This window comes from Bacteroidota bacterium (genome assembly GCA_030017895.1).
Classification (GTDB): Bacteria; Bacteroidota; Ignavibacteria; order UBA10030; family BY39; genus JASEGV01.
Genome location: JASEGV010000021.1, coordinates 1 through 41,709 on the forward strand (window position 1 = coordinate 1; position 41,709 = coordinate 41,709).

Here is a 41,709-nt window from a genome sequence, read left to right on the forward strand (position 1 = left end):
ATTTTCTTAAATATACAAAAAAAAGTATTCAATAAGTCAATTTTTGGAACCGCCCATTAGTTCGGACTTCATTTATAGGATAAATAAAATGATTATTTTGACTCCCTCCCTATCATCACAACAATCGAAAGATGCTCCTAACTGGGATGCGTGGAATTTTCTGTTAGGTGATTGGGTTGGAAAAGGAGAAGGCCCCCGGTAATGGAGTTGGCGGTTTCTCATTTTATCTCGACTTTCAGAAAACTATTCTTATCAGAAAGAACTTTGCTGAATATCATGCCACGCAAGATAAACCAGCATTCCGCCACGATGACCTGATGATTATTTACAAGGACCAAGACGATTCGATCCGGGCTATTTATTGGGACAACGAAGGACATGTAATCAATTATGATGTTGAATTCTCAACTGATACAAACTCGGTAATCTTTCTGAGCGATATTTTAGCGTCTTCCCCACGCTTTCGACTTACATATACGAAGCAACAGAAAGATGCCGTAAGCATCACATTTGAGATAGCACCGCCGGGAAAACCGGATGCTTTTTCTAAATATATCGAAGCTACAGCTCACCGGAAATGATATTTGATAAATATCTCATTATAAACTATATTGAACCGTATTCCACGAACGATACAACTAAAACTTAAATGGACGAAAATGGAAATTCAAGAAAAAAAACTAAAACAAATTTTAAAATCGGCTATAAAAGAAGCTATCCAAGAAGAAAAAGCGTTTATCCATGGTGTTGTCGCAGAAGCAATGGAAGATTATGGAATCGCAAAGGCTATAGATGAAGGAAGTAAATCAAAGAAAATCTCACAGAAAGAAATATATAAAATTTTAAAAGCTGAATGATCATTGAATACAGAGATAGCTTCAAAACGGATTTGCTAAAGATTAAAGACACGAGGCTTTACACAAAAATTACCTTTTTGATTGAGGATATAAAAAAAGCCAGAAGCAAAGAAGATATTCCAAATATCAAAAAGTTAAAAGGCTAAAAGAACTATTGTAACAAACAAGAATGTAATTATGATAAGAATACTTCATAGATATTTGAAAACTGCATTAGCTGTAAAATGTTTGTTTAAATAACTGAAGTTACGCAGAATTGACTTTTTGTCATGTTGAGCGAAGCGAAACATCTAAAAATAGCCTGAATTTGAGGTTTCAGATTCTTCACTTCGTTCAGAATGACTCTTTTGCGTAACTTCAGTAAATAAATTAAACCAATAAAAATTGTAGGTAGAATATTACGACAAAATCATTAATTGTTTTGCTTCTCTCACAGAATCTTGCTGTGGGAAAGTATTCAGCTAAGTGGAACGCAACCGATATTCCTAGCGGAGTTTATTTTTATCGGTTAAAAGCCGGTTCATTTACAGAAACAAAAAAACTTGTTCTAATTAAATAGTATCATGTGATAAATATTAATTGAGAGGACTTATTTTGAAAGCCAGTAAAATAATCGTTTTGTTATTTTTTTTATTTACACTGCCTATTTTACCACAGCAAGACCGCATACGAGCCGAACTTCCTATGCTAACTGACGTAGATGATTTCGGACCTCATCTTACCAGATTTAAAAAAAAACCAGACAAGGCGTTAAAGCTTCCTTTGATTGATACAGCAGGAGCAAGATTTTTTTCAGCTTTCTATACTTTTAAGTCTGACAATCCCGAGATCTCAGTTATGGTTATCCCCAAAGACAGCGGAGAGGAGTTGTATATTGATATGAATCGTGACTACGATTTAACCAACGATAATTCTCCTTTTATTTTTCCATATAATCAAGTTAATTTTACTTTTGATATTATTTCAAGAGACGATCCAAGTCAAAAGACAAAAATATTATTACAACGCAGACCCGATAATTTTGATAGTTTATCATACAGGTATGTTGATAGTTCCGGTAACCTTAACCCACATTTTCTTAAATTTTACAGCAATTTTATTCAAGATAATGATTTCACAGGCAAGCACGGCACATTTTATTTTGATAATCCTCTCGGATTAAGACGCGGTGAAATCGCTCTCAGTAATAATAAATACCAAATCGGGATTTTTGATTACGACAATAATGGATTATTTAATGATGATGACGACCTTTTATTAATCGATCGAAACAACAGTGGAAAATTAGAGATTGATGCAACAACGAATGTATTTAAATTGAACGACATTTTCACGGTAGGTCAAGAATCTTACAAGATTACGATGATTAATAAATACGGTCATTGGTTGGAAATCCGGAATACTGAAGAAGAACCTACTTTCTACTATTTAAAACACCTCGATTCACTGAACAGAATGTACAGTGAGAGCAATATGCCCCTCGACAGTATTAGTATGTATAAAAACTCCGGAACCACTTTGATAGACGAAGATGTCTGGAACATTAGTGCAACCACAATAGACGGCAATGCAATAAGTTTTAATAAATATAAAGGCAAGTATGTACTATTAAACTTTTGGGGTGAATGGTGTAAGCCGTGTATTGGCGAAATCCCTGAACTTGTAAAAGCAAATTCAGACTATGGTACAAACAAGTTACAAATAATAAGTTTTTTGTATACGTCTAAATTGGAAGATGCAAGGACTGTAATCAAAGAAAAGGGCATTACATGGCCGCAGATCTCTTTGTCGGAACCAATTCAAAATAAGTTCAAGATAAAATCGTATCCTACTAATATTCTAATATTTCCCGACGGCAAAACATGCGTACAATATGGAATTGTAAACAGGTTTTTCTTTAATAGGTATATTGAGTAATATAATTTATCACATGTAAATTAAGGAATATTAAACATGAATAATTCAAAGCTGTTCACCTTTTTAATTAATGTGTTATTAATCTATCTTCTTTTTTCCCTTCCCCTCCTTGCACAGGATAGAAAAGAAGAAAGCACAACCACCGATAAGCTAATCAATAAAAAATTTGAGTCGCTAGAACACCGTCTCGATGAATTGGAAAAAGCTGTCGATGATATACTTTGGTACAACAAAGTAGGCGACGTTGCCAACATCGACAAAGTGTTTATCGTAGGTCCACCGCCTGCTTATGTTCCTAATCCAACGGCAATGGGCGCGAACAACCCTGTTAAATTTTGGACTTACATTTTCATCCCGCAGAAAATCGACCGGAGTAAAAAATATCCGCTTCTCGTTTTACCTCACGGCGGTGTGCACGCAAACTTCACAACTTACTACACTCACATAATCCGTGAATTAATGGCGCAGGGTTATATTGTGGTTGCGCCTGAATACCGCGGAAGCACCGGCTACGGTAAAAGTTTCTACGAAAAAATCGATTACGGCGGATTAGAAATCGAAGACAACAATGCAAGCAAAAATTACATGATCGAGAATTACGATTTCGTAGATAAAAATCGCATAGGTGTAATTGGTTGGAGCCATGGCGGATTAATTGCACTAATGGACATTTTCCAACATCCCGACGACTATCAGGTAGCATTCGCCGGTGTGCCGGTAAGCGACCTTGTTGCACGTATGGGTTATTACGACGATGAATACCGGAAAGAATTTTCGGCAAAATATCATATCGGTAAAACTGCTCAGGATAATGTTGAAGAATACCGAAAACGTTCGCCCGTCAATCATGCTGATAAACTCAAAACACCGCTTCTTATACACACCAACACAAACGACGACGACGTTAATGTGTTGGAAGTCGAACACTTGATTCGTGCTTTGAAAGCTGCGGGTAAAAAATTCGATTACGAAATTTTCAAGGATGCACCCGGCGGACACAGTTTCGACCGTATTGATACAAAGTTAGCAAAGGAAACGCGATTGAAGATTTACAAATTCCTCGCCGAGTATTTGAAGCCGCCTTTTCCTTTTAAGTCGGTTGCTGATTTGGAGAGAGCGGGATATAGATAGGAAAATTCATATCAGTTAAGTTTGATTTTGCATAAGGATTTGTTAAATTCGAGACAACGAGAAGAAGATAGAAATGAAGGTATTTGAGAAGAATGGTCACAAAATAGTTTGGGGCGAGGCTATAGAGGCACTTGCCACAATTAAAGACAATTCTGTTGATCTGATTTTTGCCGATCCACCTTACAATATTGGAAAGAAATTTGTCGATTTTCCTGATCGGTGGGAATCAGATAGTTCGTATTTAAACTGGTGTTACAAATGGCTTCAATTGTGCATAAAGAAGTTAAAACCCAACGGATCGCTGTATGTAATGACAGCCACTCAGAATATGCCCTACTTCGATCTTTTCCTCAGAGACAGGCTCATTATTTTATCTCGAATCGTCTGGTACTACGACAGTTCAAGTGTTCAAGCCCGCAAGTATTTTGGTTCTTTATATGAGCCGATACTACACTGCGTTAAGGACGAGAAAGACTATACCTTCAATGCTAACGATATTCTGGTCGAAGCAAAGACTGGAGCTGTGCGGAAGCTAATTGATTATAGGAAATCAGTCCCGACCGTGTATAACTCAAAGAAAGTCCCGGGAAACGTTTGGCATATTCCACGAGTAAGATACCGAATGGATGAATACGAAATTCATCCGACTCAAAAACCCACAGCATTATTAGAGAGGATCATCAAGGCAAGCAGCAACGAGGGCGAACTAGTGGTTGATCCGTTCTCTGGCACCTTCACAACTTCACACGTTGCAAAACAACTCAAAAGGAAATCAATCGGAATTGAAATCAATGAAGACTATGTAAAGATTGGATTACGTCGATTGCAGATTGCTTCAGAGTTCAACGGTGAACCTCTACGCAGAGAGCGGAAAACATATCAGCCGCCAATAGACGAAAAACAAACTACACTCTCCCTATTTGAAAAGAAAGCCAAATGGAACACGAGTTCACGAAAACGATCAAAAGTATCCTAGAGAAAAACTTTCCTAAGTCATCGGAGGCGGTCTTTTCAAGGAGCGTGCTTATTCAGTATTTCAATATTAAGACCAAGTCGGCCAACAAAGGTTCCAAATCGAGAGGGAGTTTTGCCAATCTTTACGCAATCTATTTTTTGGTCGAAGATTACATTGCAAAAGGATTCCACAGATCAGGCAATTACAATAATTATGAGGGTGCGATATTCTCAACTCTATTTAATAGACAGAGAGAACTTCCATTCGGTCAAAAATTGCAAAATCACGCACTCAATCACCGAATGAACGAGGAGTTTAAAAAGTTCTTCCCAAACTGCGAATATATCCCCGTCCTTCGAGATCCTAATACAAATCGATACTGGATCAATCAGCATCTTCTCAAACTCGGTATTAGGTCCATGAAAAATGATCTTTCGGTGTCTATAATAGAAATAATCACCGCTTACATTGAGGCAAAGAGAAGTGCGTTTGACCGCTTTATCAAATTCTGTGAAGGGGCAGAGAAATTCAAAGAACAAGAACTTGTAGAATTTATCACAGGTTTGTTGGGGTCAACAGTAGATGCACGCATTTTTGAAATAGTAAGCTACAGCATCCTCAAGTATTACTATCACAATCAAAAACTCTACTGGGGTTTTGATCCCGTGTACCTCCAAGAAGATAATCTTAAACTCTACAAGACGGGACGCACGAACGCAAACGACGGCGGTGTTGATTTCGTGATGAAACCATTGGGGCGTTTTTTTCAGGTTACGGAGACTGTGGACGTAAAGAAATATTTTTTAGACATCGACAAGATTGAGAAATACCCGATAACGTTCGTTGTGAAGTCATCTGATTCAAATGATACTATAAAACATAAAATACAGGAACAAGCGGAGAGACAGTATTCAATCAAAGCTATTGTCTCTCGATATATGTCCTGCATCGAAGAAATCATCAACATCCCTGAATTACTTATCAAGTTTCAATCGACAATCGATCAGGGTTTTTTGAACGACATACTCAACGAGATTATTAAACAAAGCAAAGTTGAATTCAACTACGACGAAGACGATTACGATTTCAGCGAATATGATAATGGAAAGGAATCGGAAGATAGTTGAGATTAGCAAATGACTAAAAATCGTTGGATGAATTAGAGAAAGCGGGATATAAATAATGGCTCACGTTATAAACCCAAAAGCAGAAGAAATTTTAGATAAAGAATTTAAGTGTTTGAATGCAGGCTTCGTCCGCCTCGTTGATTACATGGGGGGCGATGAATCAATCGTGCAAGCAGCTCGCGTCTCATACGGGAAAGGAACTAAAACAGTGAGCGAAGACCGCATACTGCTTCGTTATTTGATGCGGCATTTACACACAACACCGTTCGAGATGGTTGAGTTGAAATTTCATGTAAAGCTTCCTATATTCGTCGCACGGCAATGGATACGCCATCGTACAGCAAACGTGAATGAGCTTTCGGGTCGCTACTCAATTATGAAGGACGAGTTCTATGCACCGTCGGAGGATGCGATTAAAGGACAGAGCGTAAAAAATAAACAAGGAAGGTCGGAGGAAGAGGTTCCGGCAGAGCTTCGGCGTAAAGTCCTTGATACAATCTTGTTAGATCAACAATCCAGTTACAAACGTTACGAAGAATTTTTAGACGACAACATCGCACGCGAGCTTGCCCGCATCAACCTTCCCCTCTCACTCTATACGGAATGGTATTGGAAAATTGACCTGCACAATTTATTGCATTTTCTACATTTGCGTATGGATAGACATGCGCAGTTCGAAATCCGTGTTTATGCAGAAATAATTGGAGGGATAGTAAAATGTGTTGCACCGATGGCATCGGAAGCTTTTGAAGACTACGTTCTATCTGCGGAACGGTTCTCTAAAGCTGAACTTACAGTTATTGCCAGTCTTCTCGACATTGATAAAATTACAAAGGAATCAATCGCAAGTAAAGGTTTAACTGGACTTGAAGCAGATGAATTTTTAGAAAAGTTGAGGAGAATATGACAGATTTTATATTTTTAATTTTGCCCCTAATCGTTGGCGGCATATTGGCTTACTTTAACACTAAATCAGTTGCCGAAAGCTGTGCGTCGTTACAAAAGTGGCTTGGTGCTCAAATTAATTTTTTAAAAAATAAAAATGGGATTGGATATCGTTATATCTTGCAACCGATAGTGTTGGGGGTCATCTACATACTTTCAAAAATTGCAACCGTCAATAACCAACAATTGCGTTCAGGTTTAGCTGTTTCATTTCTAATATATTTATTCCTTACAGTTACATTAATATTAGGAGTGGCGATATATTTCTTCATTTATACAATCATTTTGTGTACGCTGTTGTATTTTACACTCTGGCTGCTGAATAAAGCTGGAGTACTTAATAAATTCTTTAATCGAGATTTTAAAAATATACAACCATTACCTTCTGCAACCGTTCTTGATTTGAACAAGGCAGAAGATATTAAACAGATGGAAGATGATTACCTAATAGAAATTGATAAACCAGATGAGTCTGATTTAGATGTATTTGGCTTACCAAAAAAATGAAGTATTATGCTTAAAATTATTCTCCTCACATTAATAACAATTACTTCTTTATTATGGGGATGTAAAAACGCTTCTGTTTCTACGAACGGAGATATACAAATCCAACAACGATATGTGCGAAGCATTGATTACGCAGACAATAAAATTCGATATAAGTCCGTTTAAGAATTATTACAGAAAATATTTCGGCGATACCGGTCCTGTCATTATAAGAATCTACGAACCGGGAACTAATAATTATTATCAGCCACTCCTTCGGTACGATTTTTAACCAAACGATTATTTTTTTTGTAGAAGTGGTTTTAATCAAATAATTACCTATCTTTAACTAAACAAAGAAAATAAAGTTGATGAATACATTATATATTGGTGATTTAAGCATCCCTCTTCCACTTATACAGGGTGGAATGGGAGTGGGAGTATCCCTTTCCGGATTGGCAGCAGCTGTAGCTAACGAAGGCGGCGTCGGCGTTATCTCAAGCGCAGGGTTAGGGCTTTTATACAAAAAATTTTCAAACGATTTTTTAGAAGCAAGCATATTAGGACTGAAAGAAGAGCTACGAAAAGCCCGTGAGAAAACATCCGGTGTTATAGGTGTAAATATTATGGTGGCAATGTCGAACTTTACCGACATGGTAAGAACTGCAATTTCTGAAAAGGCAGATATTATTTTTGCCGGAGCCGGACTTCCACTCGATTTACCAAGCTTCCTAAAGAAAGACAGCGTTACAAAATTAGCTCCTATTGTCTCGTCGGGACGGGCAGCAAAAATTATTTGTGAGAAATGGAAAAAAAATTATAACTATCTTCCCGATGCAATTGTTGTGGAAGGTCCCAAAGCTGGCGGGCATTTAGGCTTTAAACCAGAACAAATAGAAGATGAGAATTTTGCGCTCGAAAAATTGATACCGGATGTCGTCAATGAAGTTAAACCGTTTGAAGAAATGTACAACAAGCAGATACCTGTAATAGCAGCCGGCGGAATTTATACCGGCGAAGATATATACAACATCATGCAGTTAGGCGCTTCAGGAGTTCAGATGGGAACACGTTTTGTAACGACTGAAGAGTGCGATGCTTCACCAGAGTTCAAGCAATCTTATATCGATGCAAAAGCCGAGGATATTGAAATTATAAAAAGCCCTGTGGGAATGCCCGGGCGAGCAATCACGAGTAATTTTCTTGAAAAAGTTAAACAAGGAAAACGTATGCCTTTACAATGTCCGTTTCAATGTATTAAAACCTGTGAAATTTCAAGCAGTCCGTACTGCATTATCACTGCTTTGATAAATGCATTAAAAGGAAATTTTGAAAAAGGATATGCCTTCTGCGGCTCGAATGCTTTCAAGGCAACAAGCATTACCACAGTAAAGGAACTTGTACAAAATCTAATTGATGAGTTTAAAGCAACCGTAAACAATAAACTCGAAATTTCCCGATGGAACTCTCGTCCAATCGGGACGGAGCAAAACTCCTATATCTAACCAATTATCTCTCGAACACACCAACGGTTTTAGCGGTCGCAATAACTTTTCCATCAATCGCTTTACGGAATGTTATAAGTGATGTATGCTTATCGAGTTCCAATTTTTCTACATCCAAGGCATAAATTGTAACTTCATACTTATGTAAGCCGCTTCCTTTAGGTGGTTGTGGTCCGCCATAACCAACTGAACCAAATGTGTTATTAAGTTCTTTAGAACCTGTAGGAAGTTTATTAGTGTTTGATGCGCCTTCAACTATCTCATTGACAGTTAACGGGATATGTATCACACACCAGTGCACCCAGTTGTTTGCAACCGGATGTAAATCGATAATTGATATGGCGTATGATTTCGTTTCTTTAGGTACATTCTCCCACTTGAGAGGAATAGAAATATTTTTGCCGCCGGTTATGCCGGTGTTCGCATACTTTGTCGGAATTACTTTTCCATCTTCGAAAGCAGTCGATGTTATAGTAAACTTTGGATTGTTCATTTAAAAAAACAATACTAATTCTTAAAACCTGCTATTGCTTCTTCGTGTGTTTCGTAAGTATCGAAAACTTTTATAAGTTGAGTAATTACAAAAATCGATTTTATTTTTTCCCCGACGTGCGAAAGTTTTAAATCGCCACCGGCATTTCGAAGTGTTGTTAAAACCGAAATTAAACTCCCCAAACCGGTGGAATTAATATAAGCAACATCAGCTAAGTCGATAACTATTTTCTTAACATTATCCGTAATTAAACTGCGGACTTTCTCACGAATATTTGTAGTCTCGGGTTCTCCGATTAGGTCTCCCCTCAATGTAATTATTGCTACATCGTTTACAATATTTTCTTTTATTTTCATATTTTTTCCTGTTATTGATTTTTCTTAAAAAAAATGCTGTATAATTTTACAGAATTAATATATCAAAATCAAGTTAATTGTTTACTCAAGTCAACTTGCTTTAGTCGTACGACTTAAGTAAATTTTCACAAAATAAAATGGAGAAAATTATGGTACAAGAAAAAATTCAACAGGCAATTGAGATTTTAAAAGAAAAGAAAATTGATATGTGGATGACTTTTGTTCGTGAAAGCACCACAATACCCGACCCTATTATCGATGTAAGCGTTGGAACACATTGCACCTGGCAAACTGCATACATCATAACAGCGAAAGGCGAAACAATCGCGATTGCCGGTAGTTTGGATATCGCAAACCTAAAAACCCACGGTAATTATAAAGAGATTATCGGATACGTTCAATCGATAAAAAATACTTTATTGGAAGTCTTGGACAGAATAAATCCTAAAACTATTGCCTTGAATTATTCAACTAATACAGTGATTTCAGATGGACTCACACACGGAATGTGGCTTCAATTAATGACTTACCTTGAAAATACTCCGTTTAAAGAAAGAATCATCTCAGCCGAACCAATAATTTCTGCACTAAGAGGAAGAAAATCTTCTTCCGAATTGAAATTGATGAAAGATGCTATCAAGGAAACATTGAAAATATTCGATAAGGTTACAAAATTCATAAAACCCGGAAAGACCGAGCAAGATGTTGCTAACTTCATTTTACAGGAAGTGAAGAAGTTAGGCGTTGAACCTGCATGGGATAAAGAACATTGTCCCGCAGTTTTTACAGGACCTGAATCGGCGGGTGCGCACGCGGGACCCACAAAAAGAAAAATTGAAGGCGGACATATTATAAATATCGATTTCGGTATAAAGTGGAAAGGATACTGTTCAGATTTACAACGCACCTGGTACATAAAAAGAAAAGGCGAAAAAACTCCCCCAAAGGAAGTTGTTCGTGGATTTAACACGATCATAGAAGCGATACTACTCGCTTCGAAAAAACTAAAACCGGGTGTACAGGGCTGCGACGTTGACGATGCTGCACGCAATCATATAACATCAAACGGTTATGCCGAATATCCTCACGGGCTTGGCCATCAAATCGGACGGGTCGCACACGACGGAGGAGGAGGACTTTTCCCGCGTTGGGAACGCTATGGAACACTTCCCTTTCAGCAAGTCGAAGAGGGACAGGTCTATACACTTGAACCTCGTCTAACCGTCGAGGGACACGGTGTGGCAACGGTTGAGGAAATGGTAGTTGTAACAAAAGATGGCTGTGTGTTTTTATCAAAGCCGCAGAAGAAGATTTATTTGGTTTAATTATTAACTATACTGCACCAATATTTCTTAATTTTTCAAATGTTCTTAAAGAAAGATGATATGCGGTTTCTGCTCTTTTCAGATCAATAGATGCATTATTATCATAATCAGCAACTTTCCTTTCTTTCCATAAGCGTCTCAGGTTATTTCCAATTTCTTGTTCAATCTTATTTGAAGAGTTGATATATTTTTCCCTAACAAATTTATGTGTATCTATCATTTGTATTATTATACCTTGTTTATCGAGAAAATTTCGTGATATACCAAATGCCCCATAATATAAACGACTTAGCGAGGTACGCAGATATGCTTCTCTTAAATTTGAATGACAATAATTATTAAATAATTTCTCTGCTAATTCTATATACAAAGTCCAATCAAAGCTCATACAGGTCTAACCATCACAGATAATATTTTTTTAACCCTTACATCAATATCGAACCATATTTCTTCATCAAATTTATCTAACAGATCTAAAGAATCTTCTGGAGATAAATTCGTTTTAATAATAACTGAGAGTCCCTCATAATTTTCTTCCGGATCTTCATCGAATTCTAAACAAATCTCTACTACTTTATTACAAAAAATATTCATGACCTTTTCGTTGATATTAAGAAGTGGTTTGATGATATAATAATGATCATAAATTACTCTTTTTACTTGTTCTGAGTTTTGAAAATTATATGATTTTTGGAGTAGATTGAAATTATTAATAAAAGTAAGAGAATAACTACTCTTAACAGATTCGAAAATATCTGTTTGATTTAATACTTCTGTATAAGTTCTTGTTGAGCTCACAAATCCATAAGGAAGAAATTCTCTACTTGTATATTCATTGGGAAAGTATGGTACTTCGATCATATTGAAAATATTTTTTATTGTTTATTATTAAATAACTGACGACAGGAATCGGTAATTGATTCTTCAAATATTTCTATTACTTTATCATGAGCTTCTTCGATCCAGTTTAAAACATTATCCATACTCACTTCTTCAGGTTTTGCTAACACGTAGTCCCAATCAAGGATTATTACTGTTTTATCAGCAAGCTTTTCTTGTGATTTATGAATTGATAGAATCAATACATCTCTTCCATTGAAAAACGACATTTCTAAACGCATAAAAAACTGAGTAATATTACGATCTTCAACTTTGGGGATATGTGGATATATTTTAAAATATTCACTCAAATCAAATGATATCTTTGGAACCTCCACTCTGTCAATATATCGTAAACCAATTCTTTCAATCCCATCAGGCTGTACAATTTCTCTGAAGATATCGAAAGCTTTCTTTGCAGTGGGAATAAACTTCTCCCAATTTGAATAAGGCGGTATATGATGTGCTGAAACCATATTAGGAGCAACTCTAATAAGTTTCTCTCCACTATTGGTTTTATATTGCATGCCTAGCAATTTAGTTCTAACTTTTTGTTGAATATCTTCTTTACTAAATTCAAGCTTCGCTTCATACTCGTGTAGTTCTTCTTTATTAGGGTATTCATCTTTTATTTTCTCATAAAATCTACCCGGGACAGATATATCATTTGGGTTTTTAACTTTAAATCGAATTTCACAAACAATTTCAATAACAGGCGGGTTGATATATTTTCGTGAACTCATATTCTTTTTTCCTCAAAATTGAAGGCTTTCATTTATCATTTACCTTTTGAACCATTCAAATATAAGCTCAATTCATTTAATAATCAAGAACCATTGCTAAATCAATCAATCTTTTACTTTATAGTATAAAATGAATCTATCATCTTTCCGGTCAAATCATAGACTTCCATTTTCAACAAATTGCCAGCAACAGAAATGAAGCAATAACTGAATTCTTTTTTCCCAAACACATAGCCACTGTCCGGGTTGTCAATTTCATACAACGGAGCGCCGCCGCCACCTGCCACTACATAATTTATGCTGTCGACCAAATATCGCTGGTAGTTGTGGTCGTGTCCGTTAAAAATGATGTCGGGACTGAACGGTTTGAATACATCTATAAATTGATTTCTGAATTCTTCTCTGCTCTGTTTACGTTTATCAACAGAAGAATACGGCGGGTGATGATAAAATATGAAAGTAAATTTTTTATCTGTGCTATTCGCTAAAACATCCGATAAATATTCTTTCTGATCTTCCCTTCCGTTAAAAGGATGGTTGCTATCCAGCACTATGAAATTTGAATTTCCCCAAGTGAACGAATAATAATTCTCTTTATCCGGAAGAGCAAAGTAGTTATAATACCGCTCGTCGTTATCCTCGTGATTTCCTAATACAGGATAATAAGGAATGAATTTCATTAGTTGATTATTGATCTCGAAAAACTTATCCCAGTCAGATTGTATATTCCCCTTCATAACAAAATCACCGGTATGGACGACAAAATTAGGTTGGTGCAAAATAATTCTATTAACTAAATTGTTATGTACTTCATGTCCATCGCGTGTATCTCCTAAAACTACAAAACTGAATGCGGTAGTATCAACCGGCGCTGTCCAAAATTTATATACTTCAGATTCATAACCTCCGTCCGTTACCTGATAAAAATATTCTGTCTGAGGATTAAGCCCGTTTAAAGTGATTTGATGGTAAGTTGTTTTTCTGTTGTCAGATTTTCTTACTCCTAAACTCGAATCGAGACCGTATTTAACTTCTCCGAGTCCAATTTCTTCGCTTATCCAACAAATTGTAATACCGGTTTGTGTAGTGTTTTGTAAATATGGTCCTTTTTCAATTTGTCCGATCGAAATGTTTGAAAATATTGCCGACCCAAATATGAATATGAATAATATCTTTATACAAGAATTGTTATTTAACATGAGATTTTCTTTCATCAATTTTCTTTACAACTTTTCCATATATAAAAAGAGCAATAGCCGATACTGAACCGATTGCGGAGAAGTAATACCAAATATAATTTGCATTATCATACGCATGAATTAGTTGCTCCGGCGAAAGTGTTTTCGGATCCGGGCAATACGCAGTAAGCAAATAACCAGATATGCCGAATCCGAGAATAGAAGATAGGAATGAGTGTAAATGACTAAAACCTAAATAAGCGCCTTCTTCGCCTTTTGGCGCTTGCAGCGAGAAGAATTCGAGATAATGCGGTGAGATAAAACATTCAGCTAATCCCTGTACCATTATTCCGGCAATCATCATTACGGTGATAGGATGCAGTGTAAATAAACCAAAGATTGAAACGGATTGTCCAGTCAGAGATTCCAAAAGCGGACTTGAAGCCATAAGCAACGCCGAGAACGGCATTAAGAGCATACCGATACTCATGGAAGTAATTGCTTGTACACGTTTCATTAATTGAGTAATTAAAACTACCGATGTCATTACCACGAATGGATTCACGTTCGCAATCCACTCTGGTGAGGCATGCTCGCCAACGGTTCTTAAAACATATTTCGGCATCGTCGCATACATCTGGTGTTGTATCATCCAAAAACCAGTTACAATAAGTATTAATATCAACATTCTTATAGAAAAAATAAACAACGATAAGAGCAATGAACGTCATAGCTGCGGCAAAAAAGTTAATCGATTCCAGCCCGAAATAGATGCGGAGCGGGTAGAACAGTTGCTTTATACGGCAACGCACCTAAAGCAAAATAGCCGACTGATAAAAGTGCGAAGGCAAGTATTATTGCTTTACGAAAACCAATCTTATCGGCAAAAGCGCCTGTAAATGGCGGTAGAAAATACAGACCTGCAGAGAATACACCGCCAATCCAAGCGGCGGCTATATCATCGAAACCGACTACGTTTGTAAGATATAATGTAATTGCAATGAAGACTGCATAATATGCCGCTCGCTCAAAAAGCTCAACGGCGTTGGCAGTCCAAAATGCGCGTGGGAATTTCCATGTGGGTTTTGTCATTTAATGTTAATCCGTTTTTATTTAATTGTGGATGGAACAATCTCAATTGGTTTTTACCTAATCAAATATATTTTTCCATATCTTTTTTAATTTTTCGGAGAACTTTCAAGTTCTTCACTAATTGTAAATCTATTCCCAGTGAGGTGGTAATCGGTCTTAGGATGCTCAAAATATCTTTATCCATAACTTCTATTAATTTGGGGATTACTCCTAATTGTTCAATCGCTTTTATCAGTTCGTATTGGCACTCATTCACAATATCAACCTGTTCTATAAGCTTGGCCTGTAAAATAAATGCTGAGTATTTATCGACACACATTAAAAATCTGGGATAGTATGGGCGTGTATTTTTTTTCTCTTGAAGCGGATTGAAGGAATATGAACAATCGAATTCCCAGCCGACATCGGCAAAATGATATTTGCTTTTGATTCCATCCAATTGGTGATGCGGAATTCTTGATAGGTAAGATACATTTTTCTTTACCATTTTTGGCTGTACCCTCATATCTTGCCATTCAATACCATTTTGAACTGTTCGCAATCCTCTTACAAGATATTCATTTTTATTATCTGAAAATAGAATTTGTCTATTTTCTTTAAACCGTCCAGCGACTTCTTTTGCTTGCTGTAAACATAAAGTTAGAAACTGAATTTGTTCGGGAGATATAAACCACGGATAAAAGCCCGGCGTGTATTCGCGACACATCGGATAAGCGTACGAACCTTTAATGTTGAGTCCGAGAGATTTTATTGTATCTAAATCTATTTTCTCCAAAATATTTTTATTCTCAAACGAGATAATTAAACATTTTTGATAGAAAATCGAATCCGTTTTTTTTGATTTATCCGATAGAATCCTGTAATAGCTATCCAATCCTTCAGTTCCTAAATATACAATTAGTCCAAACATTTCGCGGTTCGCACCGATAACACAACAATAGCCGATTTCCTCGGTCGCAGGATTCTGGACGCCAAAAATATCTGTATCATCCATCCAGTCCCAGCAACCGAAGTCTCTGAAATCAAGAGCGGCATTGTATAAAGATTTTAAATCTTGTGTTGAAGGTTTATTTTGTGTTGTCATAATAATTTGCCTGTCTATTTACCAAACTGTTGAAACAGTTTATATTTTACTATTGTTACTTTTAACCGTTTCAACGGTTTATCTACAAAAATCTTATTCTTGCTTCCCTCTCATCGAATCCCAGATGAAGTAAGCTGCAATACCGAGGAACATAAATACTGCTAACAACTCACCGCCAAAAGTTTCACTCCAGTGCCAGCCAAAGTTTTCGTAATTGAAGTTGAAATATTTCAACGTTGCACTAACAACGCCCATAATAGCGCCGCCGGCGATAAAGCCCGATGCAATCAAAGTTCCGCGTTCACGGCGAGCATTGTTTAACGGCTCATCTTTCGTTCGTGTAGAAACGATGTGCGCAATTACTCCGCCCAGCAGGATCGGCGTGTTTAATTCTAACGGAATGTACATGCCGAGCGCGAAGGCAAGCGGCGGTACGTTTATCATTTGTAAAGTAAGAGCAACTAAAGCACCCGCAATATACAATGCCCAAGGCGCCGGCATCTCGGACATCAACGGTTTAATTACGGCTGCCATAGCATTTGCCTGCGGTGCAACAAGCGCTCCTTCGCCAACGAAACCGTAAGTTTCGTTCAGTAGCATAATTACTAATCCAACAGTTGCGGCTGCGACGATTGTTCCTAAAAATTTATATGACTGTTGCTTTATTGGTGTAGTGCCGAGCCAGTAACCAATTTTCAAATCGGTAATGAAGCCGCCAGCCATCGAGAGGGCAGTGCAAACCACACCGCCAATGATTAGCGCTGAAACCATTCCTGCGCTCCCTTTCAAGCCAATAGATACGAGTATGAATGAAGACAAAATTAAAGTCATTAAAGTCATTCCCGACACCGGATTAGTGCCAACGATTGCAATAGCGCGGGCTGATACGGTTGTAAATAAAAATGCGACAATTAAAACTATTAACAAAGCAGTAACCGCGAACCACACAGTATCTACAACAGCAACGGCGAAGAAAATAAATATGAATACTGCCAGCACTGCTATTAATCCTACAACTAATCCCATCGAGAGTTCTTTATCTGTACGAACGATGGTTCGCTCGGCGATATGTTTTTTTCTGAAAATTTCTTCGAATGCGAGTTTGAAAGCACCGCCGATAATTTTTCGGGATTTATAAATACCTATCATACCCGCCATTGCGATACCTCCGATACCGATGTGACGCACATAAGCTCTGAATATTTCGTCAGCGCTCATCTGACCGATAAGTTTCGTCGCTGTTGAACCTAACGTTACAGTTAATTCGCTGCCTACATAAGAGAAAACGGGAATAAGCAAAAACCACGAAAAGAATGAACCCGCTGCAATGATTGCCGCATATTTTAAACCGACAATATAACCAAGCCCTAAAACCGCTGCACCGACATTGAGTTTGCCTTCAAGTTTATAAACATCCGAGAGTTTATCAAAGAAAGGTAAAATTTTTGTACTGAAAACTTCTTTCCAGGCACCGAATGTTTGAATCGCGAAATCGTACAATCCACCGATTACTGCGGCAGAAACAAGTACTTTAGCTTGGTTACCGCCTTTCTCACCGGCTACTAAAATCTCAGTTGTAGCTGTGGCTTCCGGAAACGGAAACTGTCCGTGCATTTCCTGAACAAAATATTTTCTGAATGGAATTAAAAATAGAATACCAAGAAATCCGCCAAAAAGGGAGGCAAAAAAGATTTGCCAGAAAGTTGGTATTATATCAATTGTCCCTTCGCCGTGAAGAATGTAAAGTGCGGGGATTGTGAAAATAGCCCCCGCTACAACTACACCCGACGCAGCGCCGATAGATTGAATTATAACATTCTCTGATAAAGCATTCTTACGTTTCGTGATTGCTGCCAAACCGACTGCGATGATTGCGATTGGAATAGCTGCTTCAAAAACTTGTCCTATCTTTAATCCTAAATAAGCTGCGGCGGCTGAAAATACTGCAGCCATAATCAAACCCCATGTCAACGACCATGGTGTAACTTCCGGAATTATAGTCTCTGCCGGAACGACCGGAATATATTTCTCGCCCGGTTTTAACTCTTTGTAAGCATTTGGTGGTAAACTACGCGTTGTTGGTTCCATTTAGATCTCCTGTGATTAATTTATCGAATCAATAACATTTTCTTGATTGAGGTATAATTATTTGCATTCAACGAGTTGGATGAACTCACCACAAGTTTATAAAAATAAACACCCGTAGGCAATCCGCCTGCGGCGGATTCAGCATTAAACTCGATAGATTTATTACCGGCAATCTGGAATTCATTTAATAATTTTGCTACTTCTCTTCCTATTAGATCATATATCTTCAAGGTTACATGGCAATTTTCGGGTAATTGGTATTTAATGATTGTTGTAGGATTAAATGGATTAGGATAGTTCTGAAAGAGTTGATACTGTATCGGCATTTGCTCAGATTCACTTACCGATAATGGATTCTTTGTATACTTGATAACAACTGGGACAGCCCAATTATCATATTTTAAAAGATTACCTACTACGTAAAAAATATCTGTACCGTGCAAAGAAATAGCAATAGCCCCTTCGTTTGCATACCAAGGGCTATCGTGATGTACGACTGTTTTCAGATTACCATCCTTGTCATATTGTATCGTGAGAATAATATCATAAGAATTAATACCCTTTGTTTTTCCTGTAATATACACATTTCCAAATCCATCCACAGTAATATCCGATGGATAATCGTCTGAGTTTGTTTCTCCATTGTATCTTACTACCCAAATCTGTTCTCCATTTGGATTTAATTTCAGTGTAAAAATATCTTGATTGTTATCGTAACTATAGCCGGTTACATAAATATTAGAGGAGTCGTCAAGTGTAAGTGCTACCGGAACATCATTCCCATATCTACGGTAATCGTAACTATTTTCCCAAAGGACATTTCCCAATGCATCATATTTAAAAACTAAGCATATATCATTAATGCTCGTTCCAATTACATACACATTGCCCAAATCATCCGCTTTAATACCTTTAGCAAAATCATCTTTATCCAAAACACTGCTATAGGTCTTAGTCCATTTGTGTGTTCCATTCGAATCGTATGCTATTGTTATAAAATCGTATGATGTTCCAGATCTTTTTGTATTCCCAACGACATAAACATAACCACGCTTATCAACATCTAAACTGACAGCATAATCATCCGAATTGTTTCCTGGTGCACTATACCGAGCTACCCATACCTGATTACCATTAGCATCGTATTTGATAGTAGCAATATCAGACCAACCGACTTCATCAGAACTAGATCCAGTTACATATACATGCCCATTATCATCAACTTTAATTGCAGATGTAATATCAGATAGTATATTAGGTCCAAAATATTTTCTTATCCATTTTATATCACCTGAACTATCGTACTTTATCGTCGTATAACATAAATACCAAGAACCCCAAAAAGTTTCATGACCAGTTACATAAACATTTCCCTGTTTATCCACAGTAATAGCTACTGGTTCATCCATTAAATTTGCTGCTCCATTATAACGTTTTTCCCAGCAAATATTACCGGTTGGGCTATATTTTATGGTTAGAAAATCGTATTTCGTGTTTAAACCTTCACTTTTCGACAAAACGTAAAGATACCCTTTATTATCGATAGTTGCATCAACAGCAGCGGTTTTAGAAATTGTACCACCATTATATCCCGAAGTCCATTTTTTCATTCCGTCCGCGTCGATCTTCATCGTTATATAATCTTCGGCTGTTGTATTCTTCCAGTTATAACCTGTTACATATAAATTCCCCTTCGAATCAATATTCATTGCCGAAGTATAACCGTACACATACGGAGGCTCAAGAAAATTCAATGTATATATCTGGTTACCGAGTGTGTCATATTTAATTAGGGCTTTATTACTTAGGGCGTAAATGTATCCTAAGCTATCCAACTCGATTCCTCGTGCGTCATCACCCGCTTCATAATTATACCTCGCAACCCAGCGAATATTTCCACCGCGATCGAGTTTTATTGTCGCAACATCATGTCCATTTACATTTCCACTACTTCTTCCTGTAACATATACGTTTTCTTCATTATCAACAATTATATCTTTACCATAATCTTCAGTTGAATAACCAATAACATCGTTATCATATCTTCTCATCCATATTTGATTACCTGAACTATCGTATTTTACGATAAGATAATCATACCACCATGGATTTCCAGAAATAGTACCAATTGTGTAAACATTCCCTTTATCATCAACCACAATACCGTCTGACCAATTACAAGGATTACCACCGCTATTGTACTGAACCGCCCAAAGTTGGGTTCCATTCTTATCATATTTCACGGTATAATGATCCCACCATAAACCGCGATACCCAGAGCTACTTCCTGTTACATATACATTTCCAGAATTATCAATATCAATCGCTTTCGCAGCATTATATGAATTCCATGTGCCAGGTCCACTAAAAGTATTATACCAGAGTTTAAATCCATCTGTATCGTACTTAATTGTTTTATAATCGGCGTCGGCATTTCCGTCAGAACTCGAACCTGTTATATATACATTACCAATCTTATCCACCTTCATTGCGGTCGGGCTCATAGCCTCTTTGGCAATCCAAAGCTGTTCGCCCCCTGAATTATATTTTACAGTAACCGTATGAATATAAGAGCTCCGTCCCGTTACATATATATTACCCGAACCATCGATATCGAGAGCTACCGCGAAATCATCCGAATGGTTTTGACCGTCGAATATTACAGCCCATAGTCCGTTTCCTGTGGAATCATATTTAATTGTAACGATATCATAACCGTTTGGTAAATTCTCACTCGACCCCGTTACATATACATTTCCTAAACGATCGGTCTTTACGGCTATAGCCTTATCAATTTTTGGGATTTGCCCCGAAAGATAATATTTAGCCCATTCCATTTTTAGGGAGTCATTATTAACACTTGAGATAATCCGGGAATCATTTTCTGTCGAACGAGTACCTGATGATTTGTGTAGTTCATTGGGTAATTGAATATTGTAATAATTCCACCAAAACGGATTGTATTCACTTTTATTACGTTCAATGTAATCTGGTAAGTATTGTGAAAGAAGAAATTCTTTCGGGCTGATTAATAATAGGAAAATGATAATAAATTTCTGAAATTTCATTATATTTTTCATAAAAAAATGGGATCCATTTGAAAGTTATTTAATTACTACAGTATGTATCTACTCAAATCTCTATTCTTCACGATTCTTGCAAGTTTGTCCTGAACCATTTATATTTCCTAACGATTTATAAAAATTAAATTTATCGAATTAATACCATTTTCTTGACTGAGGTGTAACTACTTGCATTCAATGGATTCGATGAACTCACCACCAATTTATAAAAATAAACGCCACTTGTCAAATTTATTGCATCAAATTCTACAGATTTATATCCTGCTTCTTGGAATCCATCAACCAACTTCGCAACCTCTTTGCCTAATACATCATATATTTTTAAGGTTACGTAGCCGTTTTCAGGTAAATCGTATTTTATTACTGTTGTAGGGTTGAACGGGTTTGGGTAATTTTGATATAATGTAAAGTTTTCAGGTATATTTTCTTCAGTAAATGTTTTATAAAATTCACACGGTCTCGGCAGTGCTGCTTGCGCTTCTACAAAAAGAATATCGTTTTGTGAACTTCCAATATATAGATTACCATTGCTGGATAATAAAATTTTATCTTCTCCGCTGCCGGGTCTTGTTAACCAATATTTTGTGTTATTCTGCCACTTAATATTCCAATTTATATTTATAGGATATTGTGCATCCTTAATAACTATCGGCATTCTTTTTATTTTTTGATTCGGTAAGACAGTTTCGATAAATTTATTAGATTGAAACCGCACGTTAAACAATCCTTTCGGAGTAACAGGCGGCATTTCAAAATCGCTGATTCCTAAATTTACTGCGCGACCAGCATTTCGCGTGTACATTGTTTGAGTATTGCCATTTGCATCTGTGATTGTAAAATTATCGAGTGTTGAAAGTGAGGCAACAGGATCGCAAGGGTTCGGCGGCTGCGGTGCCGATTGAGTGGTAAATACCCAAGTATTAGACCAGTTACTCGTAGCTATATCGGAGGAGGCATTCACTCGCCAGCAATATTTTGTACTGTACGATAAGCTTACTTGTTTAAGTGTATCGGTTATTGAAGGATCATCAAAAATGAGATTTGTAAAACAGTTGTTAGTAGAAATTTGTAAACGATACGATACGGCATCGGTCGATTTTCTCCAGCGGAAGATTGGGTTTATCGATATTCCCGTTGCACTGCTATCCGGTTTAACAAGTTTTGGAATTGGGGATGCACCTGGCGGATTAGCGGATGGTTGATCTGCACAGAATGCTGGTTGATTTAACGATGTAGTAGAATTTATGTTCAATTTCAATATTCCACTTTGATTAGCTTTCACCCAGTAACCAAGCCCAGGTATTATGGTATCAGCAACATGATATGCACCATTCCTGTAACCATAAAGATATGAACTAATTATTCCAGGGGGATCAGAAGTCGCTTTTGATTTCAATAAATTTAACGAGATAGAACCTATCATATTCCAACCTGCAACCAAATTAATTTCATGATTTAAAATTGGAGGACCTTCATATTCGTAGGTATGACCTTGGTTAAACTTTACCCAATAACCTTTTCCATTTTCAAGTGTACTTTTCGGGACATATCCGCCGCTCTCATAAGTGTAAGCAGGAGTTATCGCATCCGGATACACGATGCTTTTGTCGTAATTACTAACTATGTTCGGCACACTTAACATATTCCAACCAATCGGAATTTTTGATTTTATTTTAAAATTACCGTTTACGGTTAATTGAGAGTTGGTACCAAAACTCCAAATAGAGTTTGCACTTATAAAAAGATTTCCACCTGATGCGATGTTAATCACAGAGTTGTTACCAAGTGAAATCTCAGCTCCGTTGCCGATTATTAATGCGGACTTTCGTTGAGCGGTCAGTGTAATGTTATCTGCAATTGTTAATTTTAAATCTTTTAGTTTAGAAGGTTCAGGGTAAAGATACGGATCAATTATTATTTCATTATTTGGTAACTCAGGATCCCCTGGACCTATTATATTTGTATTTATATCTACAATAGCTGGAGAAAGAAGTGTATCGGATGTAACACCATCCAAAGGTAATATATTTGGGAAGAAAAAATCTCCGTTACGCTGATTCTTCGGTATAAACTGTAGCTCATTCCAAACGCGATATACTTTGTTGTTTTCTATTTCAAATAGAGAAGTAATTTTCCCAGATCTAATATAAACCCGAGAGTTGATACTCTTTGAATTATCATAAGTTATTATTATATCACAACCAGGATCATCTGGGAAATTTGAATCCATAAAATCAATGTAAAAAATATATTCTTTTTCAATAGTCAATCCTTTATTTTTAATTTTAATTTCATATATCCCGTAACCTATCCAGTCAAAGAAGCCTGGTGCCCTCGGTCCACCTGCACCAATGTAATCAATATATATTGTTTTGGGTATATCACCCTCACTCCAAATTATATCATGATCTACTCCAATAATACTTTGTGGTTCAGAAGAATTAGGGCAGCCAACCATATCATCCTTTCTCTGGTATTCGTGACTGTATATTTTCTTCTGCGCTGGACAATATAATCCTTTCATTACATCTCCAGAATATATAGTCCCAACTTTTTTAATCGAAAAATAGATATTGCCAGATGAACCAAAATTTTCAACTTTAAAAATCATATCAGAAGGGATAAATGTTGAACTCTGTGAATATCCCAAATTATTGAAAAATATAATAAAAAATGAAATTAGAAAAATCATAAATTTTGTTTTCATAGTAATATTCCTCTTATATTATGTTTGTGATAATTCATTAAAAAAATCATTATTATTGCAAATTCACATTTTCACTATTTAATAGCCACAACAAACGGATAAAAACCACTATAGTAAACTGTACCGTTATCAGAAATAACAATTGAATATACAATATTACTAAAATAATTGAAGGAAAAATCGATAATACCAAATTCATTAATACGTATCATTTCAAAACGATTCAACGAACTTCCATCAGTTCCGAAATACATTCTTCCTTTATTATCAATTACAGGATATGATTCAACTGAAAATTCTAATTTTAATTCCCATAATAATTTTCCTTCCGTATTGTACAGGTAGATATTATTTCCCATATATGATATAATATTTCCATTAGGTGTGATTGCAGGCGTTGCTCTTGGTAATTCTCCAAAACCCTTTCCTATCCATTTTAATTTGCCTTGACTGGTAAGGCAATAAAGATTGGGTTGTTGAATTTTATAAAAATAAATATTTCCATTTCCATCAATTACTAAGTTTAAAAAGTTTACCCCAGCACTGTCAGTATATCTCCACTTTTCTTTTCCATCAGGATATAGTGCGATTAATGCTTTATCATACCAACTGTTATAATATATTATTCCATCTTTATCTACGGTTGGAGAGCACAAATTATTTGCTCCATCTTTAGTCCAAATAATTTCACCTCCCAAACTATTTAATGCAATTAATTTTCCCCAGTATGGATTTTCATATGTGCAAAAGTAAATTATATTATTTTTTGATATTGCTGGTGATGAATACGTCGATGAAATATTTGTCTTCCATAAATTTTCTCCCAGCGGTGTATAAGCTGCCGTTAAATCTCCTTGGAGTGTATTTGAGCTAATAATTATTGTTCCATCATCTTTTATTGATATAAAAACACCAACTCTTGCGTTATATCCTTCAACAACCCATAACAAATCTCCATTCTCGGAGAACGCATATAAAAGGGTATCGGAAAACCTACAGCCGATATAAACATTACCCTCAGGGCCTACACTCATCATACCAACTCTATGAGGAAAATCGCGCCTCCACAAGATTTTAGCACTTGTATCTTCTAAACCTTTTGGATATGGGTAAACCACATTATGTCCTCTTCCGCTTGCATCGTATCTCACCATTGGCCATTGTGGAACTTTTAGAATTGCTTCATAAACCTGAAAATTTAGGACAGTATCACCTAGGACAAAAACATTTTCAATTTTCATCGGTTCAATCTTTGGTTTTGTGCTGTCCGTGTTTTCTATAGAAACAGTATACACATTGCTTGAGTCTTGGTAAAGGTCTTCAACATAATAATTATTGGTTTTTCTAAAAACCTCAGCAGTTGTTCCGCTTGTTATTATATTATCAATGAACAACATCTTCCTTACTTGTCGCTTATCTCTAATACTCACCGAGTAAAAATAAATGCCATTTGCCACTTTTCTTCCTAAACCGTCTTTGCCATCCCACTGTACTTGTCCAATATTCTGTCCTGTGAACTCTTGTTGAAATGTTTTTACTCTCTGTCCTAATATATTATAAATACTAATTAGAACCGGAGATTGTTGTTTAATTTGATATGTAATAGTAGTTTGTTCTGAAAATGGGTTCGGATAGTTTTGGTAGAGTTTAAAATCTGTAATTTCTTTGTCATCGTTCTCAACTCCCGTAATCGTTATAATGTAATTCCCCGAAGAATCGGACAGCGAAATAAATTGGCGGTTGGTATCGACAGCATTTACAAAACATATCTTGGCTCGGTTAACTGGTATGCTGTTAGTAGTGGTTATCTTTCCGCTTATAATGGTCCCAGAATAGGAAAACCCCAGTTTTACCAATAAAAAGGTAGTTAAAATAATGATACAAAATTTTCTCATAGATACTTTTCTACGGCGGAAGTAATATATTCTCAGTTTCATCTGCCTTCGCGTTATCTTTGTAGGCATAATAAATAAAAGATATTTATAAAGCAAATTTTAAACGTAAAAAATTACCTTCAAAAGTAGGAAAAACGATGTGATTTATGTCAAAGTAAATTAACTTATAGCAAATATTTTATGAATGGTTTGCACTAACAAACCTATAGGTAGGGAAAACATCAATAAAAAAACCTCCGGGCTCCACAAAAAAACCCGGAGGTAACCAAACTGAGTTTACAGGATTAAACAACTCCTTGATTTAACATAGCATTAGCGACTTTCAAAAAGCCACCGATGTTGGCACCGTTGACATAATTACCGGGCGTTCCGTATTCTTTGGCAGTTTCTACACAAGTGTGATGAATGTTCTTCATTATCGAATGTAATTTTTGATCAACCTCTTCTCGCGACCATGGTAAACGCATGCTGTTTTGTGTCATCTCAAGTCCCGATGTGGCAACACCCCCGGCATTGGATGCTTTGCCGGGTGCATATAAAATTCCGCCATCCTGAAACACTTTTACACCTGCAATTGTTGTAGGCATATTTGCCCCTTCAGCTACATATTTACAACCGTTCTTTACTAATTCTTTTGCATCGTTTTCGTCAAGCTCGTTTTGAGTTGCGCAAGGAAGCGCAATATCGACCTTCACACCCCACGGTCGTTTGCCGGGATGGAATTGTACTTTGAATTTATCGGCATACATTTTAACTTCATCCTTACCGCTTGCACGCATATCTAACATAAAATTAATTTTTTCGCCTTTGATACCATCTTTATCGTGAACGAATCCATCCGGTCCTGAAATTGATAAAACTTTAGCCCCCAACTCGGTTGCTTTGAGAGCCGCCCCCCAGGCAACGTTACCGAAACCGGAAATTGAAACTGTTTTTCCATCGAAAGTATCATTCTTGGTTTTTAACATTTCTTCAGCAAAGTAAACTACACCAAAGCCCGTAGCTTCGGGTCTGATCAGTGAGCCGCCCCAGCTCAATCCTTTACCGGTTAGCACGCCGGTAAACTCGTTTGCCAATCGCTTGTATTGACCGAACATGAAACCGATTTCACGTGCACCGACCCCGATGTCGCCGGCGGGAACGTCAACATCGGCGCCGATATGGCGGAATAGTTCAGTCATAAAACTTTGGCAGAACCGCATAACTTCATTATCGCTTTTACCTCTTGTATCGAAATCGGCTCCACCTTTGCCGCCGCCCATCGGCAGTGTAGTTAAACTATTTTTATATACTTGTTCGAATGCTAAAAATTTCAAAACGCCTAAATTTACGGAAGGATGAAATCGCAAACCACCCTTGTAAGGTCCGATGGCGCTATTCATTTGAATTCGAAAACCGCGGTTAATCTGAACTTCACCTTTGTCGTCCATCCACGGCACCCGGAAAATTATTACCCGCTCAGGTTCTACCATTCGCTCCAAAATTTTTGCTTTTCGATATGCGGGGTTACGCTCTAAAACTAAATCTAACGATTCAAATACCTCTTGAACTGCTTGATGAAATTCCTTTTCACCTGGATTTTTAATTTGTACCTGTTCAATTAAATTGCTAATGTACTCAGTCATTTTATTCCTCGTTTAATTATTTGAAAGAATGTTGTTTATGATAGGTCTCTTAAAATCAATCCCAAAATAACAATTTTTATTGTATTTAACAAATAAAATATTTTCTGAAAAAGTTCGTATATTCAACATTATGAAACAAGAATTTAAAGGTAAAACTTTTATTATTACAGGAGCTTCGAGCGGAATCGGAAAAGCCGTTGCCAAACTTGCGGTTGAGCGGGGTGCCAACGCGACCATTACAGCCAGGCGATTGAACGAACTGCAAATAACAGCAAAAGAAATTAACCGTCAGAACATCGAGATTGTTTCTGCTGATATTACAAACGAAGCAGATAGAGAATTAGTTATCGAAAAAACAGTAACCCGATTCGGCGGTATCGATGTGTTGGTTAATGCAGCAGGAATTATCGGAACGGGAAATATTGAAAACACAACTCTCGCACAATGGGACTATATGATGGATGTAAATTTGCGTTCGTTGTTTCGACTGATACAACTGACGCTGCCGCATCTGATTGAACGAAAAGGGAACATCGTAAATGTTTCGAGTATCACCGGTGTGCGTGCCTTCCCGAACGTACTCGCTTATTGTGTCAGCAAAGCAGGGGTCGATCAACTTACACATTGTGTTGGACTTGAACTTGCACCGAAAGGAGTCCGCATAAATTCTGTTAATCCCGGTGTTGTGGTAACAAACTTACATCGTGCCGGAGGAATGGAAGAAGAAAAGTATAACGCATTTTTAGAACACAGCAAAACAACTCATCCACTCGGCAGAGTCGGGCAACCAGAAGAAGTAGCTGAATTGATTTTATTTCTCGCATCCGAACGGGCTGGCTGGATAACGGGCAGCAGTTACAGCATCGACGGTGGACGATCGCAAACATGCGCAAGATGAAAGGAACATTTATGAAGAACAAAAAAAATCAAAAATTATCAATATCTACACGGGCAGTTCACGGTAAACGTTTATATGCTTATACAGGACCTGTTGCATTACCAATTTACCAGACCAGCACATACCGTTTTGAAAACTCGAAACTCGCAATCCGTTATGCCGAAGGGGACGAATCGGTTTATGTTTACACACGGTATCACAATCCTACTGTGAACGAGGTTGAGAACAAAATTGCATTTATGCAGGAAGGCGAAGCAGCAGCTTTGTTTTCTTCGGGGATGGCGGCGATAAGCACCGCGATACTTTCGCTCTGCAAATCGGGCGACGAGATTGTAAGCATTCCCTCGTTATACGGCGGAACTTACCGCTTTTTCAGAGATACATTGCCCAATTACGATATAAATGTAAAATATGTGGATGTGAATTCGTTGGACGACTTGAAATATCTCATCACTCCCAAAACAAAAATTGTATATCTCGAAACTCCGACAAATCCAACGCTCGACATTGTCGATATAGCAAAATTAGTAAAACTTGCACGCGGTGCGGAGAAGGAGTTTAAATCCAACATAACAATCATTATTGATAACACATTTGCTACAATAATCAACCAACAGCCGTTCGATTTTGGAGTCGATTTAATCATCGAAAGCATTACAAAATATTTAGGCGGTCACTCCGATTTAGTTGGCGGTGTAGCAATCGGTAGTAAGCAACTCATTAAGAAAATAAAAACTTTAGCAAAACATTTAGGGGGTTGCGCCGATCCGTTTGCAGCTTTTTTACTTGATAGAAGTTTAAAAACTTTCGAACTTCGTGTAAAAAGGCAAACTGAAAATGCCTTCGTATTAGCAAAAGCATTATCGAAACACAAAAAGGTGAACCGTGTTATTTATCCCGGACTTGCTTCGCATCCAAAACATCAGCTTGCAAAAAAGCAGATGACCGGTTTCGGAGCTATGGTTACAATCGAAGTAAAAAGGGGGGCGAAGGGGGCTGTTAAAGTCTGCGATAATTTAAAAGTGGCTATTAATGCGATGTCGTTAGGAGGGACAGAAACCCTCGTCAGCATTCCGGTTTATTCTTCGCATGTTAATATGTCGGGTGAAGAACTTGCACGGCATGGAGTTACACCGGGTATGATCCGCATTTCGGTTGGTGTCGAAGGAATCGACGACCTCGTGAACGATTTTAATCAGGCATTGGATAAAAATTAATTTCGTTGAATGGCTCGGGAAATAAAATCAAATAGAACTATCAGCGAGGCAGAAAAGATTGTATCGCAAAAAGAGGATCTGCGGCTGATTAATAAAGCTTTACGCGGCGACCAAACAGCTTACCAAAGGTTGGTTAATAAATATAAACCAACTATTACATTTGTATTGTATCGAGTTGTACAGGACAAAGATGATGTTGAAGATGTTGTTCAAGAAGTTTTTATAAATACTTTCAGGGCTTTGAAGAGCTTTAAAAAGGAGTACTCTTTTTTCTCTTGGATATATAAGATTGCATTAAACAAAGGCATCGACTATTTACGAAAGAAGAAGCTTAAAACTTTTTCAATTGATAAACCTATAGCAGCCAAAGACGGCGAAGTGCATTACGAAGTTCCCGATTCAACTTACGAGCCGGATAAACATATAATAGCAAGCGAGAAATCTGCATTAATCCAGGCGGCAATAGATAAACTACCACCTAAATATAAGCGTGTTATAATTATGCGGCATATGGAGGAGAAAGATTATTCCGAAATTGCCGAAGAGTTAAAACTTCCGATTGGCACTGTAAAAGTTCATATCTTCCGCGCAAGGGAGCTATTGAACAAATATCTGCGTCATAAAATCCGCCACTATTGAAACTTAATTTTTTGCAAAGCGTAAAGAGTTTAGAGTTTTATGAAATATTCTAAAAAATATAGTATTTTCCTTTTTTTCCTTTTCTTTACCACAGCCGCAGCGGCGTATAACCTTTTGTTGGACGATAAAAGATACCAAAAGGAAACCCCGTACGGCAATGAAAGAGAGCTAAAAGTAAACATCGAATCTGCTTTTGGTAAACTTGTTATCGGCAAATGCGATGATGAGAATGTTTTCAGTTACGATGTTTTACGCAATCCCAAATTGGGCGACCCAACCGACCAGATCAAATACACGATCATTGACAGGATAGGATATTTAGAAATCCCAAGTCCCGGCAGCGAGCAGTCGAAGAAAAAATCGTTTCACATAAGCAGTATAGAATCTGAAAAGTGGATATTAGACCTTACCGGCAGAATTCCAATTTCATTGGATATTCAATTAGGTGCGGGTAAAGGAAATTTTGATTTCACAGGTTTAAAGTTAAAGGATTTGGATATTTCGACCGGGGCAAGTTCTGTTACAATCATGTTTAATAAATTGAATCAGCAGACGATAGAAAACCTCAACATCGAAACCGGAGTTAGCAGGTTTAAAGCTTATAATTTATCCAACGCAAACTTCAACAAACTGAAATTCAGCGGTGGGATTGGCTCGTACGAGCTTGATTTCAGCGGCGAATTAAATAAAGAAGTAGATGTTGACATTGAGATTGGTTTGGGATCGATTACTATTTTAATTCCAAAATATGTGGGCGCCAAAGTTTACTACGAAAAGAATTGGATATCGAACATCGACCTAGACAGAGATTTTGATGAAGCACAAAATAATGAATACGTAACCTCGAACTATTCCGGAGCAAGTGGTAAGATGAATATCCAGATAGAAGCAGGGTTCGGAAGTGTGAAGGTAAAACGACTAAAGTAAATGGAGACCACCTGAACGGCAGCCTCCATCTCAACGAATTTTATATCGCGATACCTAAACCTAAAAGCGCAACAGGTTGGTTGGAGTAATTGTACTCTGCATTAATATGGAAAATAAAAAATTTCAATCCTAAACCTGCTGTGATTCGAAATGTATTCTCACCGTTCATCGTAATTTTAACTTCTGTCGCTGCAACGCCCGGAGGTGTCCATTGATATTTGAGTTCCATCGAAGAAGTTTCATAAGCAAACCCACCATAAAAAGTTGCAAATAATAGTGTCTTGCTGATTTGCGTTCCAAAACTTAAAGCCGAGGCTTCAATCAAAGGTTTTAATTTTAAATTTTGGTACATAATATGAGCTGACCAATCGAACGGTAAAGGTACAAACCATTGTCCAATATTATGTTGCAAGCCGAATCCAAGAAACGAAAACTCGCCGAAGTCGCCTATCTTGGTAGTTGGGTAATAACGAATTAATGCACGGGTTCCCAAAATATTACCTATCGCAATATGCGGAACTGGAATTAAAAAAATACCCGAATTCATACCATTAGCTAATCTAAGTGTGTCACCAGGTATTATGCTGCCGGGTACTATTGTCCCATCAGTGCCAAAAATTGTGGCAGTTTCTACGGGGGTTGGGTACTTATTTATTGGGCGGTAATAATTTAAATCGCTTAAATCAGCTTGAAATTTTTTAGCTTCGTCCGGTATTAATGCAAACATAAATTTTGCACCCACATAAACATCAATTCCGGTTGAAACATCGGCGGTGTGAAAAATACCCGAATTTAAATTGGCGCCGAAGGCATTCACGAACGGCTGCATATAACCTTTTGCGTAACCTTTTCCAAATTTCTGCAAACGTTCTTCAACCGTTTGAGCAGTAACTGCCGAAACGAATAAAAACGAAAATACTGTTAAGCCAGTAAATACTTGTAATAATTTTTTCGCAACGTTTTGTGTTGTCAACATTTAATTCTCCTATTATTGTTATTTACAAATTCGATAAATAATACTTCATACTCTTAGGGACATTTGTAATTATCCCATCTACATTTAAATTCACCATACTGTCGAAATGATTGCGGTTTTCAATTGTGTAAACAAAAATCATTTTCTTTTCCTTGTGTGCATCGATTACCATTCGTTCGCGCAAATAATTTCGACTGACTACAATGACATCTGCGAGATATTGTTTAGCGAGTGAAATAGGGTTATTGACTAAATGAATAACTGGGCTGTAAATAATTCCTGTCATCAATGTGCTATCTAATTGTTTTACTTTTTTCACCAAAGAATGTTCGAACGATGTAATGAGGAGAGATTTATTCAATTTATATTTGTGTGCTAACTCGACACAACTGTTTATTATCTTATTTTTATTTTTAATTTTCTGTTTAATTTCGATGTTTATCCCAACCTTTTTGTTTACAAGTTTAAAAACCTCCTCCAATGTTGGAATTACTTCAACAGAATATTTGGGATTGAACCACGACCCTGCATCAAAATTTTTTAATCCCTCTAAATCAAAATCCTCAACCTTCCCTCTGCCACTCGTAGTACGCTCGAGGCGTGAGTCGTGAATCACAACAACCTCGTTGTCGTGCGAAAGACGAACATCAAGTTCGATAGCATGCGTCCCTTCGTCGATAGCTTTCTTAAAAGCAGCAATCGTGTTTTCAGGAGCCGTTACCGATGCGCCACGATGGGCAATAACAATCGGTTTATCTGTTCTTGTTTTCCAGGAAAACAATTTAGTTCTTCAATATTGAATTAATTTTATTATAAACGTTTTCTATTTTTCCAAAACCATCGACGACATGAAGAAAGCCTTCGTCTTCATAATATTTCTTTACAGGAGCTGTGGCTTCTTTATAAACTTTCAGCCGCTTTAAAACCGTTTCCGACTTGTCGTCGTCGCGCTGAATCAGATTCCCGCCACACTCGGTACAAATATAATCATAAATTTTATCATTATGAATATTATAGATTCTATGGCATTTAGAACAGCTATATCTGTACTTCAGCCGGTTCATTATTTCAGCATCATCGACATCAAGATAAATAACAGCATCTATAGCGATACTCAATTCCGAAAACAGTTTTTTTAAAGCGTCGGCTTGCACAACCGTTCGCGGGAATCCATCCAAAACGAAACCATTTTTGCAACCGTTAGAGGTTATCACGTTTCTGATAATTCCAATCATAATGTCATCTGAAACAAGCTTACCTGCTCCAATAACATCTTTGGCTTTTTTTCCCAATTCGGTTCCTTGGGCTATTGCACTTCTGAGTATGTCGCCGGTAGATATGTGCAGTATATCAAAATTTTCAGCAAGCAACTTCGCTTGTGTCCCCTTACCAACACCCGGTGGACCAAATAAGATTATCTTCATATATAAATATAATGTTTTGTTGCATTTGTAGCAATTTATTTCGATTTATTTTTAACAGCCAATTGTCCGCAAGCTGCGGCAATATCCTCGCCAGCACTGGAACGGATAAAGACGGTAACGTGATTTTTTCTAAGGGATTGGGCAAATTTTTCGGTATCTTTGCGGGATACCGGACGCAGTTCGCCAGCAAAACCACGAGGGCTGATAAAACTGATACTGTGGAACGGTATAATGTTTATTTTACAAGGGATCGTTTTCGACACCTTGATTATAGCTTTCAAATCTTTTTCGGTGTCGTTCACTCCGGCAAAGAGGATGTATTCAAACGTAACCCGCTCTTTTGTTTTGCTGTAGTAATACTCTATTACGCCGAGAAGTTCCTGAAGGTTAAATTTTTTATTCATCGGCATAAGCTGTGTGCGGGTTTTGTTGTTCAAGCTGTGGAGCGAAACCGCGAGTTTTATTTTTTTGCGCTCGTCAGCCATGCGTTTAATGCCTTCCACCCAGCCGGCAGTGGAGAGTGTAATTCTGCGGGCGGGAATGTTCATTCCGTTAACGAGTATATCAACGGCATTCATTACGTTATCGTAATTCATCAGCGGCTCGCCCATTCCCATAAAGACTAGATTCGTTATCTTTTTACCCGTAAACTTTTTGGTTTGTAAAACCTGATCCACAATTTCACTCGCCGTAAGATTTCTTTGAAAACCCATAGCACCGGTTGCACAAAATGCACAATCTAACGGACAGCCAACCTGCGTTGAGACGCAAAGAGTTAAGCGTTTTTGCTCATCTTCATCCGATGCTGCGCCGTTTTGGTAAGATGTAGCGGGAGGTATTAATACGCTCTCTATTCTTTTCCCGTCGTTCAATTCAAACAGAAACTTTGTTGTATTATCGTGTACGGATTTGTAGAAAGTTTCGAGTTTAATGTTTTCAATTTCTGCAAGTTCGTTCAATTTTACCCTCAACGATTTGGAAAATGTTGACATATCGTTGAACGATTCGGCTTCTTTGTTGTAAAGCCAATCGAACAATTGCTGTCCTCTGAACTTCTTCTCGCCGATGGAAAGAACAAATTCTTCTAATTCCTTTTGAGTTAATCCTTTAAGGTTGGTTTTCTTCATAACTGTTGATGCAAGTTAAGAAAATGCGGAGAGTGTTGCAAACATAAATAATACACACGATGTTGACAAATGCATTTTTTACTATTTGCATAAAAGGTAAGAAAATTATAGATTAACTTTGAACAATAAAGGTGAAGATATGAATAATACATCACTTGCTGATATAATACAGCTTAGTATACCGGAACGTCTTCAGATTGTGGAAGATATCTGGGATAGCATAGCGGCAATACCCGAAGCCATTCCCTTAACCGAAGATCAGAAGATAGAACTTGATAGAAGGATAGTGGAATATAAGCTAAATCCCGAGAAGGGTATTCCTTGGGAAAAGGTGAAAGAAAAAATTCAATCGACGAAATGAGTTACACTGTATCGTTCCGACCAGAAGCTGAATAAGATTTGCTCGACGCATTCCGTTGGTATGAAGAACAACGTAAAGGGCTTGGGTTGGAATTTTTCCAAGCTGTTGATTCCCGCGTTTCTTCAATCCAAGGGAATCCTGAAGCGTATCCGATTATTTATAAAAACGTACATCGGGCATTACTCCGTAGATTTCCATACTGCATATTTCCACTTTCGACGGAATCCAATTCATTGGCAAGAGCGTAAGTAGTGAAGGTTGCAAAAACTAATAGTGCCAGATCTATTGAGACAGGGCGCGATTCCCTCCACAAATTAATTATGTTCGACTCATTTTTCTCAGAGACTCGATGTTGAAAGTGAGGAGCACCTAAAACCTTTAGATTGCGTTTTTACTGATTTGGTATTATTTATTCATTGTCAGCATGTCCTTGAATGTATCCATATTCAGACAAGGGGGAATAGAAGGTGCTTATGGAAAGTATTTATAAATCTCTTTCCTGTGCAACACCCGGTAAAAAGTAATTTTACCATTTTCGAATTTAAATCCAATACGATAATCGCCTAATCGGATTCTGTAAAAATTCTTGAAACCCGATAATTTTCTATGATGGTGTAGCTGTTCTAAGTTTCCCATCTCCGGAATTTCGGTAAAAACGAGTTGCTTAATCTTTGATTGAATTTCTGACGGAAGCCGGTCAATATCTTTGAGGAATGTCTTCTTAAACGAAACTTGCATAATAAGATTTCTTACGCATTAAACCCGACTATCTTCTTTGCCTCTTCAATATCAACCTCATCATCATCCTCAACTTCTTCCATTGCTTTCCCGAGTCCGTAATCGAGCAATATATTTTCAATTTTGCTGAAACTCTCTAAATCAATCACAACTGCTTTAGGTCGTCCTTCATCATCGACAATATATGATTTTGTTAGGGTCATTGTTTTTCCTTCAAATTGGTCATTTATTTTTTACTTGATAAAGATAACTATAAAAGGGAACGAAATCAAAATTGTGCGATTTGCCTTCCGTGCAAGCAAATTAAAAGCGCCCGATCTCATCAACCGGGCGCGATACCCTCCACAAATTGGTTATGTACAACTCACTTTCAACTCAGAATCCAAGCGGAAAGTGAGTCGCACATTCTTCGTTTCTTATCTAAAAATTGTTAAACCAAGAAATTGATAATTTTCACTAAACTCAAATAAGACAGGAAATTTTTTTAAATCTTTTTTTCTTATTTCCCATGGGAAGTCGCCGAATTTTTCTTTGCCTCGTTTGTTCTTTGTTTTATTTATTTTTACATGTATAAGATGAGTGTCTACCGAGCACTCGACTCCGCTTTCTTGTAAAAAGACGATTCTTTCAGCAGCCATATTAATTTCATGTTTGTTGCTAAAGTAACTTGATTTATAAGAATTGTGAACATCTACATTCAAAATTGATCCATGAAACTTGATAGTGTCGTTAACGATTGTTGCTTCCTTCTTTGTTTTAAAAGTCTTCTTGGAATTTGGATTTAATTTAGTGCCTATTATTTTCAGACCCTTTGCCGGAAGTATATAATACGACTCACCTACTCCTTTGATTTTTCCGCAAATTTTACAACATACTTTTGCCTCTTTGGTCTTCTTATATCCATCCCAGTGTTTACAGTGTAAACCTAAAAATTCCCACGTTAAACCAAGTTGGTGATAGATATTAAAAAATATCTGAAGCTCCTTCTTACTAATTCCTTTTTTGTTTAGAAAATTATTGCTGATAAAGTCTAAGCTTTTAAAAAGTTTTTTTAATTCTTTTTTTACATGGTCTTTTTTCATTAGTAAGAATTTAAAGAAATAAGTGTGGAGAAACAAATTGGTTATGTGCGACTCACTTGCTTAACCTCCCGAAGGTTACCCGTGTTTTGTCTAAGTAAACCTTCGGGAGGTTTGCGATGTCTTACTTCATCAAAATTAATTTCGTCTTGTTATAATCCCAAGAAGTTTTCAAAATTTTCTGATGTAATTACTTGTGTTTTGCTTTGAGGATAAGCGTTTGTAAATGTTTTCGGGAACTTACCTTTTGCTTTTACATTCCACTTAAATTCGAACGCCGACAATCGTCCGCTCATCTCTTCGATATAATCAATCTCTTGTTGCATAGTTGTTCGCCAAAAATACCGCGACATATCAGTGCCTTTGTAATGTAAGTATTTCATACGTTCGCTGATAAGAAAATTTTCCCACAGAGCGCCGATGTCCGAGCGCATGTTTGGGGCGCTGAAATTACTGATAATAGCGTTGCGTATTCCGTTATCGAAGAAATAGATTTTTTTCCCCTTTTTGATTTCATTACGCACATTACGGTTGAATGCGGGGAGACGGAAAACAACGAACGCTTTCTCAAGGAGGTCTATATACTTTTCTACCGTCTCATTATCTGCATTCACAATCTGGCTGATTTCATGATAACTAACTTCACTCCCAATTTGTAATGCCAGTGCTTTTAGAATTTTTTCAAGCATCGCCGGCTTCTTTACGTATTCCAGGGTCAATAGATCTTTGTAGAGGTAACTTCCAGCGAGTAATTTTAATAATTCCTTTTCTTCACCGGGTTTGGTGATAATTTCAGGATAACACCCGAAAATAAGTCGATGTTCTATTAGCCGCTTTTCATCAATAAGTCCGTGGTGCTCGACCATCTCACCAAACGAAATTGGATAGAGAAGGTATTCATATTTTCTGCCTGTAAGCGGCTCGTTAGTTTTGTTGGCTAATTCAAAAGCTGATGACCCGGTTGCAATTACTTGCACATCTTTCAGATTGTCAGCGAATAGTTTTAACGTAATTCCTATGTTCGGAATACGCTGAGCTTCATCTATGAATACAATTTTATGTTTACCAATAATTGATTTCAATTTCGTTGAGGTTGTATTGCTCAACATCTCTCTCACATCTGGCTCATCTCCGTTGAGGAGGAGCGATGGTAATGATTGAGCATTGAGAACCGACTGAATCAGTGTAGTTTTACCTGATTGCCTTGGTCCAAGTATAATTATGACTTTTCCCTTAAAAAGGCGCTCTGTTATTTGTTTTTGTAATAGACGTTTTATCATATTTTGCGGTTGTAACCGCACAACAATATAATATATTGCGGTTGAAAACGCAAATCAGTAGTAAAAACGATAGATATTAGGGTTTCTAATTATTATGGTGTGGAAAAAAAACGCCCGATCTATTAAGAGCGGGTGCCATACCCTCCACAAATTGGTTATGTGCGACTCACTTGCTTAACCCCCCGAAGGTTACCCGTGTTTTGTCTTAGTAAACCTTCGGGAGGTTTGCGCTGTCTTACTTCATCAAAATTAATTTCTTGGTTTCTTCTTGTTTGCTTCTTGTAATAAAGTTCGGTAATTTAATAATGAGATCATTTTAATGGAATTAGCGCACGTGGTTATCAGATTCTCAAGACATGCAAAACGAAGAATAACGCTTTATAGGATTCAACAAATTGATATTGAAAATTCGATAGAAAAACACATGAAATCAGAGAAATTAATCTTTGGCAGGCACGAGTTTATTGATGAAGGATTGAAAGAAAAATATAGATTGCCAGTTAAAATAGTTATTGATATTGGTAAAGACTTAATAACCGTGATTACTGCTTATCCCTTGAAGAAAGGAATTATATAATGAAAATATATTATGATAAAGAAATAGATGCAGCGTATATCGAATTATCAACAGAAAAACCGGAAGGTGTTATTGAGATTAAAGAGGGTGTACATCTCGATATTACAGCCGACAACCGAATTGTTGGCATTGAATTTTTGGATGCTTCTAAAAAGATTTCACTTTCTTCATTATTTGAATACCAAGTAGCTGAAGATTTGGTTCATATTTAATTCAGAGTTCATTAAATAATAAAAGCGCCCGATCAATACGACTCGGGTGCTATACCCTCCACCATTCTCTAATCCACAAAATAGATTTCTTAGTGTCTGGAGTTGGGAGGGAGTTCCAACTTCCGACCAATCACGGTCAGTCGGCAGTAGAACTTCCTCCTAGTCAATGGTCATGTGTAATTCACTCTCTTGGTAAAACCTCCGACTTCTCAATGAGTTGAGTTATCAACTGGCGAGAGAAATTCTATGTAAGAAGTTGGAGGTTTATCAGTTCTATTTCATCAAAATTAATTTCTTGGTTTCGACGTAATCAGTCGCTTGCCGATCATTGATGGAGTGGGCTTGCAATCGATAGAAGTACACACCACTCGTCAAACCTGAAGCGCTGAAATTCACCTCGTGATACCCAGCTTCTTGCTTTCCATCCACAAGCAACGCCACTCTTTGACCAAGCGTGTTAAAAACACCCAGGCTTACATGCGATGCTTGCGGCAAAGCGTACTTGATTGATGTAGATGGATTGAAGGGGTTGGGATAGTTATGGTACAGAGCGTATTCTCTCGGAAATTGTTTATCCCCTTCAGCCATTCCGGTTATGATCGTATTGCTGAACGGACTCAAATTTTCGTGGATATCCATCGCGCGGACTGCGTAGTAACTGTTTCCAGGCAGTGGGCTTTGGTCAACATATTGTGTGTCTATCGTTGTTCCAAGCTCTACCAAATTAGCCGGAGATGTCCCTCGGTATAATACGTAGCTGTGGAGATCGCTCTCGCTGTTCGCATTCCAGTGCATGCTTACCTGTCCTGCGGCAAACGATGCCACGAAGCCTTTCGGTGCAAGCGGTGCAAGATTATCCACCGAGTAGCCGCTGTCAACGTTTGAATCATAAAAGACATTTGGATTGCTCGTATGAGCGGAGACCAAATAGTAATGCTTACCATCAGTTGTAGACATAGAGTCGTAAAGCGTCGGTGCTGTGTAGGAGTACTCAGAGAATCTGTGTGCAGGTTGATTGGCAATCCATTCCCAGAAATACGTTGCGCCGTTGGTTGAGGTAACCCTGTATGCTATGCCTTTGAAGTCGCCACTGATAGAAGTCATTGGAACGATTCCGGATTTTTGCACCGAACCTTGAGGGATTGCCCGCCAGATGCTGTAGAAGGGAAGGGTACTTACATTTGTGTCCAATGGTGATGCTTTCCATTTGACAGTGACGTGACTTCCTTGATCGTTAGGGACGTCTCGGATAGAAAGAATTCGTGGATGACCTATATTGTTGATATAAACGATAACTAGGGCTGAATTAGATATATCTTTTCCATCGGTGATGATATAGGAAAAGCTATCCACTCCAAACCAATCGCGACGAGGTGAATATATTACTGTTGTATCACCAGAACCGATGAAGATTCTACCGGAAGTTAAGCTCGTGTCGAGTGCGAATACTTTGAGCGTGTCTCCATCAGGATCACTATCGTTGCTAAGTAAATGAATTTGGATAATACTGTTTTCCGGTGTGGAAACTGTGTCATTTCTTGCGATAGGAGGATTGTTCGGAGGAGTTATAGTTTTCAGAACAAGACAAGACGATGTGAATGTTGTGTCGAGACGAAACCCACCTCCTATGTCTAAGCCATTGATGATATCAAAATTTCCACTTCTAGAACCGTAACACATGATTTGAAAAGTATCAATACCAATGGGTCTGAATCCATCTATGAGATTCAAATCAAGTGCACCGAGCAGAGTTGCAGTGCCAGTTACCTTTAGTCGGTCATATCGTGTCGTGTCGCGACCGCCAATTTCAACATGGAACATGCCCGAGCTGCTCTGAGTGTAGTTTCCAGTGATCCGTATCGAGCCAGCAGAAGTCCCAGGGCTTAAGATTCCAGCATTGTTCACGCCCGCGCTGATAATGCCGGAACCTGATAGCATTCCACCTTGGATGTCTATCGTACTATTTGATCCTATTGTACCACCGCCCAGCACGGTAATACCAGCAGTTTGTCTAAATCCTCCTCCAAAGTACAAGGTACCGACTTTCGCCTCTGCTGTGCCAGTGTTATTGAAAGTGGGATTAATCGACGTAGTACCTGTCGTGGTTGTCCTTCGAAACGTACCGTAGTTCTCAATATGAGGTGTAGGAGAACCAGATGTCCAGATGTTGATATCTGCTTGTATATTGAATGTCCCCCAATTTGCAATTACAGCACTGTTGCTCATCGTAAATGAACCAGTGCAAACAGTTGTTACGTTACTTCTGAGTGTGAGAGTTCGTCCATTGAGTGTTTTACTCACTGCACTAGTTATATTAACTGAACCACCTGTGTCAACAACTGTCATCCCTGTACCTAGCATCGTTCCACCTGACCAGTTGAAAGTTCCGCTTATTGTCAATGTACTATCTCCCGACAGAGAACCAGCAACAACAGCAAAGTTCACCGCTGGTATAGTCCCATTTACATTTACCGTTGCACCATTTACACGAGTAAATCCAGTACCTGTGAAGCTTGTACCAGTTTGTATTATATACGTACCCCCAGTGAAATCTATGTAAGCATTATCGCCCGTATTCCATTCTCCATTGCTTGTTCCTCCATTGGAAAGCTGAATTGTGCCACTGTAGCCTTGTACTGTTCCTATGTTATGAAACACCACATTGATTTGTGTTATTCCTGCCGTATTGGATTTTCGAAATGTTCCATAATTGTCGATACGTGGAGATGGAGAACCAGATGTCCAGATGTTGATATCTGCTTGTATATTGAATGTCCCCCAAT

Annotated in this window: 39 protein-coding genes and 1 pseudogene; 17 read left to right on the forward strand and 23 right to left on the reverse strand. The window is 37.6% G+C overall.

Annotation, left to right across the window (positions count from 1 at the left end):
* Nucleotides 1–176 precede the first annotated feature (176 nt).
* The 8 genes from QME58_05570 (at nucleotide 177) to QME58_05605 (ending at nucleotide 7,439) form a co-directional block, all read left to right on the forward strand.
* Nucleotides 177–581, forward strand: a complete 405-nt coding sequence (locus tag QME58_05570) for a hypothetical protein (protein MDI6803300.1) — start codon at nucleotides 177–179, stop codon at nucleotides 579–581.
* Between the two features lie 78 nt (nucleotides 582–659).
* Nucleotides 660–857 (forward strand): hypothetical protein, encoded by a 198-nt coding sequence (locus QME58_05575; protein MDI6803301.1) that lies wholly within the window; start codon nucleotides 660–662, stop codon nucleotides 855–857.
* 594 nt (nucleotides 858–1,451) lie between these two features.
* Nucleotides 1,452–2,774, forward strand: a complete 1,323-nt coding sequence (locus QME58_05580; GenBank protein ID MDI6803302.1) for a TlpA disulfide reductase family protein — start codon at nucleotides 1,452–1,454, stop codon at nucleotides 2,772–2,774.
* Between the two features lie 36 nt (nucleotides 2,775–2,810).
* On the forward strand, nucleotides 2,811–3,905 hold the full coding sequence (locus QME58_05585) for a prolyl oligopeptidase family serine peptidase (protein MDI6803303.1): 1,095 nt from the start codon (nucleotides 2,811–2,813) through the stop codon (nucleotides 3,903–3,905).
* A 73-nt stretch (nucleotides 3,906–3,978) separates the two neighbouring features.
* Nucleotides 3,979–4,881 carry an adenine-specific DNA-methyltransferase gene (gene yhdJ / locus QME58_05590; protein MDI6803304.1) on the forward strand — a complete coding sequence of 301 codons (903 nt, stop codon included), beginning with the start codon at nucleotides 3,979–3,981 and terminating at the stop codon, nucleotides 4,879–4,881.
* Nucleotides 4,842–5,987 carry a restriction endonuclease gene (locus QME58_05595; GenBank protein ID MDI6803305.1) on the forward strand — a complete coding sequence of 382 codons (1,146 nt, stop codon included), beginning with the start codon at nucleotides 4,842–4,844 and terminating at the stop codon, nucleotides 5,985–5,987. The genes yhdJ and QME58_05595 overlap by 40 nt, the downstream gene beginning before the upstream one ends.
* 55 nt (nucleotides 5,988–6,042) lie before the next feature.
* Complete coding sequence (gene thyX / locus QME58_05600; protein MDI6803306.1) at nucleotides 6,043–6,894, forward strand: FAD-dependent thymidylate synthase; 852 nt, start codon at nucleotides 6,043–6,045, stop codon at nucleotides 6,892–6,894.
* Nucleotides 6,891–7,439: a hypothetical protein gene (locus QME58_05605; GenBank protein ID MDI6803307.1), complete on the forward strand. Its 549-nt coding sequence runs from the start codon at nucleotides 6,891–6,893 to the stop codon at nucleotides 7,437–7,439. The genes thyX and QME58_05605 overlap by 4 nt, the downstream gene beginning before the upstream one ends.
* Nucleotides 7,440–7,518: 79 nt before the next feature.
* On the opposite strand, the gene QME58_05610 is transcribed toward QME58_05605, so the two are convergent.
* A complete protein-coding gene (locus QME58_05610; protein ID MDI6803308.1) occupies nucleotides 7,519–7,749 on the reverse strand; it encodes a hypothetical protein in 231 nt (76 codons plus the stop codon).
* A 40-nt stretch (nucleotides 7,750–7,789) separates the two neighbouring features.
* Between QME58_05610 and QME58_05615 the strand changes: the two genes are divergently transcribed.
* The gene (locus QME58_05615) at nucleotides 7,790–8,923 is read left to right on the forward strand and encodes a nitronate monooxygenase family protein (protein MDI6803309.1); all 1,134 of its coding nucleotides are present in this window, start codon (nucleotides 7,790–7,792) and stop codon (nucleotides 8,921–8,923) included.
* 4 nt (nucleotides 8,924–8,927) lie between these two features.
* Here QME58_05615 and QME58_05620 read toward each other — a convergent pair whose 3' ends face one another.
* Nucleotides 8,928–9,416 (reverse strand): YbhB/YbcL family Raf kinase inhibitor-like protein, encoded by a 489-nt coding sequence (locus QME58_05620; GenBank protein ID MDI6803310.1) that lies wholly within the window; start codon nucleotides 9,414–9,416, stop codon nucleotides 8,928–8,930.
* 14 nt (nucleotides 9,417–9,430) lie between these two features.
* On the reverse strand, nucleotides 9,431–9,772 hold the full coding sequence (locus tag QME58_05625; GenBank protein ID MDI6803311.1) for an STAS domain-containing protein: 342 nt from the start codon (nucleotides 9,770–9,772) through the stop codon (nucleotides 9,431–9,433).
* Nucleotides 9,773–9,921: 149 nt separating this feature from the next.
* Between QME58_05625 and QME58_05630 the strand changes: the two genes are divergently transcribed.
* A complete protein-coding gene (locus tag QME58_05630; protein MDI6803312.1) occupies nucleotides 9,922–11,097 on the forward strand; it encodes a Xaa-Pro peptidase family protein in 1,176 nt (391 codons plus the stop codon).
* A gap of 7 nt (nucleotides 11,098–11,104) precedes the next feature.
* Here the strand turns inward: QME58_05630 and QME58_05635 are convergent, their stop codons facing one another.
* From QME58_05635 to gdhA, 11 genes and pseudogenes are all read right to left on the reverse strand, one after another.
* Entirely contained in the window at nucleotides 11,105–11,485 is a 381-nt protein-coding gene (locus tag QME58_05635; protein MDI6803313.1) for a hypothetical protein, read from the reverse strand.
* Complete coding sequence (locus QME58_05640) at nucleotides 11,482–11,958, reverse strand: hypothetical protein (GenBank protein MDI6803314.1); 477 nt, start codon at nucleotides 11,956–11,958, stop codon at nucleotides 11,482–11,484. The genes QME58_05635 and QME58_05640 overlap by 4 nt, the downstream gene beginning before the upstream one ends.
* A 14-nt stretch (nucleotides 11,959–11,972) precedes the next feature.
* The gene (locus QME58_05645; protein MDI6803315.1) at nucleotides 11,973–12,719 is read right to left on the reverse strand and encodes a TIGR04255 family protein; all 747 of its coding nucleotides are present in this window, start codon (nucleotides 12,717–12,719) and stop codon (nucleotides 11,973–11,975) included.
* A gap of 113 nt (nucleotides 12,720–12,832) precedes the next feature.
* A complete protein-coding gene (locus QME58_05650; protein MDI6803316.1) occupies nucleotides 12,833–13,933 on the reverse strand; it encodes a metallophosphoesterase family protein in 1,101 nt (366 codons plus the stop codon).
* Nucleotides 13,908–14,989 (reverse strand): annotated as a pseudogene (locus QME58_05655) (MFS transporter). The gene QME58_05650 and the pseudogene QME58_05655 overlap by 26 nt, the downstream one beginning before the upstream one ends.
* 61 nt (nucleotides 14,990–15,050) lie before the next feature.
* A complete protein-coding gene (locus QME58_05660; GenBank protein ID MDI6803317.1) occupies nucleotides 15,051–16,073 on the reverse strand; it encodes a hypothetical protein in 1,023 nt (340 codons plus the stop codon).
* 93 nt (nucleotides 16,074–16,166) lie between these two features.
* Nucleotides 16,167–18,161 carry an oligopeptide transporter, OPT family gene (locus tag QME58_05665; GenBank protein MDI6803318.1) on the reverse strand — a complete coding sequence of 665 codons (1,995 nt, stop codon included), beginning with the start codon at nucleotides 18,159–18,161 and terminating at the stop codon, nucleotides 16,167–16,169.
* Between the two features lie 20 nt (nucleotides 18,162–18,181).
* A complete protein-coding gene (locus QME58_05670; protein ID MDI6803319.1) occupies nucleotides 18,182–21,229 on the reverse strand; it encodes an SBBP repeat-containing protein in 3,048 nt (1,015 codons plus the stop codon).
* Between the two features lie 142 nt (nucleotides 21,230–21,371).
* A complete protein-coding gene (locus tag QME58_05675; protein MDI6803320.1) occupies nucleotides 21,372–23,951 on the reverse strand; it encodes a T9SS type A sorting domain-containing protein in 2,580 nt (859 codons plus the stop codon).
* Between the two features lie 74 nt (nucleotides 23,952–24,025).
* Nucleotides 24,026–25,888, reverse strand: coding sequence for a PQQ-binding-like beta-propeller repeat protein (locus tag QME58_05680; GenBank protein ID MDI6803321.1), 1,863 nt, complete (start codon nucleotides 25,886–25,888; stop codon nucleotides 24,026–24,028).
* A 242-nt stretch (nucleotides 25,889–26,130) separates the two neighbouring features.
* A complete protein-coding gene (gene gdhA, locus QME58_05685; GenBank protein MDI6803322.1) occupies nucleotides 26,131–27,471 on the reverse strand; it encodes an NADP-specific glutamate dehydrogenase in 1,341 nt (446 codons plus the stop codon).
* A gap of 130 nt (nucleotides 27,472–27,601) precedes the next feature.
* Here gdhA and QME58_05690 point away from each other — a divergent pair, with 130 nt between their 5' ends.
* The 4 genes from QME58_05690 to QME58_05705 are packed head-to-tail and all read left to right on the forward strand — an operon-like array spanning nucleotide 27,602 to nucleotide 31,152.
* On the forward strand, nucleotides 27,602–28,369 hold the full coding sequence (locus QME58_05690) for a glucose 1-dehydrogenase (protein MDI6803323.1): 768 nt from the start codon (nucleotides 27,602–27,604) through the stop codon (nucleotides 28,367–28,369).
* 11 nt (nucleotides 28,370–28,380) lie between these two features.
* Nucleotides 28,381–29,586, forward strand: coding sequence for an aminotransferase class I/II-fold pyridoxal phosphate-dependent enzyme (locus tag QME58_05695; protein MDI6803324.1), 1,206 nt, complete (start codon nucleotides 28,381–28,383; stop codon nucleotides 29,584–29,586).
* 9 nt (nucleotides 29,587–29,595) lie between these two features.
* On the forward strand, nucleotides 29,596–30,225 hold the full coding sequence (locus tag QME58_05700; protein ID MDI6803325.1) for a sigma-70 family RNA polymerase sigma factor: 630 nt from the start codon (nucleotides 29,596–29,598) through the stop codon (nucleotides 30,223–30,225).
* A gap of 39 nt (nucleotides 30,226–30,264) precedes the next feature.
* A complete protein-coding gene (locus QME58_05705) occupies nucleotides 30,265–31,152 on the forward strand; it encodes a LiaF-related protein (protein MDI6803326.1) in 888 nt (295 codons plus the stop codon).
* 40 nt (nucleotides 31,153–31,192) lie between these two features.
* Here QME58_05705 and QME58_05710 read toward each other — a convergent pair whose 3' ends face one another.
* From QME58_05710 to rlmN, 4 genes are read right to left on the reverse strand one after another with little or no spacing between them, the layout of a single operon-like run.
* The gene (locus tag QME58_05710; protein ID MDI6803327.1) at nucleotides 31,193–32,128 is read right to left on the reverse strand and encodes a hypothetical protein; all 936 of its coding nucleotides are present in this window, start codon (nucleotides 32,126–32,128) and stop codon (nucleotides 31,193–31,195) included.
* 22 nt (nucleotides 32,129–32,150) lie between these two features.
* Nucleotides 32,151–32,909, reverse strand: a complete 759-nt coding sequence (locus QME58_05715) for a glycerophosphodiester phosphodiesterase family protein (protein MDI6803328.1) — start codon at nucleotides 32,907–32,909, stop codon at nucleotides 32,151–32,153.
* A gap of 1 nt (nucleotide 32,910) precedes the next feature.
* Entirely contained in the window at nucleotides 32,911–33,552 is a 642-nt protein-coding gene (locus QME58_05720) for an adenylate kinase (protein ID MDI6803329.1), read from the reverse strand.
* Nucleotides 33,553–33,587: 35 nt separating this feature from the next.
* Nucleotides 33,588–34,679 carry a 23S rRNA (adenine(2503)-C(2))-methyltransferase RlmN gene (gene rlmN, locus QME58_05725; GenBank protein ID MDI6803330.1) on the reverse strand — a complete coding sequence of 364 codons (1,092 nt, stop codon included), beginning with the start codon at nucleotides 34,677–34,679 and terminating at the stop codon, nucleotides 33,588–33,590.
* A 139-nt stretch (nucleotides 34,680–34,818) separates the two neighbouring features.
* Here rlmN and QME58_05730 point away from each other — a divergent pair, with 139 nt between their 5' ends.
* Nucleotides 34,819–35,040, forward strand: a complete 222-nt coding sequence (locus tag QME58_05730; GenBank protein ID MDI6803331.1) for an addiction module protein — start codon at nucleotides 34,819–34,821, stop codon at nucleotides 35,038–35,040.
* Between the two features lie 471 nt (nucleotides 35,041–35,511).
* Here QME58_05730 and QME58_05735 read toward each other — a convergent pair whose 3' ends face one another.
* The 4 genes from QME58_05735 to QME58_05750 all read right to left on the reverse strand — a co-directional run bounded on the left by QME58_05735 (nucleotide 35,512) and on the right by QME58_05750 (nucleotide 38,137).
* On the reverse strand, nucleotides 35,512–35,778 hold the full coding sequence (locus QME58_05735) for a type II toxin-antitoxin system RelE/ParE family toxin (protein MDI6803332.1): 267 nt from the start codon (nucleotides 35,776–35,778) through the stop codon (nucleotides 35,512–35,514).
* A gap of 11 nt (nucleotides 35,779–35,789) precedes the next feature.
* Nucleotides 35,790–35,981, reverse strand: a complete 192-nt coding sequence (locus QME58_05740) for an antitoxin (protein MDI6803333.1) — start codon at nucleotides 35,979–35,981, stop codon at nucleotides 35,790–35,792.
* A gap of 213 nt (nucleotides 35,982–36,194) precedes the next feature.
* Entirely contained in the window at nucleotides 36,195–36,860 is a 666-nt protein-coding gene (locus QME58_05745) for a hypothetical protein (protein ID MDI6803334.1), read from the reverse strand.
* A 149-nt stretch (nucleotides 36,861–37,009) separates the two neighbouring features.
* A complete protein-coding gene (locus QME58_05750) occupies nucleotides 37,010–38,137 on the reverse strand; it encodes an ATP-binding protein (GenBank protein ID MDI6803335.1) in 1,128 nt (375 codons plus the stop codon).
* 319 nt (nucleotides 38,138–38,456) lie between these two features.
* Between QME58_05750 and QME58_05755 the strand changes: the two genes are divergently transcribed.
* A complete protein-coding gene (locus tag QME58_05755) occupies nucleotides 38,457–38,714 on the forward strand; it encodes a hypothetical protein (protein ID MDI6803336.1) in 258 nt (85 codons plus the stop codon).
* Nucleotides 38,714–38,926, forward strand: coding sequence for a DUF2283 domain-containing protein (locus tag QME58_05760; GenBank protein ID MDI6803337.1), 213 nt, complete (start codon nucleotides 38,714–38,716; stop codon nucleotides 38,924–38,926). Before QME58_05755 ends, QME58_05760 begins: the two co-directional genes overlap by 1 nt.
* Nucleotides 38,927–39,199: 273 nt before the next feature.
* On the opposite strand, the gene QME58_05765 is transcribed toward QME58_05760, so the two are convergent.
* Nucleotides 39,200–41,709, reverse strand: a 2,510-nt coding sequence (locus QME58_05765; GenBank protein ID MDI6803338.1) for an Ig-like domain-containing protein, incomplete at its 5' end; no start/stop codon positions are given.

Coding starts and splice junctions, on each gene's coding strand:
- QME58_05575 (MDI6803301.1), top strand. CDS start 660: ATGGAAATTCAAGAAAAAAAACTAAAACAAATTTTAAAATCGGCTATA.
- QME58_05585 (MDI6803303.1), top strand. CDS start 2,811: ATGAATAATTCAAAGCTGTTCACCTTTTTAATTAATGTGTTATTAATC.
- yhdJ (MDI6803304.1), top strand. CDS start 3,979: ATGAAGGTATTTGAGAAGAATGGTCACAAAATAGTTTGGGGCGAGGCT.
- QME58_05595 (MDI6803305.1), top strand. CDS start 4,842: ATGGAACACGAGTTCACGAAAACGATCAAAAGTATCCTAGAGAAAAAC.
- thyX (MDI6803306.1), top strand. CDS start 6,043: ATGGCTCACGTTATAAACCCAAAAGCAGAAGAAATTTTAGATAAAGAA.
- QME58_05605 (MDI6803307.1), top strand. CDS start 6,891: ATGACAGATTTTATATTTTTAATTTTGCCCCTAATCGTTGGCGGCATA.
- QME58_05615 (MDI6803309.1), top strand. CDS start 7,790: ATGAATACATTATATATTGGTGATTTAAGCATCCCTCTTCCACTTATA.
- QME58_05620 (MDI6803310.1), bottom strand. CDS start 9,416: ATGAACAATCCAAAGTTTACTATAACATCGACTGCTTTCGAAGATGGA.
- QME58_05625 (MDI6803311.1), bottom strand. CDS start 9,772: ATGAAAATAAAAGAAAATATTGTAAACGATGTAGCAATAATTACATTG.
- QME58_05630 (MDI6803312.1), top strand. CDS start 9,922: ATGGTACAAGAAAAAATTCAACAGGCAATTGAGATTTTAAAAGAAAAG.
- QME58_05635 (MDI6803313.1), bottom strand. CDS start 11,485: ATGAGCTTTGATTGGACTTTGTATATAGAATTAGCAGAGAAATTATTT.
- QME58_05640 (MDI6803314.1), bottom strand. CDS start 11,958: ATGATCGAAGTACCATACTTTCCCAATGAATATACAAGTAGAGAATTT.
- QME58_05645 (MDI6803315.1), bottom strand. CDS start 12,719: ATGAGTTCACGAAAATATATCAACCCGCCTGTTATTGAAATTGTTTGT.
- QME58_05650 (MDI6803316.1), bottom strand. CDS start 13,933: ATGAAAGAAAATCTCATGTTAAATAACAATTCTTGTATAAAGATATTA.
- QME58_05660 (MDI6803317.1), bottom strand. CDS start 16,073: ATGACAACACAAAATAAACCTTCAACACAAGATTTAAAATCTTTATAC.
- QME58_05665 (MDI6803318.1), bottom strand. CDS start 18,161: ATGGAACCAACAACGCGTAGTTTACCACCAAATGCTTACAAAGAGTTA.
- QME58_05670 (MDI6803319.1), bottom strand. CDS start 21,229: ATGAAATTTCAGAAATTTATTATCATTTTCCTATTATTAATCAGCCCG.
- QME58_05675 (MDI6803320.1), bottom strand. CDS start 23,951: ATGAAAACAAAATTTATGATTTTTCTAATTTCATTTTTTATTATATTT.
- QME58_05680 (MDI6803321.1), bottom strand. CDS start 25,888: ATGAAACTGAGAATATATTACTTCCGCCGTAGAAAAGTATCTATGAGA.
- gdhA (MDI6803322.1), bottom strand. CDS start 27,471: ATGACTGAGTACATTAGCAATTTAATTGAACAGGTACAAATTAAAAAT.
- QME58_05690 (MDI6803323.1), top strand. CDS start 27,602: ATGAAACAAGAATTTAAAGGTAAAACTTTTATTATTACAGGAGCTTCG.
- QME58_05695 (MDI6803324.1), top strand. CDS start 28,381: ATGAAGAACAAAAAAAATCAAAAATTATCAATATCTACACGGGCAGTT.
- QME58_05700 (MDI6803325.1), top strand. CDS start 29,596: ATGGCTCGGGAAATAAAATCAAATAGAACTATCAGCGAGGCAGAAAAG.
- QME58_05705 (MDI6803326.1), top strand. CDS start 30,265: ATGAAATATTCTAAAAAATATAGTATTTTCCTTTTTTTCCTTTTCTTT.
- QME58_05710 (MDI6803327.1), bottom strand. CDS start 32,128: ATGTTGACAACACAAAACGTTGCGAAAAAATTATTACAAGTATTTACT.
- QME58_05720 (MDI6803329.1), bottom strand. CDS start 33,552: ATGAAGATAATCTTATTTGGTCCACCGGGTGTTGGTAAGGGGACACAA.
- rlmN (MDI6803330.1), bottom strand. CDS start 34,679: ATGAAGAAAACCAACCTTAAAGGATTAACTCAAAAGGAATTAGAAGAA.
- QME58_05730 (MDI6803331.1), top strand. CDS start 34,819: ATGAATAATACATCACTTGCTGATATAATACAGCTTAGTATACCGGAA.
- QME58_05735 (MDI6803332.1), bottom strand. CDS start 35,778: ATGCAAGTTTCGTTTAAGAAGACATTCCTCAAAGATATTGACCGGCTT.
- QME58_05740 (MDI6803333.1), bottom strand. CDS start 35,981: ATGACCCTAACAAAATCATATATTGTCGATGATGAAGGACGACCTAAA.
- QME58_05745 (MDI6803334.1), bottom strand. CDS start 36,860: ATGAAAAAAGACCATGTAAAAAAAGAATTAAAAAAACTTTTTAAAAGC.
- QME58_05750 (MDI6803335.1), bottom strand. CDS start 38,137: ATGATAAAACGTCTATTACAAAAACAAATAACAGAGCGCCTTTTTAAG.
- QME58_05755 (MDI6803336.1), top strand. CDS start 38,457: ATGGAATTAGCGCACGTGGTTATCAGATTCTCAAGACATGCAAAACGA.
- QME58_05760 (MDI6803337.1), top strand. CDS start 38,714: ATGAAAATATATTATGATAAAGAAATAGATGCAGCGTATATCGAATTA.